Source organism: Cellulosimicrobium sp. KWT-B (assembly GCF_002127155.1).
Taxonomy (GTDB): domain Bacteria; phylum Actinomycetota; class Actinomycetes; order Actinomycetales; family Cellulomonadaceae; genus Cellulosimicrobium; species Cellulosimicrobium funkei.
The window spans coordinates 1,084,586-1,141,968 of sequence record NZ_NEDO01000001.1; the positions used below are offsets into that span (position 1 = coordinate 1,084,586).

A 57,383-nucleotide genomic window follows, 5' to 3' on the forward strand; every position below is an offset into this window, starting at 1 on the left:
GCCGCACGTCCGCGATCGAGGCGTCGAGCGCGCCGAGCCCGCTCGCGAGGTCCGACGCCCCGGTGGACAGCGCACCCACGCCGCCCGCGAGGCTCTGCGCCCCGGAGGCCAGCTGCCCCGCGCCCGCGGCGCTCTGGTCGACGCCGTCCGCCACCTGCCGCGACCCCGCGGCGAGGCCCTGGGCGCCGCTCGCGACGCCCTGCGCGCCCGACGCGAGCTGGTCCGCGCCGCTGCCGAGCTCCCCGACCCCGGCGGCGAGGCCGTCCGCGCCCGTACCGAGCTCCCCGACGCCGGACGCGAGCGCGCCCGCCCCGGTGGCGACCTCGCCCGCGCCCGACGCGAGCTGCGTCGCCCCGTCGCTCGCCTGGGCGGCGCCGTCGGCGAGCTGGTCCGCGCCGTCGGCCGCCTCGCCGAGCTGGTCGTGGAGCGTCGTGAACCCGGTGAGGACGCCGTCCACGTAGTTCTCGGTGAGCGTCGTGCCGAGCACCGACGTCGCGGTCGTCGTGACGATGCGCGCGAGCGCCTCGTCGACGACCCGCCCGCCGGGCGTCGTCTCGACGGACAGCGTGGCCTGCGTCGCGGCCGACGGGTCGCCGCCGAACGACGTAGCCGCCGCGGAGAAGTTCTCCGGGATCGTCACGACGGCCGCGTACGTGCCGTCGGCGAGCCCGGCCGCGGCGTCGTCCGCGTCGGTGATGACCCAGTCGTAGTTCGTCGTCCCCGGGTCGGGCTGCACGGCGACCGCGCCGGTGTCGGTCGAGGCGGCGCCGCCGCTGACGAGCCCGGCGGTGAGCTGACGGCCGAGCGGGACGGTCTGGCCGTCCACCTCGACCGGCTCGTCGAGGTTCACGACCGCGGCCTTGACCGTGTCCAGCCGCTCCTGCGGGTTCCACAGCGCCCACAGGAGCAGGCCGAGGACGGCGAGGGGCAGCGCGACGGCGGCGGCCACGGTCCACGCGCGCCGGGCGTCGACGCGGCGGGGGCGCGTCCCGCCGGTCGGTGCGTCCGGGATGGTCGGGTCGGTCGGGACCGGCTCGGGCGGGAAGACGCTCATGCGGGCACCTCCTCGGTGCGCGGGCCGACGACGGGCGCGGCGGGGACGGTGCGGTCGGGGTGGTGCGGGTCGTGCAGGTCGAGCACGGGCGTCCCGGGCGGGGCGAGGTCCGTGGGTGCCGGGCCGACCGCGCCGAGCACCACCGCCGTGCCGCGCCCCGCCGCCTCGGCGAGCACCTCGGCCAGCGCGGTCCGCTCGGCGGGCGACGTGACGGCGTCGGTCCCGACGACCGCGAGGAGCCGGGGCCGCTCGCGCAGGACCTCGGCGACGCTCGCCGCCGCCGGCACGCGGTGCGCCGCGGGCGCCGGTGCGTCGCCGGGGAGCGCGGCGACGTCCGCCGCGAGGTCCACGAGCGCGACGCGGCGCCGCACGGTCAGCGCACGCTCCGGCAGCACCAGGCCCGTGACCTTGAGCGCCCCGCTCGTCGGGCGCAGGCGCCCCGCGAGCGCCAGCACGACCCCGGACACCGCCGCGGGCGACTCCCCGTGCACGACGAGCGACCCGCCGTCGGGCACCCGGACCGTGACCGGCTCGGCCAGCGGGCCGCGCGCGCCGGCGACCACGAGGTCGTGCGCGACGACCGCGTCCGTGCTGCCCGGCTCCGGCCAGTCCGCGAGCGCGAGCTCCTTCGACAGCCCCTCGCCCTCGACGTCGAACGACGGCAGCACCCGGTCGAGCCAGCGCGGCATCCACCACGCCTTGTCGCCGAGCAGGGCGAGCACGGCCGGGACGAGCGTCATGCGCACGACGAACGCGTCGACGAGCACGCCCACCGCGAGGCCGAGCGCGATGGGTTTGAGGCTCATGTCGCCCTCCGGCACGAACGCCACGAACACGGCGAACATGATGACCGCGGCCGCGGTGACGACCTTCGCCGACGCCTGGAACCCCGTGAAGATCGACCGCCGGGCCTGGCCCGAGTGCACGTAGTCCTCGCGGATGCGCGCCACGAGGAACACCTCGTAGTCCATCGCGAGGCCGAACAGCACGCCCATGAGGACGATCGGCATGAACGAGATGACCGGCCCGAGCCGTGTCACGTGCAGCGCGTCGGCGAGGAACCCGTGCTCGAACACGAGCGTCACGACGCCGAACGCCGCGCCGACCGAGAACAGGTAGCCGAGCGTCGCCTTGATCGGCACCGCGACCGACCGGAACACCATCGTCAGCAGCACGAGCGACAGGCCGACGACGACGAACGCGAACGGCAGCAGCGCCGCCCCGAGCTTCGCCGAGACGTCGATCCCGACGGCCGTGAAGCCCGTGACCGCGAGGTCGACGCCGTACTCGTCGAGGAAGTGGTCGTGCTGCGCGCGGATCTCCGTGACGAGGTCCTTCGTCTCCTCCGAGTCCGGCGCGCCCGTCGGGACGACCTGCACGATGCCCGTGTCCGCCGTGAGGTTCGGCGTCGCGAGCGGCACGTCCGCCACGCCCGGGAGGTCCGCGATCTCGTCGCCCAGGTCGTTCATGAGACCCACGGGGTCCGTCGACGTGACGATCGTGCCCGTGACGATGAGCGGCCCGTTGAAGCCCGGGCCGAAGTGCTCCGACACCAGGTCGTACGTGACGCGCGCCTGGTTGTCCTCGGGCAGCGTCCCCGCGTCGGGCAGCGCGAGCTGCAGGTCGCGCGCCGGCAGCGTGAGCAGCACGATCGCGGCGACGACGAGCCCGATGGTCAGCAGCGGGATCCGCGTGACGGCGCGCACCCACCCCGCGAAGAAGCGGTTGCGGTGCGCGGTCGTGGTCGGGTCGGAGACTTCTCGGGTCGGGTCCGCGGCGGGGGCGCCCTCGGTGCTCGGGGCTGCCGCGCCGTCACCCGGGTCGTCCGGGCGGGGGTTCACGAGCGCGGCTTGACGCCCTGTCGCATCCGAGGCCGCCCCCACCGCTCGGTCGGTCCGTCGCCCGCGCGACCCGGTCGCCCCGGTCGCCCCGGTCGCCCCGGTCGACCTTCCGCCGTCCGCTCCCGCGGCCGCACGCCGTCGCCCACGCCCTCGACGGCGCGGTGCCTTCGGGCGGAGGCGCTCGCCCGCGAAGCCCAGCATGGCGGGCAGCAGCGTGATCGAGACGAGGACGGCGAGCCCGACCCCGACGGCGGCGGCGACGCCCATGACGGTGAGGAACGGGATGCCGGCGACGCCGAGGCCGACGAGCGCGATCATGACGGTGAGGCCCGCGAAGATGACGGCCGAGCCGGCTGTGGCGACGGCCCGCGCCGTGGCCTCCTCGACGCTGAGGCCGCTCGCGAGCTCGTCGCGCTGCCGGGACACGATGAACAGCGCGTAGTCGATGCCGACGGCGAGGCCGAGCATGACGGCGAGCATCGGGGTCGTGGAGTTGATCTGCGCGACGGCGGTCGCGGCGAACAGGAACCCCATGCTCACGCCGACCCCGACGACGGCGTTGAGGAGCGGCAGACCGGCGGCGACGAACGAGCCGAACGTGAGCACGAGCACGACGAGCGCGACGAGGAGGCCGAGCGCCTCGGTGACGGTGAGGGTCGGGAACTCGGTGCTGAAGAGCTGCCCGCCGAGCGCGGCCTGCGCGCCGTCGGGCAGGGCCGCGGCGAGGTCGTCGACGACGTCGCCGAGCGCGTCCTTCGTGGCGTCGGTGACCTCGCTCTGGCCCTCGTCGAGCTGGACGGTCATGAGGGTCGCGACGTCGTCGTCGCTGACCGACGCGGGCATGGTGTCGTCGTAGGGGGAGGTGACGGCGGCGACGCCGTCGACGTCGCCGAGCGCGGTGACGGCGTCCTCCACGGGGCCGCGGACGGCGTCGTCCTCGATGGTCGAGCCGTCGGGAGCGACGACGACGACCTGCGCGGACGCCCCGCTGACCTGCGGGAACGTGGCGGCGAGACGGTCGAGCGCGGCCTGCGACTCGGTGCCGGGGATGGTCACCTCGTCGTCGAGGCCCTGGCCGACGAGCCCGGCGAGCCCTCCGGCCAGCACGAGGATGCCGATCCAGGCCACGAGGACGAGCCGGCGCGCCCCGACCGCCCAACGGCCGAGCGAGTACAGCGCTGAGGACACGAGCGGCCTCCCGGGGAGAGTGCAGACGGATTCGAGGATACGCCGCTGTATCCGATGCGCGAACGTATCGGATACACTCGTGCATCGCAAGGCCGCCCGGTTCGGGCGGCGCCGTCCGACAGTGGGAGCATGTCCGGCGTGACGACGGACCTCGACCCGACCCGAGTCGACCGCGCGGAGAGCGACGCGCCGCTCTCGCGGCGCCGCGAGCGCACGCGCGAGCGCCTGCTCGACGCCGCCTACGGGCTCTTCGCCGAGCACGGCATCAACGGCACCTCGATCGAGGCGGTGTGCGAGGCCGCGGGCTTCACCCGCGGCGCGTTCTACTCGAACTTCGAGTCGAAGGAGTCGCTGTTCCTCGCCCTCACGGAGCGCGAGATCCGGACGCGCATGCGCAACCTCGAGGCCGCCGTCGAGCACCTGCCCGACGACCCGGTCCGCGACGGCGTCATCGCGCCCGACACGATCGCCGCGATCGTCGCGGCCGTCATGGCCGACCCGCGCGACGAGCGCCGCTGGTGCCTCATGAGCGCGGAGCTCGAGCTGCTCGCGCTGCGCGACCCGCAGGTCGCGGCGCGGTTCGCGGACCAGGAGGAGTCGTTCCGCGCCGAGCTCGCGGGCATCCTCACCCGCGTGCTCACCGAGGTCGGCATGCGGTTCGCGATCGACCCGGCCGCCGCGACGCGCGTGCTCATCAGCGCGTACACGTGCGCCGCGCGCGACGCGTTCCTCAGCCCCGCGGGCGACGACGCCGTGCAGCGCGCCCAGAGCGCGGACTGGCTCCCGGCGCTCGTCGGCCGGCTCGTCGAGCCGCTGCCCGCCGCGGGCTGACCCGCTTCCCCGGGTGTGGGTGGTGCGCGTCACACTGGCGGCATGACACTCACCTTCAGCGGCGCCGTGGTCGACTGCGCCGACCCCGCCGTCGTGGCGGACTTCTGGCAGACCGCGCTCGGGTGGACGGGCCGCGAGACCGGCCCGCACGGCGAGGCCGTGCTCTTCCCGCGCGACGGCGAGACGATCCTCGGGCCGCCGAGCCTCGTCTTCCAGCGCGTCCCCGAGGGCAAGACGGTGAAGAACCGCCTCCACCTCGACTTCTCGTCGTCGACCCAGGCCGCCGACGTCGCACGGCTCGAAGAGCTCGGCGCACGCCGCGTCGACGTCGGGCAGGGCGAGCACGAGACGTTCGTCGTCCTGGCGGACGTCGAGGGCAACGAGTTCTGCGTCCTGCGCGGCGACTGACCCCGCGTCACGCGCGGCCGGGGCGGTACACCGCGGCCGAGCCCGGGGGCGGCTCCCCCACGTCCGCGACGGGGCGCGGGTCGTACGCCTCCGCGGTGAGGTCCGCCCGCTCGACGCGCGAGAGCCGGAACCAGCGGATCGCCTCGCGCGTGCGGCACCACGCGACGAGGTACCAGCGGCCGTCGGTGTGCGCGAGCAGCACGGGCTCGACGCGACGCGTCGACGTCGCCCCGCGCCCGTCCCGGTAGCGCATCGCCAGCACGCGCCCGCCCGCGATCGACTGCTCGACCGCGCGCAGCACCCCGAGGTGGGTCCGCGCACGCCCGACGACGTCGCCCCGGCCCGGCGCGGTCGTGTCACCGTGCGGCTCTCCCGGGTGGACCGCGGCGGGCGGGACGGCGGGCGGGCCTGCTGCGGGCGGGACGACGTCGGGCGGGCTCGCGGGCGGGACGGCGTCGGGCAGGTCCGGGTCCGGCACGGCGTGGCGGACCCACACGCGGGCGGCGAGCGCCTCGGCCCGTGCGCGATCGCCCGCGCCGAGCGCGTCCCACACCTTCCCGCGGGCGGCGAGGGCGTCGACCGCGAACGGGCTGCCGGGCGGGAGCGTCGCGAGCGCGACGGCCACGGCGACGGCCTGGCCGGGCGTGAAGTTCACGGGCGGCAGCGACGCGCTCGGGTCGAGCACGTACCCGCCCCCGGGGCCCGCCTGGGCCCAGATCGTGAGCCCGGCCTGCTGGAGTGCGGCGACGTCGCGCTTGATCGTCCGCTCGCTCACCTCGAGCGCCGCGGCGAGGCGCGGCCCCGTCGTGCCCGTCCGGCCCGCGCGGCGCAGCTCCTCCGCGAGCGCGTAGAGGCGCTCCGTCCTGTTCACCCCAGAATGGTGACAGACAGGTGTCACCGACACCCTGCGAGGGTGGCTGCATGAGCACCCACGGAACGCCCGAGCAGCGCGTCCACGTCGTCCTCGTCCCCGGCTTCTGGCTGGGCGCGTGGGCCTGGGACGACGTCGCCCCCCACCTCGAGGCCGCCGGCCTGGTCCCGCACCCGGTGACCCTGCCGGGCCTGGAGCCCGGCGCGACCGCGGCCGACCGCGCGCACGTCACGCGCGCGGACCACGTCGCCGCGGTCACGCGCCTCGTCGACGGGCTCGACGGCCGCGTCGTGCTCGTGGGGCACAGCGGCGGCGGGCCGGTCGTGCAGGAGGCCCTCGACCGGGACCCTGCGCGCATCGAGCGCGTCGTCTACGTCGACACGGGCCCGCTCGTCGACGGCGCGGCGCTGTCGCCGGACCTCCCGGCCGACGCCGCGGAGGTCCCGCTCCCGACGTGGGAGGAGCTCGCCGCGGCCGGGTCGAGCGTCGACGGGCTGGACGAGGCCGCGCTGGCGCGGTTCCGCGAGCGGGCGGTGCCCACCCCGGGACCCGTCGCGCGGGGGGCGGTGCGGGTGTCGGACCCGCGCCGCCTGCGGGTGCCCGCGACCGCCGTGTGCTCGTCGATCCCGTCCGCCGTCCTCGCCGAGATGGCGCACCCGGGGCCTCCCCTGCACACCGAGCTGGGCGAGGTCGAGGACGTCACCTACGTCGACCTCCCGACCGGCCACTGGCCGATGCTCTCGCGCCCCCGGGACCTCGCGGCCGTGATCGTCGACGCCGTCTCCTGACCCCCGGGTGAGACATCGTGCACGTTCCGGAAAAAAGTCTCCGAAGTCGCGTCACAGATGGAGACTTCTGCCGTCTCCTCGTGTGGACGGCCGACCGGCCGCCGCAGAACGACGGACGACGAGACGGACCATGCACGACACCCTGCCCTCCGCCCCCTCGCGCACCGAGGTGCGCACCGCCCTGCTCTGGGCGCTCGAGAACGACCGCGACGCGCTCCTCGAGCACCGCGAGACGACCCAGCACTGCCTGTGGGCGGCCGCGCGCGGCGCCGCCGACCGGCGCCTCGTGCGGCGCTGGCGCGCGGCGGCCGCAGGGCTCCCGTCGACCGTCGCCTGACGCCGGTCGCCTGACGCCGGTCACCTGACGCTGACCGTCGGTGGGAGCCCTGCGGGCCGCCGCCCGCGGGCGGCGGCCCGGTCAGCCGAGCGTCGTCGGCAGCGCGGCGTCGCCCTCGCCCGGGGCGGCCCCCAGCACGTGCTCCGCGAGGAAGGCCAGCACCACCTGGTACCAGACCTTCGCGTGCTGCGGCTGGAGGATCCAGTGGTTCTCGTCCGGGTAGAAGAGGAACCGGTGCACCGTGTCGCCGTCCGGGCCGGCGGGCAGCCCGGACGACGCGAGCAGCTCGTACCAGAGCCGCAGACCCTCGCCGATCGGCACGCGGTAGTCCTTGTCGCCGTGGATGACGAGCATCGGCGTCACGATGTCCTGGACGAACCGGTGCGGGCTGTTCTCCAGCGCCATCTCGTCCGTCATCTCGCGCGCCCAGTAGTACGCGTGGTCGGTCGTCGGGCCGAACTGGTCGAGCGCCCACAGGCTCGCGTGCGTGACGATCGCGCGGAAGCGGTCCGTGTGGCCCGCGACCCAGTTCGCCATGTACCCGCCGAAGGACCCGCCCATCGCGGCCGTCCGGGTCGCGTCGATCTCCGGGCGCGCCTCCACGGCGTCCGTGATCGCGAGCAGGTCCGTGTACGGGGCCTTGCCCCACGCGCCCCAGCCGCGCTGCACGAAGTCCTGCCCGTACCCGGTCGACAGCGCCGGGTCCGGCAGCAGCACCGCGTAGCCCTGCGCGACCATCAGCCACGGGTTCCAGCGCCAGCTCCACGCGTTCCACGACCCGAGCGGGCCGCCGTGGATCCACAGCAGCAGCGGTGCCGGGTCCTCCGCGGACGCACCGCGCGGCAGCGCGAGCCAGCCTCGCACGCGCACGTCGTCCCCCGCCGCCGTCTCGACGTCGACGAGCGTGCCCGGCAGGTCGGGCGTCGCGACCGGGCCGCGCAGCGGCGTCGCGGGCACCGGCGTGCGGCCGCCCGGCGCGCCGGAGTCGAGGAACGCCCCGAGGTCGACGCGCACCGGGTGCGCGGGTTCCAGGTAGCTCGTCCGCAGCGCGTAGAGCGTCCGGCCGTCGGGCGCGACCTGCACGTCCGTGAACGTCGCGTCGTCGCTCGTCACGCGCTCGGCCGTGCCGTGCTCGGCCGCGCCGTTGCCCGCGGGGTCGAAGGGGACGAGGAAGACCGGGCCGCGGCCGTCGTCGTCCGCGGTGACGAGCAGGCCCGAGCCGTCGGGCAGCCAGCGCAGCGACGTCGGCCAGCGGTCCCAGTGCGGCACGAGCGTGCGCGGCGACGCGTGGTTCTCGGCGCGCGTCGTCGCCGAGTCGTCGTGGCCCTCCGCGGTCCCGGCGGGCCCGTCCGGCGCGTGCAGCGGCACGACGGCGAGGCTCTCCTCCGGTGCCTGGTGCGGCGTCGAGATGGTCTCGCGCACGAACGCGACCCACGCGCCGTCGGGCGAGATGCGGGGCGAGTGCGCCTCGGCGCTCGGCTCGTCGACGAGCGTGCGGCGCGCGCCCGTCGCCGTGTCGATCGCGACGAGCGTGCTGCGCACCTGCGGGCCGGGGCCCGGCACCTGCCACGTCGTGACGAGCGTCGTGCCGTCGGCGGACAGGTCCGCCGAGTGCTCGTGCAGCGCGCGCCCCGGTGCCGTGCCGTCGTGCCCGACGCCGCGGCTCACGTCGCGCAGGTCGAGCAGCCGCGCGTCGTGCTCGGCGGCGGCGTGCTCAGCGGCGGTGCCCTGTGCCCCCGCAGCGTGCGGCGCGGCGGCGAGCGGCGCGGTGCTTCCCGAGGCCGCCGGCGCGTCGGTCGGGGCGGCCGGGGCGGTCGGAGCCGGGAGGGGCTGCGCGGGCGCGTCGACCAGCGTCGTGAGGTCGCCGACGAACCGGTGCGCCTCGTCGGGACCGCGGTCGTGGTCCCACTGCCGCACCGGGTAGGCGCTGTGCAGGATCGCCGCGACCTTCGCGTCCTTGCGCGCCGACCGGAGCTCGGCGTCGTGCGCGAGGTCGCGCGCGCTCGGCAGCACCGACGCCGCGACCGACACGACCGGCGCGTCCGTCGCCGCGAGCGGCCCGCTCACGCCCGCGGGCGCCGTGGCGACCACGCGCGCCTCCCCGCCCGACGCCGGCAGCAGCCACAGCGCCGACGTCGCGTCGTCGTCGGCGCCACCGTCCGGGTCGGGCCGCGCCGACGTGAACAGCACGTCGCCCGCGCCGGTGAACGTCGCGCTCGACTCGCCCTTCGTGCTGCGCGTCAGCCGACGCGCGGGCGCCTCTCCCGCCGGGTCGACCTCCCACAGCGCCGCCCGGTACCCGGTGCGCTGGGGGTCGAGCGTCTGGACGGTCGTGACGAGGCGCGTCCCGTCGGGCGAGAGCGCGAGGCCCCCGACGCGCGGGATCGCGAGATATCGGTCGAGATCGTGGAACGGTCCCACGGTCGGGTCGGGTGTACCGGGCGTGCCAGCCAGATTGCTCACCCGTACGTCCTATCACGCCCCTCCCCCGGAAACGGGCTCCCGCCGGACACGACGTTACTGGCGGCATGAGGCCGACAACGGGAACAACGTCGTCGTGGAGGCGGGGAAGGGTCGTTCTCGGCGTGGGGGGCGCAGTATGGGCGCTCCGGTGGGGGCCGACGGGTTGCGCCGCGGTCCACAGGGCAGCGTGGCGCACTCTTCGTCCACAGGCTGCGGGCTCGTCGGTGCCCTGTCCGCCCGCGCCTGGTCGGATGGCCCGATGCGTCCGCTGACCGCCGTCCCGTCCGCGCTCCTCGACCTCGCCGAGCGCCAGGCCGGCCTGGTGTCCGCCGCGCAGTGCGACGCGTACGGGGTGAACGCGAACCGCCGGTCACGGCTCGTCGACCAGGGGAGGTGGCGACGCCCGACGCGCGGCGTGCTCGAGCCGGCACCCGGGACGCTGCCGCCGTCGGACCCTCGGGCCCACGACCGCCGTCGACGACGCGCCGCCTGGCTCGCTCTCCTCGCCTACGGGCCGGAGGCCATCGCCGTCGGGCCGTGCGCGCTCGTCCTGCTCGGCGTCCAGGGGGTCGGTCTCGACGTCGTCCCGCAGGTGACGTTGCCCGGCGCGCGCGGCGCGCTGTCCCGGGACGGGATCCGCCTGCGCCAGTTCGACGACGGGTTGACCGTCGTACGGGCCGAGGGACGCGCCGTCGCGAGCCCTGCCTGGGCACTCGCCCAGGCCGTTCCCGAGATGGGCCGGCGACGAGCGGTCGCGGCGATGGACAGCGCGGGGCACCTCGGCCTGCTCGACGCCGACGGCCTGGCGCGCGCCCATGACCTCGCGCGCGGTCGGCGCGGCGTGGCGCGCACCCACGCCTGGTGGGCCGAGTCCGACGCCCGCGCCGAGTCACCGCTCGAGACCTTCGCGCGCCTGGAGTGCGTCGACGCAGGGTTCGGGCCGGACGACCTCCAGGTCGACGTCGTCGACGACGGCCGGTTCATCGGTCGTGGAGATCTGGGGTGGCGGCTGCCGCGAGGGCGGTGGCTGATCGCGGAGATGGACGGCAGGGACGTCCACAGCACGCCCGAGGCGCTCCTGCGAGACCGCACGCGGCAGAACGCCCTCGTGACCCACGGCGGGGTGGAGCTGCTGCGCTTCACGGGCCGTGACCTCGCGGTCCCGGGGACGAGCCGCCCCGGTCGCATGACGACCGCCCTGCGTCACCATCTCGGTCGAGCACGAGGTTCCACGCCGTCGAGCACGAGCCTGCTGTCGTTATCAGGCCGATGACGACAACAACCCCGTGTTCGGCGGGACGGAGGCGTCGGTCAGTCGTTCCGCTTCGACATTTCCGCGAGCATGTCGTTGTACTCCTGGAGCTCGGCGTCGCCGTCGCGGTCGGCCTGGCGGTCGCGGCGCTTGGCCTCGCGCTCGTCCGAGCGCGTCCACATGACGGCGACGACGATCGCGAGGATGAGGGTCGGCAGCTCGCCGATGCCCCACGCGACGGCGCCGCCGCGCTGCTGGTCGGCGATGGCGCTCGGGCCCCACTCGCGGCCGAGGAGGCCGAACCACTCGGGGACGAGCAGCTCCTCGCCCGAGGTGAGCGCGACGCCGAAGAACGCGTGGAACGCCATGGTCGCGAACAGCAGGAGCAGACGCTGCGGGTAGGGCGGGCGGTGCGGGCCGGGGTCGATCCCGACGAGCGCGTTCGCGAACAGGTACCCCGCGAGCGTGAAGTGCACCAGCATGACGAGATGGCCGGCGTACGTCGTGAGCGCGTACTCGAACGCGGGCGTGTAGTAGAAGACGATCATCGAGCCGGCGAAGTTCACCGCCGCGACGATCGGGTTCGCGAAGAACTGGCCCACGCGCGACGTGACGAGGGCGAGCACCCACTCGCGCGGTCCTCGCGACCCGTCCTTGCGCGGCGGCACCGCGCGCACCAGGAGCGTCACGGGAGCGGCGAGCACGAGGAAGATCGGCACGACCATCGCGAGGATCATGTGCTGGACCATGTGCGCGCTGAACAGCACGTGGCCGTACATCGCCGGGCCGCCGGACGTGACCCAGAACAGGACGAGGATCCCCAGGCACCAGGAGACGGTGCGCCCCACCGACCACGAGTCGCCGCGCCGCGCGAGGCGGCGCACCCAGCGCAGGTACACGACGATCGCCGCGACGCACGCGAACGCGGGCAGCAGGTCCCAGCGCCACTCGGTGAACCAGCGGGCGAGCGTCGGCTCCGGCGGGAGCGCGTGCCCCGTCACCTGGTACGCGGCGGAGGTGTCGAGCGGCTCCTCCTGCGGCACCGGCGGGGCGGTGGACCCGAGCGCGACCGCGACGCCGGACACGGCGCCCATGATCGCGAGCTCGACCGCGACGAGGCGCCAGAACAGCCAGCGCGTGCCCTCCGCGGCCGTGGCCCGTGCGCTCGTGGACGACGACGTCCCGCCCGTCCCGGCACCGCTCGCCGGGGCGCCGTCCCCGGCCGGGCGGGTGGCCGCCGTCGGGCCGGCGAGGCGACGCACGACGAGCTCGCGGTGCGCGAAGCCGACCGCGCCGAGGACGAGCAGGAGAGCGAGCTTGGTGAGCAGGAGGATGCCGTAGTCCGTCGTCAGGCCGGCGAGGGAGTCGACCCGGATGCTCGCGTTCGCGATGCCCGAGACGGCGACGGCGACGTAGCACCACAGCGCGATCGCGGAGTACCGCGCGACGGACGACGCGAAGTCCGCGCGGCCCAGGCCACCGCGCACGCGCACGACGGCGAGCGTCCCGAGCCCGCCGACCCACAGCGCGGCGCCGGCCAGGTGCAGGAACATCGAGGAGACGGCGAGCTCGTGGCTCACCGCGCCGGCCGCGTGGCCGGTGTTGGCCTGCATCGCGAGGGCGACGAGGGCGAGGGCCGCGGTCCACATCGCCCCGGTCGCGCTGCGCACGGCGAGCGCGACGGCGGACGTCAGGGCCGCGACGACGACGATCGCGAGGTAGTTCCGGCCGAGGCTGACCTGAGAGACGAAGAGGCCGAGCTGGTCGCCGAACGTCGGGTTGGTGACCGGCGTGCTCGAGATGGAGGAGTAGCGCAGCACGACCTGCAGGACGGTGAGCACCGCCCACGTGGCCGACGCCGCCCCCGCGACGCCGAGCGCCTTGCGCACGGGCGTCCCGGCGGGCAGCACGCACGCCGCGAGGACGAGCGAGCCGAGCGTCAGCGCGACGGCGAGCTCGGTGAGCACCGTGACGACCGGGGTGCCGAGGCGCGCCAGGGCGCCCGGGTCCGGGAAGCCGGCGGGGACGGTGAACGCGGCCGAGAACGCGCCGGCGGCGAGCACGGCGACGACCGCGACGACGACGGCGAACGGCCCGGCGACGACGAGCCACCACGGGTTCGCGGGTCGGGCGTCCGAGGGCGCGCGGCGCAGGGCAGTGGTGGTCACCCCTCCAGGGTATCGACCGCGCGGGCCCCTCCGGTCACGGCTCAGGGCCGGGAGAGGCGGGCCATCCCGTAGACCTTCGTCGCGCGCACGCGCAGCACCTGGCGGCGGTCCGCGACCATGGCGCGCCGGAACTCCTCCCAGTCCGGGTGCTCGCCCCCGGTGGCCGCGCGGTAGGTCGCGACGAGCTCGTCGGCGGCGGCGTCGTGGGGGTCGAGCGCGACGGCGCTCAGCTCGGCGTCGCCCTCGACGACGGCGTAGCCCGCGAAGTCCTCCGCGCTCACGTGCAGCGAGACACGGGGGTCGCGCGCCGCGTTGCGGGTCTTCGCGCGGTCGGCGGTGACGGAGACGCGCGCGAGCCCGTCCTCCGGGTCCCAGACGTAGAGCACGTTGGAGAGCTGGGGCCGCCCGTCCTTCTTCACGGTCGCGAGGACACCCTGGCGGCGCGCGGCGACGAGGTCGAGGAGCGCGGGGTCCCCGAGCGGGGCGCGCGGCGCGCGGCCGGGGGCGTCGCGGGCGGTGTCACGGGAGATGTCGCGGGCGTCGGTGCTCATGCCGGGGCAACCGTCGCAGGCCCGCGGGGCATTCCCGGCGCACCGCACGTGGGGACCTCTCCCCACCCGGACCTGTGGACGACGCCCGGTCCGGCGGGGTCCGCGCTGGCATACTGGGCCGGGTTCGCCGGGGGCTCGCGAGGCTCCGTCCGCCCTCCGGCCGCGCACGGGACCACACCACCCGCACCACCCGGAGGACGACCGATGGCCGCAGGGCACGGCAGCATCTCGACGCAGGACCTCGACCGCGCGAGCCACCTGCTCAAGCGCGTCGGCCAGGTCTTCGACCAGCGCGTCGTCGGGCAGGAGGCCCTGCGCACCGCGCTCGTGAGCACGCTGCTCGCGGGCGGGCACATCCTGCTCGAGTCGGTCCCGGGCCTCGCCAAGACGACCGCGGCGCAGACGCTCGCCGCGGCGGTCGACGGCTCGTTCCACCGCATCCAGTGCACGCCGGACCTCATGCCGAACGACATCGTCGGCACGCAGATCTTCAACTACGCGACCGGCCAGTTCACGACCCAGCTCGGCCCGGTGCACGCGAACGTCGTCCTGCTCGACGAGATCAACCGCTCGTCGGCCAAGACGCAGTCGGCGATGCTCGAGGCGATGCAGGAGAAGCAGACGTCGATCGGCGGCGAGAACTACGCGCTCCCCGACCCGTTCATGGTGCTCGCGACGCAGAACCCCATCGAGGAGGAGGGCACGTACGTGCTCCCCGAGGCCCAGATGGACCGCTTCCTCATGAAGGAGGTGCTCACGTACCCGACGCCGCCGCAGGAGCTCGAGATCCTCCAGCGCATCGCGACCGGGCAGATGACGCGCCCCCTCACGGCGCAGCCGATCTCGCTCGACGACGTGCGCTTCCTGCGCGGTCTCGTCGACGACGTGTACGTGGACGACTCGATCAAGCGCTACGTCGTCGACCTCATCAACACGACGCGGTTCTCGGGTCCCCGCCCGGTGCCGGGCCTGGAGCGCCACGTGCGCGTGGGCGCGTCGCCGCGCGGCGGCATCGCGCTCATGCGCGTGGGCCAGGCGCTCGCGATCCTCGCGGGCCGGGCGTACGTCATCCCGGACGACATCAAGGCGGTGCGGTACTCGGTGCTGCGCCACCGCCTCGTGCGCACGTTCGACGCGCTCGCCAACAACGTGCCGCCGGAGCAGCTCGTGGACGCGGTGTTCGACGCCGTCCCCACGCCCTGACCGGTCCGCCCACCGTCCCGAGAGAGCACCACGTGCCCGACGTCTCCCGTCTAGCCCAGGTCCGGGCCCGGCTCGACCTGCCGGTCGCGCGCCGGGCGTCCGGCCTGCTCGAGGGCCGGCACCGCTCGGTGTTCAAGGGGCACGGGCAGGACTTCGACGACCTGCACCTGTACGCGCCGGGCGAGGACGTCGGCGACATCGACTGGAAGTCCTCGGCGCGCGCCGGGCTGCCGATCATCCGCCGGTTCGTGCGCGAGTCGAACCTCAACCTCGTGCTCGTCGTGGACACGGGGCGCACCATGGGCGCGACGGCGCCGAGCGGGGAGACGAAGGCGGAGATCGCGAGCTTCTGCTGCGCGCTCGTCGCGTATCTCGCGCGCGACCGGGGCGACCGCGTCGCGCTCGTCGCGGGCGACGCCGAGCGCCTGGTCCAGCTCCCGCCGCGCGCGAGCACGCGCGACCTCGAGGTGCTGCTGCGCACCGTGGAGGGGCTGTGGCGCCCGGACGCCCCCGGGAGCGACCTGTCCCGTCCGCTCGACCGCGCACAGACGGCGTTCCGGCGCCGCTCTCTCGTGGTCGTCGTCACCGACGAGGCCCGCCCGGCGGCCGAGCACGAGCAGCTGCTGCGCTCGCTGCGCGTGCGCCACGAGGTGATGGTCGTGCAGGTCGCGGACCTCTCGCCGGTGGGCGCCGGGACCGGGGAGGTGGCCGACGTCGACGGCACGCTGCGCCTGCCGCCGTTCCTGCGCGGCCGGGCCGCGCTCGCGGCGCCCGCCGCCGAGGCGCTGGCCGCGCGCCGCGCCGAGGTGGCCGAGCGGCTGCGCGGCCTCCAGGTCGAGGGCGTGCTCGTCGAGGGGTCCGACGACGTGCTGCAGCGGTTCGTCGAGCTCCTGGGGAGGCAGAAGCGTGCCCGTCGATGAGCTCGTCGACCCCGTCGGCTACTCGGGGTGGTGGACGGCCCTGGGGATCGTCCTGGTCCTCGCCGCCGCCGCGGTCGTGTTCCTCGTGATCTGGCTGACGCGCGCGAGCGCGGAGGAGAAGAACGCCCCGCGCCCCGCGCCGCTGCTCCCCGCGGGCCCGCACGACCCGTACGCGTCGCTGCGGGCGGAGTACGAGCGGCGCCTCGACGCCGTCGCCGAGCGATTCCGCGCGGGCGAGCTCGACGAGCGCACCCTGCACCTCGCCCTCTCGGCGGAGATGCGCGGCTTCGCGACCGGGCGGCTCGGCCAGGACGCGTCGTCCATGACGCTCTCGGAGATCCAGCAGCTCGCCGAGGCGGGCCGCCTCACGCAGCTCATCGCGCGCTACTACCGGCCGTCGTTCGCGGACCACGACAACGACCCGGCGGCGCGCTCGACGGACGGCGAGGACTCGATCGACCGCGCCCGGGCGGTGGTGCGCGGATGGTGACGCGTCCCGTCGCGGCGAGCACCGCCGTCGTCCCCGGGCCGCAGGGCCCGTCGATCCTGTGGCCGTGGCTGTGGGTCGTCCTCGTCGTCGCGGTGCTCGCGGCGGCGGCGGTGGCGTGGTGGCTCGCGCGGCGCCGCCGGTCGCGCGACGCGGACGCGGGCGTGCTCTGGGTCGCGAACTCCGACTACCTCGCGCGCGTCCCGGCGTTCGCCGCGTGGGTGCGCCGCTACCGCGTGCTGCAGGGCCTCACCGCGGCGGGGCTGCTCGTGGCGGTCGTCGGGGCGGGCGCGGTCGCGGCCCGCCCGGTGGAGACGGACGTCGTCGTCGACCGCCTCGGCACGCGCGACATCGTGCTGTGCCTCGACGTGTCGGGCTCGATGATCGAGTACGACGGCGCGGTGCTCAAGGTGTTCCAGGAGCTCGTGGACAACTTCGAGGGCGAGCGGATCGCGCTGTCGATCTTCAACTCGTCGTCGCGCACGGTCTTCCCGCTCACGGACGACTACACGCTCGTCCAGGAGGAGCTCCAGGCCGGGATCGCCGCGCTCGACCAGGACCCGGCGACGTTCGACTACACGGGCGGCACCGACGACGCGGAGATCCTCGAGTACGCGCAGTTCACGGCGGGCACGACGGCGAACCTCTCGGGCGCGAGCCTCATCGGCGACGGGCTCGCGAGCTGCGCGCTCCAGTTCGACGCGGAGGACACCGAGCGCTCGCGCTCGATCATCCTGGCGACGGACAACTACGTCTCCGGCGAGCCGATCTACACGCTCCCGCAGGCGGCGGACCTCGTCGCGTCGCGCGACATCACGCTGCACGGCATCTTCGGCGGGTCCCAGCGCTACGAGGGAACGCCCGAGGAGACCGAGTACCGCGAGACCGTCGAGTCGGGCGGCGGCCTGTACTTCCTCGCGGACGACCCGGCCGCGGTGCAGGGCATGGTCGACGACGTCGTCGCGCAGCAGGCCGTCGAGCTCGACGCGTCCCCCGAGGTGGTCGTCACGGACCGGCCCGCGGGCTGGTTCCTCGTCGCGGTCCTCGGCGTCGCGCTGCTGCTCGTCGTCGCGTGGCGGGTGAAGGAGTGACGCGCCGATGAACCTCGCCGGACTCACGTTCCAGCCGCTCGTGCCCCTGTGGGCGCTGGCGCTGCTCGTGCTGCCGCTGCTCGGCCTCGCCGGGTGGCAGGCGGTCGTGGCCGGGCGTCCGGGGCCCGACGGCGCCCCGCGCCCGGGCGCCCCGCGCGCGGCCTGGGTGCGACGGGCCGGGGCGGTCGTGCTGCTCGGGGTCATCGGGATCGGCCCCTCGGTCGCGTCGACGGACCGCGACACGTCGGTCGCGAACGTCGACATGTTCTTCGTCGTCGACCGCACGGGGTCGATGGCGGCCGAGGACTACGGGCCCGAGGGCGGCCAGGAGCGCCTCGACGGCGTGCGGCACGACATCACGAGCCTCACCGAGGCTATCCCCGGGGCGCGGTACTCGATCATCTCGTTCGACTCGCAGGCGTCGCGCCAGCTGCCGCTGACGACGGACGCGCGCGCGATCACCTCCTGGGCCGACACGTTCCACCGCGAGATCACGCGGTACTCGCAGGGCTCCCTCACGGACCGGCCGCTCGACGAGCTGCGGTCCGCGCTCGAGGGCTCGGCGGAGCAGCACCCGGCCAACGTGCGGCTCGTCTTCTTCCTCACCGACGGCGAGCAGACGGCGGAGGGCGAGCCGCGGTCGTTCGCCGACCTCGCGCCGCTCGTCGACGGCGGCGCGGTGCTGGGCTACGGGACCGCCGAGGGAGGCCGCATGAAGGAGTACGACCCGGACGTGGACCCCGAGGACGCGGAGTACCTCGTCGACTGGTCGAAGCCGAGCGACGGCGGCGAGCCCGTCGAGGCGCTGTCCGTGCTGGACGAGGCGACGCTCACGGCGCTCGCCGACCAGCTCGGCGTGCCGTACGTGCACCGGCAGGAGCCGTCGGAGACGGCGTCGCTCGTCGCGGGCGTCGACCCGCAGCAGGTGGCGGCGGACGGACGCCGCGACGTCACGGCGTACCGGCCGGTCGTGTGGCCGTTCGCCCTCGCGCTCGTGACGCTGCTCGGGGTCGAGGCATGGTTCTGGGCGCGCTCGGCGAGCCGCTCGCTCGTCCGCCCGACGGCACGCGACCGGGCGGAGGTGCGCCGATGACCTGGACCCCTCCCCCGGCACCCCCGCCCGGCGCCCGCGCGCCCCGGCCCACCGGCGCGGCCGCCCTGCGTGCGGCGCGGCTGCGGCGGCGCCGGTGGTGGCTCCTCGGGACCCTGCCCGTCGTGCTCGTGCTCCTCGTGCTGGGGTTCACGCTCGCCCTGCGCGCCCCGGTCGCCTCGCTCGCGAAGGACCGCTACGACGCCGGTGACACCGAGGGCGCGGCGAGCACCTACGGCCTCCAGCGGACGCTCAACTTCGTCGAGCCGTGGAAGGCCCACTACAACCACGGGACGGCGCTCGCGCGGACCGAGGACTCGTGGTCGCTGTACGACGCGATCCGGTCGCTCGACCGCGCCTACGACCTCGCGGAGAACGCGTCTCCCGAGGAACGGTGCATGATCCAGACGAACCTGTCGCTGACGTACGAGATCCAGGGCGACGGCGACATGGCCTACGCCGACCGCAAGGCGGCGGAGCTCGCCCTCGTCGAGGAGGCGATCGCCGCCCGCGATGCGGGTCTGCCGTACGACGAGGAGGTGCTCGACCCGTACGGGGACGGCACCGAGCCCGACCCGGCGAAGCTGCGCCAGGACGTCCAGGACTGGTACGAGTACGCCGAGCAGGAGTACGCGACGGCCGAGCAGATCCGCGGCTGGCCCGACTGCGGGGAGTCCGAGCAGACCCCCGAGCAGCAGGAGCAGGACGCGGCCGCGCAGCAGCGTCTCCAGGACAAGCAGCAGGAGGCGCAGGACGCGCAGCCCGAGAACCAGGACGGTGGCGACACCTCGGAGGGCGAGGGCGACGGCTCCGAGGGCGACGAGCAGTCGGACGCCTCGGGCGGGGACGGTGCGCAGGGCGAGGACCAGCAGAGCCAGGCCGAGCGCGAGGAGCAGCAGCGCCAGGAGCAGCTCGAGCAGCAGGGCTCCGAGGCGCGCGACGAGCAGGAGCGCCTCGAGCAGGAGTACCGCGACCTCTACGGGGACCAGCCGGGCACCGGCAGCGACCCGGGCGACAGCAGCGGGGGCGGCACCAAGAACTGGTGAGCCCCGGCTGCGCCGCGGCCGATCCGCCGTGGCCCGCCGGCCGCTCCGGCGACCGCCTGCTCTCCACGCCGGCCGGTGGAGCAGGACGTGTCGCAGGGGTGCCCAGCCAGCGAGACGACGGGCACGACCCGAGGACGCGCCGGTCGCCCGCCCGTACCCTCGGCGACCGTGACCACACCCGAGGACCTGCCCGTCCTGCGCGCGCTCCACTCGACGCCGTCGCGCCGCTACCTCTCGCCCGACCTGGTGCCCGACGACGTGCTCGACGCGATCCTCGACGCCGCGGTCCGCGGACCGAGCGGGGGCAACCGGCAGCGGTGGGGGTGGGTCGTCGTGCGGGACCCCGCGACGAAGGCCCAGATCGCCGCCTGGTACCGCGAGGGGTGGCGCGCGGCGTACGGGGACCGCCGCGATGCCGTCCTCGGTGCCGCGACCGACGACGCCGGCGTGAGCGAGGCGGGCTTCCGCGCCGTCGAGCACCTGGCGCTGCACCTCGAGGAGGCTCCGGTGTGGGTCGTGCCGGTGCTGCGGGACGCGGCGCGCTCGACCGACCCCCGCCTCGGGGCCTCGATCTACGGCGCGGTGCAGAACCTCGTCCTCGCGGCCCGGGCCTACGGGATCGGGACGACGCTCACGACCTTCCACACCGTCCGCGAGGGCGACGTCGCCGCGCTGCTCGGCCTGCCCGACGACGCGCTGACGATGGGCCTGCTCCCCCTCGGGTACCCGACCCGGGGCCGCTGGTCCGAGCCGCGGCGGCGCCCGCTCGCGGAGGTCGTGCACCGGGACCGGTGGCACGGCTGAGCGCGCCGGGAAGAGGCGACCGCCCGGACGCGTTCGCCACGGAGGAGACGCACGGCCGGACGGCCGCGACGACGGCACGGCACCCGGGCGACCGGGCGAGGAGGAGCAGCATGACCGCGACGAGCACGGGGCCCGGCGCCACCGGCGTCGACGACCCGGTCCTGGACAACCCGTCGTGGAGCGCGCTCACCGGCGCGCACGCGCACCTCGCCGAGGGCGACGACCTGGCGCGACGCTACCCGGCCGACGTCTCCCCGATCACGGGCGTGCGCTCGTGGACCGACCCGGGCGTGTGGGACGCGATCGCCGCGCTCGTCGGCCCGGGCGGGCACTTCTCGGCGCCGCCGGTCGGGGTCGAGCCGCCGCACGGCTGGACCGTCGAGGCCCGCGTCGAGGGCGTCCAGCTCGTCGAGACCGAGCGCCTCGTCACCCGACCCGACCCGGAGGCGGTCGTGCTCGGCGCGGACGACGTCCCGGAGATGCTCGCGCTCGTCGAGCGCAGCCGACCGGGTCCTTTCGAGGCGCGGACCTGCCTCCTCGGCCGGTACGTCGGGTTCCGCGACGGCGACGGGCGCCTCGTCGCCATGGCGGGCGAGCGCCTGCGGCCCGCGGGGTGGACCGAGATCAGCGCCGTGACGACCGACCCGAACCACCGTGGGCGCGGCCTCGCCTCGCGTCTGGTGCGCGACGTCGCGTTCCACGTCCAGGAGCGGGGCGACCGCGCGTTCCTGCACGCCGCGGCGCAGAACGTCGGCGCGATCGGCGTCTACGAGCGGCTCGGGTTCGCCCTGCGCCACCGTCCGACGTTCGGCTCGCTGCGCGCGCCGGGCTGACGGCCTCGTCGCCGGGCCCGCCCCCCGCTCCTGCCACGCGGCCCCGCGGCCGATCGGACGCTCGGCGCCGTGCGGCTCAGTCCTCGATCCCCTCGACGAGCAGCGTGCGGGGGCCGGGGCCCTCGTCGGCGAGCGCGTCGTCGGGGTTGACGAGGATGCACCGGCGCAGCGAGAGGCACCCGCAGCCGATGCAGTCCGTGAGGTGGTCGCGCAGGCGCGTGAGCTGCTCGATGCGCGCGTCGAGGTCGGCGTGCCACCCGGCCGAGAGCCGGTGCCAGTCCTTGGCCGTGGGCGTGCGGTCGCCGGGGAGCGTCGCGAGTGCGGCGCGGATGCGGGCGAGCGGGATGCCGACGCGCTGCGACGCGCGCACGAACGCGACGCGGCGCAGCGTCTCGCGCGTGAAGCGCCGCTGGTTGCCGGGCGTCCGACGGCTCGTGATGAGCCCCTCGCGCTCGTAGAAGTGCAGCGCGGACACGGCGACGCCGCTGCGCGCCGCGAGCTGGCCGACGGTGAGCTCGTCGCTCGGGGACGGGGCGGTGTCGGGCACGGCGGTTCCTCCAGGCGGACGGGTGCGGCGGCGACGCGGCGGGCACGGCCGGCCGCCCGTCGGCACGGGTACTTGACCTGAACAATTGTTGAGGTTCGAGACTAGCAGGGCGGCGCGGCCGCGAGGCCGCACGACCCCTGGCACGACCCCGATCCCGACCCCGAGGAGCACCCGTGGACGCCATCCGCCTGCACGCGTTCGGACCACCCGAGAACCTCGTGCTGGACCAGGTCCCCGACCCGGTCCCCGGCCCCGGCCAGGTACGCGTCGCCGTGCGTGCGCACGGCGTCCACCTGCTCGACACGACGTTGCGCCGCGGCGAGGTCGCGGGACCGCTCTCGCTGCCCGCCCTGCCCACGGTCCCCGGGCGCGAGGTCGCCGGGGTGGTGGACGTCGTCGGGCCGGGCGTCGACGCCGCGTGGCGCGGGCGACGCGTCGCGGCCCACCTCGGCGCCACGCCCGACGGCGGCGGGTACGCCCGCCTGGCCGTCGTGCCCGTCGAGGCGCTGCACCGCATCCCCGACCACGTCACCGCGCCCGACGCGCTGGCCATGATCGGCACCGGTCGGACCGCCGTCGGCATCCTCGACCTCGCGGAGCTCGCCGCGACGGACACCGTCGTCGTCACCGCCGCGGCCGGGGGGCTCGGCACGCTGCTCGTGCAGAGCGCGCTCGCGGTGGGAGCCCGCGTCGTCGCGCTCGCCGGCGGCCCCGAGAAGGTCGCCCTCGTGCGGTCGCTCGCCGGGGAGGCGCAGGAGGACCGCCTCGCCGCCGTCGACTACCGGGCCGACGGCTGGCTCGACGAGGCGCGGACCGCCGTCGGGCAGCACGCCCCGGAGGGCGCGACCGTGCTCCTCGACGGCGTCGGCGGCGACGCGGGCACCGACGCCGCGAGCCTCGTCGCGCCGACCGGTCGCCTCGTGCTCTACGGCTGGGCGTCGGGGGCGCCGAACCGGGCCGGTGACGTCGACCACCCGGGCGGCAAAACAGGGGCCGACGGCGGCACGCCGGACGTACGGTGGGCGGTGGGACCCCGGGCCCGACCCTGGGGAGACCTGTCCGCGCTGCAGGAGCGCGCGCTCGCGCTCGCGGCGGACGGGACGTGGCGGGTCGTCACGCACCAGATCCCCCTCGCGGAGGCCGCGCGCGCCCACCGCGAGCTCGAAGCGCGCGCCACCACCGGAAAGGTCGTTCTCGTATGACGGCGGACCCCCGCACCGACGCCGACGCGCCGGCGTACGGCTCCCCCGCGCCCGGCGCGGGCGAGGCCGGCACAGGAGACGTCGGCGTGCCCGCGACCGGTCCCACCGACGCGGGCACGCTCTCGCCCGGGACGCAGCGCACGGTGCTGTTCGGCATGGTCGCGTTCGTGTTCCTCGGCGCGTTCGAGGCGCTCGCCGTCGCGACCGCCATGCCGACGGTCGCCGTCGAGCTCGACGGGCTCACGCTGTACACGCTCGCGTTCGCCGCGTCGCTCGCGTCGAGCGTCGTCGGGATGGTGGCGTCCGGCCGCTGGAGCGACCGCGCCGGCCCGACCACCCCGCTGTGGACCGGCATCGGGCTCTTCCTCGCCGGGCTGCTCGTCGCCGGGCTCGCGCAGGACATGCTCGTGCTCGTGGCGGGCCGCGTGCTCCAGGGTGTCGGGACGGGCCTGTACATCGTCGCGCTGTACGTGCTCGTCGCGCGCGTCTTCCCCACCGACCGGCGTCCGAAGGTCTTCGCGGCGTTCGCGGCGGCCTGGGTGATCCCGTCGATCGTCGGGCCCGCCATCGCGGGGCTCGTGGTCGAGCACGTCGGGTGGCGCTGGGTGTTCCTCGCCGTCCCGGTCCTCGCGGTGCCCGCGCTGTTCCTCATGCGCCCGGGGATGCGCGCCGCCCGCGGCTCGGCCCCCGAGCCCGCCCCGGCGTCCACCCCGCAGTCCGGGGACCGGCCCGACGACGCCGAGTCGCCGCTCGACCGGACCGCGCGCCAGGCGTCGCTCACCTGGGCCGTCGTCGCCGCCGTCGGCATCGGGGCGCTCAACTACGCGGGCCAGCTGCGCGGGGTCGGGCTCGCGGCCCTGCTCGTCGCGTCGCTCGCGGCCGTCGCGCTCGCCGTCCCGCGCCTGCTCCCCCGCGGCACGACCCGCGCGGCCCGCGGCCTGCCGAGCGTCATCGCGATCCGCGGCCTCGTCGCGGCCGCGTTCACCGGCGCCGAGGTGCTGCTCCCGCTCCTGCTGTCGCACGAGCGCGGTCTCTCGCCGTCGCTCGCGGGCGCCGTGCTCACGTTCGGCGCCGTCGGCTGGTCGACGGGGTCGTGGCTCCGCGGCCGGGCGACCTGGGGTCTCCAGCACGCGGGCTACGTGCGCCTCGGCGGGACGCTCGTCGCGCTCGGGATCGGCGGCGCCGCGCTGCTCGCCTGGACCGCCGTGCCGCCCGTGGTCGGGATGGTCGCGTGGACCCTCGCCGGGCTCGGCATGGGCATGACGCACCCGACGCTGTCCGTGCTCACGCTCGAGCTCTCGCCCGTCGCCGAGCAGGGCGCGAACTCGTCCGCGCTCCAGGTGTCCGACGCCGTCGCCGCCGCGACCGCGCTCGCCGTCACCGGGTCGCTCCTGTGGGCACTGCACCCCACGCTCGGCCTGGCGTCGTACGTCGTGTGCTTCGGGGTCACGGTGCTGCTCGCGGCGGGCGTCGCCCTCCTCGCACCGCGCACGCGCCCGGTCCTCAGGGCGTAGCGCGCAGCCCGGCGGCGGCGTCGGCGTACCGGTCGAGCACGATCGCGGTGAGCCGCGGGTCGGGCGCGAGCGGGCCGGTCACGACGTCGGCGCCCGCCTCCAGCACCCGGTCGTAGAAGAAGCCGGGCGCGAGGAGGTACGCCGCGACGACGACCCGCCCGCCCGGGGCGAGACCCGCGCGCGCGGCGGCGACGGCGTCGGGCACCGTGGGCGTCGCCATGGCGCCGTAGCCGACGGAGACCGGGCCGGGGACGCGCTCGCGGAGCCCGGCGGCGAGCGTCTCGACGTCGCGCGCGGCGCCCGGGCGGCTCGACCCCGCGGCGGCGATCACGACGGCGTCGCCGTCGCGCAGCCCGGCCTCCGCGAGCCGCTCGGCGAGCAGGTCCACGAGGCGCGGGTCGGGACCGAGCGGCCCCGACGCGGCGGCGGCCCCGGTGCCGGGGCCGCGGTCCTCGACGGCCGCGGCGACGTCCACGCTCACGTGGAACCCGGCGGAGAGCAGGAGCGGCACCACCACGGCGTCGCCGGGCGCCCCGCCGTCGGGCGGCGCGACGACGGCCGTCACGACATCCGCCACCTCGGGCTGCTGGACGTCCACGAACGCCTCGCGCACGTCGAGGTCGGGGCGGGCGGCGCGCACGTCGTCCAGGAGGGCGCGGACCACCGCGCGCCCCGCGAGGTCGTCCGTGCCGTGGGAGCAGCCGACGAGCACCGGCGCCGCGGCGCGCGGACCGGCCGGAGCATCGGCGACGGCGTCGAGGGAGGTGGGGCTGTCCGGGCTCATGCGAGCTCCAATCGATATCCGCGCTTGACGACGGTCTTGACGAGGTCCCGGCGACCGATGGCCTCGCGCAGGCGCGCGACCGCGACCTCGGCCGCGTGCGGGTCGCGCGAGTCACCGGGCAGGACGTCGAGCACGTCGTCGCGCGTGACGACCTCGCCGCGGCGCGCGGCGAGGAGGCGCAGCACCTCGAGGCTGCTGGGCGACAGGGGCAGCACCTCGCCGTCGAGCACGGCGACGCGCGAGCGGATCTGGAGCGTCCCGGCGACGGTCGCGAGGGCCATCGTCTCGGCCTGCTCGTAGTGCGCGACGAGCGTCCGCACGAGCGCGCCGAGGCGTCCGCGCTCCGGCTGCAGCGGCGTGACGCCGCGGTGCTCGAGCGGCCGCGCGGTGACGGGACCGACGGCGGCCGCGACCATCGACCCGTCCTGGAACCGGGACACGACGAGCCGCCCCACGCCGTGCTCCTCGGCGGCGCTCAGCCACGCCTCGGCGCCGGGCGCGGAGGTGAAGACCACGGCGTCGATCTCCCCGACGGCTGCGGCCTCGACCGACGCGCGCAGCGCCTCGGGGTCGGGCGGCGGCCCCCAGCGGTAGACGACGAGGCTCGCGACCTCGGCGCCCGCCTCGGCGAACACGACGTCGAGGCCGTCGGCCCCGGCACCGTGGTGCTGGACGGCGATCCGCAGCCCGGCGACGCCCTCGCCGAGCAGCACGTCGGCGATCTCGGCCGACGTCTCGGACTCGGCGACCCAGTCGGCCGTGAGCCCGGCGGCCTGGATCGCGCCGCGCGCCTTGGGTCCGCGCGCGACGATCCGCGCGTCGGCGAGCACCTCGAGCAGGCGGTCGGCGAGGCCGTGCGCGTCCGCGGCCTCGACCCAGGACCGGAAACCGATGCCGGTCGTCACGACGACGACGTCCGGCGGTCGCTCGACGAGGTCACGCGTCCCGGCGAGGAGCTGCTCGTCGTCGGCGTGCGGGATCATGCTCAGCGCGGGCGCGTGACGGACCTCGGCGCCCCGGCGCTGGAGGGCGGCGGCGAGCTCGCTCTTGCGGCGGTCGGCCGTGACGAGCACGGTGCAGCCCGCCATGACCTGGCCGAGGGCGGGGCGCTCCCCGTCGGGGCCGGAGTCGCTCACGCGACCGTCGCCGGGTCCGGGTCGAGCCGTCCCGCGGCGGCGACGTCCCCCACCACGATGATCGCGGGGGCCCGGACCCCGACCTGGGCGGCGCGCTCCACGATCTCGCCGAGCGGGGCACGCGTCACGCGCTGGCGGGGCGTCGACCCGTTCTCCACGATCGCGACGGGCAGCGCAGGGTCGGCCCCGGCGTCGAGGGCCTGGGCCGTGATGCGTGCGAGCTGCGAGACACCCATGAGGACCACCAGCGTAGCCGTGCGGTCGCGCACCCCGGCGAGCGCGGCGGCGTCGAGCCCGTCGTGGCCGCTCACCACGTGGAACGCGGCGACCGTGCCCCGGTGGGTGAGCGGGATGCCCGCGAGCGCCGGGACGCTCAGCGCGCTCGACACGCCCGGCACGACGTCGACCGGCACGCCCGCCGCGCGGCACGCGAGCACCTCCTCGCCGCCGCGCCCGTAGACGAACGGGTCGCCGCCCTTGAGCCGCACGACGTGCCGCCCGCGCTGCGCGTGCTCGACGAGGATCGCGTTGATCTCGTGCTGCGGCACGGGGTGGTGGCCGGGCGTCTTGCCGACGTCGATCACCTCGACGCCGGGCGCGAGCTCGTCGAGCACGTCGACCGGTCCGAGCCGGTCCGCGACGACGACGTCCGCCTCCGCGAGCGCCCGGCGGCCCCGGACCGTGAGCAGGTCGACCGCGCCGGGCCCTCCGCCGACGAGCGTCACACGCCCCAGGCCGCCCGGCGCAGGGCGGTGGTGGCGCTGGTCGGCGCCGCCGGAGCGCAGGTGGTCGGCGATCGCGTCGCGTACCGCGCGCGCCCGCCGCGGGTCCGGACCGCGCCGCTCGGCCGCAGCGTCAGCCGCTCGTCGTTCCCGGACGTCCGCCGGCACGCCGACCGCGGGGGCGTCCGTGACGACCCCGACGAGGACGTCGCCGCTGCGGGTCGTCGCGGGCGTGCGCGCGGTGCCCTCGTGCGCGGCCCCGGCGTTGACGCACCAGGTGCGGCGCGCGGCGGCCCATGCAGCGACGTCCCGGTTGGTCCCCGAGTCGTCCGTCACCGCGAGCACGAGCCACGCGTCCTCGAGGTCGGACTCGCGGACGTCGCGCGGCGCCCAGGTGACGCGACCACCCGGCGCGACCTCGCCGTCGGCCCGCAGCCCAGCGGGTGACGGTGCCCGGAGCGGGACGCGCAGCGAGGCGGCGACGAGATCGCGCAGGTCCTCGCAGACCTGGGGGGCGACGACGCGGACGTGCGCGCCGTCGTCGGCCATCGCCCGCACGCGACGGGCCGCGACGGGGCCGCCGCCCGCGACGAGCACCGTGCGCCCGGCGAGGTCGATCCCGAGGAGCGTCGTCACGACGCACCGTCCGCGGGCCCGGCGGCGTGGGGGCGCACGCCCACGTGCACGACGCCGTCGCGCACCTCGGCGGGCCACGTCGCCAGGTCCGGCGCGAGGCCCTCGACGGGCGCGTACCCGGCGGTCTCGAGGCAGCGACCGGTCGTGAGGTCGAAGACCTGCTTGTACATGGGGCCGGCGACCGTCGGCACGCCCCCGCGCGTGCCGACGATGCCGCGCGACAGGACGTTCGCGCCCGAGTACGGGTCGCGCTGCTGGACCACGCGCACGGTGTCGTCCGGGAGGCGGAACAACGCGACCTGCACCCCGCCGACGAGGGCGGCGGCGCCGCGTTCGACGAGGAGGTCGCGCAGGAGGCACACGCGCTCCCACCCCGCCGCGTCCGACGTCGGCGTCTCCACGGGGTACGCGGCCTGCTCTGCTGGCACGACGCTCATCGACGGACCTCCAGGGTCGTGCCGGCGATCACCACGGGGCCGGCGGGGACGGTGGCGAGACCCGCGGCGCGGGCCTCCTCGAGGGCGGCCCGCTCGTCCGCCCTGGCGGGCCGGATCTGGCCGCGCTCGGTGACGTACGCGAGGTCGGGGTCGGGCTCGGCGGGCGCGTTGACGAACGAGCCGAAGCGGCGCAGCTTCTCCGGGTCGTCGAGGACGGCGCGCCACTCGTCCTCGTAGTCGCCGACGTGGCGGGCCATCGCGGCGTCGAGGTCGGCACCGATGCCGAGCGAGTCCTCGACGACCACCTCGCGGATCGCGTCGAGACCGCCTTCGTGGTCCTCGACCCACGCGGCCGTGCGCTGCAGGCGGTCGGCCGTCCGGACGTAGTACATGAGGAAGCGGTCGATGGTGCGGACGAGCGCCTCGTCGTCCAGGTCCTCGGCGAGGAGCTGCGCGTGCCGGGGCGTGAACCCGCCGTTGCCGCCGACGTACACGTTCCAGCCCTTGTCCGTCGCGATGACGCCGACGTCCTTGCCGCGCGCCTCGGCGCACTCGCGCGCGCACCCCGAGACGCCGAGCTTGATCTTGTGCGGCGAGCGCAGGCCGCGGTACCGGAGCTCGAGCTCGACGGCCATGCCCACCGAGTCCTGCACGCCGAACCGGCACCACGTGGACCCGACGCACGACTTCACCGTGCGCAGCGACTTGCCGTACGCGTGTCCGGACTCGAACCCGTGCTCCACGAGCCGGCGCCAGATGTGCGGGAGCTGCTCGATGCGCGCCCCGAACATGTCGATGCGCTGGCCGCCCGTGATCTTCGTGTAGAGCCCGAAGTCCTTGGCGACCTGCCCGATGACGAGCAGCCCGTCGGGCGTGATCTCGCCGCCGGGGATGCGCGGGACCACCGAGTACGTGCCGTCCTTCTGCATGTTCGCCAGGACGTGGTCGTTCGTGTCCTGCAGCGTCGCCTGCTCGCCGTCGAGGACGTGACCGTTGCCGAGCGACGCGAGGATCGACGCGATCGTGGGCTTGCAGATGTCGCAGCCGCGCCCGGCGTCGCGCACCAGCACGGCACCCTGCGTGTCGGTGACCGGCTCGGGCACCCGGCCGAACCGCGCGACGATCTCGCTGAACGCGTGCAGGTCCGCGACGCGCACCGCGTCGAAGAGCTGCGCGCGCGAGAGGTCGAAGTGCTCGCACAGCGCGTTCGAGACCTCGACGCCGGCCCGGGCGAGCTCCGTCGTCGTGATCTTCTTGACGAGCGGCAGGCACGACCCGCAGCTCGTCCCCGCGCGCGTGCACGCCTTGACGCCCGCGAGGTCGGTGCAGCCGTGCTCGGTGACCGCGCCCCGGATCGTGCCCGCGCCGACGTTGTTGCACGAGCAGACCGTGGCGTCGTCGGGGAGCTCGAGGGCCGGCGCCCCGCCGCCGGACCCCTCGGGGAGCAGGAACAGCCCCGGGTCGCCGGGGAGCTCCGTGCCCAGCATCGGCCGCAGCGACGCGTACGGCGCGGCGTCGCCCACGAACACGCCGCCCAGGAGCGTGCGCGCGTCGTCGGACAGGACGAGCTTCTTGTAGACGCCCGCGACCGGGTCGGCCCAGACGAGCTCCATCGCGCCCTCGGTGCGGCCGTGCGCGTCGCCGAAGCTCGCGACGTCGACCCCCTGGAGCTTGAGCTTGGTCGCCGTGTCCGCGCCGGGGAACGTCGCCTCGCCGCCGAGCAGGCGGTCCACGACGACCTCCGCCATGGCGTAGCCCGGCGCGACCAGGCCGAGGCACCGGCCCTCGAGGCACGCGACCTCGCCGACCGCCCACACGTGCTCGTCCTCGGTGCGGCACGCGAGGTCCACGACGGCGCCACCGCGCTCCCCGACCGCGAGCCCCGCCGCGCGCGCGAGCTCGTCGCGCGGCCGCACGCCCGTCGCGAGGACCACGACGTCGACGTCGAGCCGGCCGCCGTCGGCGAAGTCGAGCCGGCCCACGTGCCCGGTCTTGCGGGAGACCCTCAGCTCCTTGGTCCCGGTGTCGCACCGGACCGCGATGCCCATGCCGTTGATGAGGCGCTTGAGGGCCTCGCCGCCGCCCAGGTCGATCTGCGCGTCCATCAGGTGCGTGCCGAACTGGACGACCGTGGCCTGCGCCCCGAGGGCCTTGAGCGCGCCCGCGGCCTCGAGGCCCAGGAGTCCGCCGCCGATGACGGCGCCGCGCACCGGGCGCTCCCAGCCACCCTCGGTCGTGGCGTCGCGCCGCTTCTCCTCGACCCAGCCGCGCAGTGCCGCGACGTCGTCGATCGTGCGGTAGACGAACACGCCGGGCAGCTCGTTGCCGGGGATCGGGGGGCGCGCGGCGTTCGAACCGGTCGCGAGGACGAGCTCGTCGTAGGCGTGCACGCGCCCGAGCCGGTCGGTGACGGTCTGCGCCTCGCGGTCGATCGACGTCACCGCGCAGTCGCGGTGCAGCGTGACCAGCGGGTCGTCCCACAGGGCAGGGTCGCCGAGCGTGAGCTCCTCGGCGTCGCGCGCCGAGAAGTAGCTCGTCAGGGCGACGCGGTCGTACGGCTTGCGCGGCTCCTCGGCGAAGAGCGAGACGCGCCACGTCCCGTCGGCGTCGCGCGCGCGCAACGCCTCGACGAGCCGCTGCGCCACCATGCCGCCGCCGACGACGACGAGGTGCCGGGGCGCACCGAGGGCCGGGGCGGGGGCGGGATCGGTCTCAGGTCCGGTCACGGCGGGCTCCTGGGGGCGTCGGGGCGGATCGGTCACCGTCCGCGGGGTCCGACGAGAGCGAGGAGAGGCCCCCGGGGATGGTGCTGACGACGCTACGGACGGGCGGTTTCGCGACCGTGCCCCGCCCGTTGCCCGTCCGTAACGGTGTTCTCACCCGGCCGGACGCCGCCGTGTGAGGTCGGCGGAGCGGTGCGAGACCGGCAGGTCGTGTCGAGATCGGCGATCGCGACTGCCGATCTCGGCAGGGCTTGCCGACCTCACGCGCCGAGGCCGACGCTCGCCCGTGCGCCGTCGGCCTGAGGCTGCTCCGGGTCGGTCTGCGCGAGCCAGTCGACCAGGCCGCACACGACGTCCTTGCACCCGCCGCAGCCCGTCGTCGCGCGCGTCGCCCGTGCGACGTCGTCGACGCTCCGGGCGCCGTCGTGCCAGCAGCCCACGACGTCGCCCTTGGTCACGCCGTTGCACGTGCACACGGTCGTGCGGTCGGGCATGAGCGTCGGGGACGACGCCGGGGCGGGCGCCTGCGCGACCGGGCGCAGCAGCAGGTGGGCCGGGTCGACGGGCACGGGGACGCGGCGCGTGTACGCGGCGGCGAGGTCGGCGCCCACCTCGGGCGCGCCGACGCACGTCGCGCCGACGAGCAGCCCGTCCGCGACGACGACCTCGACGTGCCGCCCCGCCGCCGGGTCGCTCAGCGTCACGGACCGGTGCGCCGCGTCGGGCGCACGACGCTCGCCGCACACGCCCATCGTCACGATCTCGAGCCCCGCCGCCTTGACCCGCACGACGTCGGTCCCGGCGGTCGCGCGCGTGCCGACGCCGGAGTCGGTCGTCGGCTCGAGCGGGCGCGCGACGACGTCCGTGGCGAGCCGCAGCGCCACGCTCGGCCGGTCGGCGGCCGGTCCTCGGCGCGCACGCCGCCGGTCGGGCGCGGCCCCCTGCGCGGCGCCCGGCCTCCCCGCGCCGTCGGCCCCGGCGGCGAGCCGCTCCGCCAGGTGCTGCGCGAGCCGGCGCGCCTGGTCCCACCCCTGGGCGATCAGCCCGGTGCCGCCCTCGGACGGCTGGGCGCAGTCGCCGATCGCGAACACGCGCGGGTCGTCCGGGCTGGCGAGGTCGGGCCCGACGACGACCCCCCGGTCGACCGTGAGCCCCGCCGCCCGCGCGAGCCCGGCCTCGGGCACGGTGCCGCACGCGAGCACGACGAGGTCGGCGTCGAGGTCGACGCGACGCACACCGTCCGGCGCTCCCCGGGCCGCGCCCGGGCCGCCCGCCGCGGGGTCGTGCGGGCCGCCGTCGGGCACGCGGAGCGTCACGCCCCGCACGCTGCCGCCGGCCACGACCACGCGCTCGGTCCGGGCTGAGGTCCAGGCGCGCACCCCGAGGCCGGCGAGACCGCGCGCGACGACGCCGCCCGCCGCACGGTCGAGCTGGCGGTCCATCACGCTCGCGCCGCCGTGCACGAGGCTCACGGCGACGCCGCGACGCGCGAGCCCGCACGCGACCTCCAGGCCGAGGACGCCCGCCCCCACGACGACGGCGTGCCGCGCGTCGAGCGACCTCGCGACGATCGCGCGTGCGTCGTCGAGCGTGCGCAGGACGTGCGCGCCGCGCGGCAGGCCGCCGGGCAGGCCGGTGAGACCGGGCACCTCGGGGACGCGCGCGGCGGCGCCCGTCGCGAGCACGACGACGTCGTACGGGTAGGCACCCTCGCCCGTGAGGACGCGGCGCGACGCCCGGTCGATCGCGAGGGCCTCGGTGCCCCGCCGGACCGTGACGCGCGCGTCGTCCGCGACAGGCAGGGCGATCGTCGCGACGTCGGCCCGGCCCGCGACGACCTCGCTGAGCAGCACCCGGTTGTACGGCTCGTGCTCCTCCGCGCCGAGCACGGTGACCTCGACGCCCGCCGAACCCCCGGAGGCGCCGCACCGCGCCGCGAGGTCGCCCGCGAACCGCGACCCGACCATGCCGTGACCGACCACGACGACGCGCGTCATCCCCCGACCTCCTGGAGCGCAAGGGCGCGTCGCACGTCCACGGCGCAGACCTTGAACTCCGGCATCCCGGAGACGGGGTCGGTCGCGTCGGTCGTCACGCGGTTGACGCTGCCCTCGCCGCCCCAGTGGAAGGGCATGAAGACCGTGTCCGGCCGGACGCGGTCCGTCCACCGCACGACCGCCTCGATCGCGCCGCGCGCGGTCGTGAGGCGCGCCCGGTCTCCGTCGTCGATGCCGAGGCGCGTGCCCAGGACCGGGTGGACCTCGACGAACGGCTCCGGGACGAGGCGGTCGAGCTCCGGCACGCGCCGGGTCTGCGCGCCCGACTGGTAGTGCTGGAGCACGCGGCCCGTGACGAGGTAGAGCGGCGCGTCGGGCCGCACGTCGTCGCTCGGGCCCGTGTGGTCGACCGCGACCAGGCGGGCACGTCCGTCCGGCGTCGGGAACCGGTCGAGGAACATCCGCGGGGTGCCCGGGTGGCCGGGGGACGGCACCGGCCAGTGCAGGCCCGGGCCGCCGTCCGCCTCGTCCGCGTCGAGGCGCGCGTGGCTGAGCCCGGCGTAGTCCGCGACGCCGCCCGCGGACGCGCGCGCGAGCTCGTCGAAGACGACGGCCGGGTCGGTCGGGAAGGAGACCGGCGATCCCAGCCGACGCGCGAGCTCCGCCAGGATCCACAGCTCCGACCGTGCCTCGCCCGGCGCGTCGACCGCGCGGCGCCGTCGGATCACGCGTCCCTCGAGCGACGTCATGGTGCCCTCCTCCTCGGCCCACTGCGTCACGGGCAGCACGACGTCCGCGAGCAGCGCCGTCTCCGACGGCACGAGGTCGCACACGACGAGCAGGTCGAGCGCGCGCAGGTTCGCCGCGACCCGGTCCGCGTCCGGGGCGCTGACCACGACGTTCGACCCGTGCACGAGCAAGGCGCGCGGGCGCCCGTCCTCGGCGTAGGTCGTGGTCGCACCGCCTGGTCCGGGCCGCGCGCCGAGAGACCGCAGGAGCTCGACGGCGGGCATCCCAGGACCGGGGAGCGTCGCCGGGTCGACGCCCCACACCGCGGCGACGTGCGCGCGGGCCGCCGGGTCGTCGATCCTGCGGTACCCGGGGAGCTGGTCCGCCTTCTGCCCGTGCTCGCGTCCGCCCTGCCCGTTGCCCTGGCCGGTGATCGCGCCGTACCCGGACCCCACGCGGCCGGGCAGGCCGAGGGCGAGCGCGAGGTCGATCGCCGCGGTCACGGTCGCCGTGCCCTGCGCGGACTGCTCGACGCCGCGGCCCGTGAGCACGTACGCACCCGCACCCCCGTGGACGGGCGACGCCGCCGCGAGCAGCCGGGCGACGTGCCGCAGCCGTCCCGCCGGCACCCCGCACACCGTCTCCGCGCGCTCGGGCCACCACCCGGCGACGGACCGGCGGACGTCGTCGAACCCGGTCGTGCGCGCGTCGAGGTACGCCGTGTCCGCGAGCCCCTCCGCGACCACGACGTGCAGCAGCGCGAGCAGCACCACGAGGTCGGTGCCCGGGACCGGCTGCAGGTGCACCCCCTGCCCGACGGCGTCCCCCGCCTCCCCCGTGAGCGCCGCCGTCGCGCTGCGGCGCGGCTCCACGACGACGAGCCCGCCCCGTGCCCGCACGCCGGCGAGGTGCTGGACGGACGGCGGCATCGTCTCGGCGACGTTCGACCCGAGCAGCAGCACGGCGTCCGCGCCGCCGAGGTCGGCGAGCGGGAACGGGAGCCCGCGGTCGGCGCCGAACGCGCGGTTCGCCCCCGCCGCGGCGGACGCCATGCAGAACCGCCCGTTGTAGTCGATGTTCGCGGTCCGCAGCACCGTGCGCGCGAACTTCCCGAGCGCGTACGCCTTCTCGTTCGTCAGGCCGCCGCCCCCGAACACCGCGACGGCGTCGCGGCCGTGCGCGGCCTGGACCCGCTCGATCCCGGCCGCGACCACGTCGAGGGCCTCGTCCCACGGGGCGGGCCGGAGCTCGCCGTCGGGCCCGCGCAGGAGCGGGCTCGTCAACCGGTCGGGTGCGCGCAGGACCGTGGCGCTCGTCCAGCCCTTCTGGCACAGCCCGCCCCGGTTGGTCGGGAAGTCGCGCGGGGCGACCGCGACCGGCAGCGGGCCGCGCGCGGGGGTGAGCGTCATGCCGCACTGCAGCGCGCAGTAGGGGCAGTGCGTGTCCACGCTCAGATCCCGGCCGTCGCGAGGGCCGAGCCCTTGCGCAGGTAGACCGCCCACGCGACGACCGCCATCACCGCGTACATCCCCACGAACGTCCACAGGGCGGGGACGAGCGAGCCCGAGAGGCTCGTCGACGCGGCGAACCCGCGCGGGATGAGGAACCCGCCGAACGCGCCGACGGCGCCCGCGATCCCGATGCACCCGGCCGCGGCCTGGCGGGCGCGGACCCGGGCTGCGGCCAGAGCCGCGGGGTCGCTCGCCGTCGGGCCGTCGAGGTCGCGGGCCGCGCTCGCCTGGAAGACGGCCGGGATCATCCGGTAGGTCGAGCCGTTGCCGACGCCCGTCGCGACGAACAGGACGAGGAACGACGCGAAGAAGAGGCCGAAGCTGTGCGTCTCCAGCGCCCGGATCGCGCCGACCGCGCCGAGCGCCATGACCCCGTACGACGCGATCGTCACGCGCGCGCCGCCCAGGCGGTCCGCGACGATGCCGCCCAGCGGCCGGGACACCGAGCCGACCAGCGCGCCGAGGAACGCGATCGAGAGCGTGACCTCGGGGAACTGGCCCGCGAGGAGCGTCGGGAACGCACCGGCGTAGCCGATGAACGACCCGAACGTCCCGATGTAGAGGAACGAGATGATCCACGTGTGCCGGTTCCGCGTCGCGACGGCGAACGACCGCGGGTCCGCCTTCGCCGTGGCGAGGTTGTCCATGAACCGCCACGCGAGGAACGCCGCGAGCAGGATGAACGGGATCATCATGAGGCCCGCGCGCTCGAGCGCGACACCCGCCCCGGCGACGATGACGAGCGGCACCGCGAGCTGCACGACCGCCGTCCCCAGGTTGCCGCCCGCGGCGTTGAGGCCCAGCGCCTTGCCCTTCTCCCGCTCCGGGTAGAAGAACGAGATGTTCGCCATCGAGGACGCGAAGTTGCCGCCGCCGAAGCCGGCGAGCGCCGCGACGGCCAGCATCACGCCGAACGACGTGCCGGGGTCCTGCACGACGACCGCGAGCGCCGCCGTCGGGAGCAGCAGGAGGAGGGCGGACACGACCGTCCAGTTGCGCCCGCCGAACAGGGGCACGGCGAACGTGTAGGGGATGCGCAGCGTCGCTCCGACGAGGCTCGGCACGGCGATGAGCCAGAACTGCTGGTCCACGGTGAAGGTGAACCCGGCGGCAGGGAGCTGCGGCACGACGATCGACCACAGCGCCCAGACCGCGAAGCCGAGGAACTCCGCGAACACCGAGATCCCCAGGTTGCGGGTCGCGACCCGGCGGCCGCCGTCGCGCCAGAACGTCGGGTCCTCCGGGTCCCAGCGGTCGATCCACCGCCCGGAGCGGCGGTGCGGCGTCCTGGGTGGTGCCGGGGCGAGTCCCGGGGCGGGCGGCGTCGCGGGCACGACGCCGGACGGGCGGGCTGCGGACTGCTCACCCTCGTGGGTGGTGGGGCTCGTGGGCGCGGACATGGCGGCTCCTTCAGCAGGTCCCGGTCAGTGACCAGGACGCTAGGAACGCCGTGTTTCCCCCGCGCGCGACCCCCGTTAAGCCCGTGTGAGGTCTTCCGCACACCCGCTCGGCGGCCGCTGTGAGCGGCCGTCCGTGCGGTCGCCGTCAGCCCTCGACGCCGGTCGCCTCGTGGGACGAGCCCACCGGCTTGGACTCGGGCGACCCGCGCTCGCGCAGGTAGATCGCGAGGACGACCATGCTGAGGACGGCCAGCATCTCGGACTGCCAGTTCTGGAACGTGCGGCTCCAGAAGTCCGGCATGGACAGGTACTCCGTCCACGGCACGGGGTCCTGGAGGTCGCGCAGCTGCTCCTCGCTGAACGCGACCGCGCCCGCCGCCGACTGCGCGGCCCACGACCCGAGGAAGATCGCGCCCATGACGAGCGACAGGGAGCGCGAGTAGACGGCGAGCCGCCAGCCCCGGGCGCGGGCCCACGCCGGGGAGTCGGCGGTCGCGTGCTCGCCGACCTTCTGGTCCTCGTCGGACTCGCGGCCCGCCTGGTCGAGCTTCTTCGACTCGGGCGAGCCCCGCTGCACGAACCACACCGTCGCGGTGATGAAGAGGAGGAACTGCAGGTACTCGGACTGCCAGTTCTCCGTGACGTCGACCCAGAACGCCGACGACAGCACGTACTGGCCGAACGTCACCGGGTCGAGGCCCGCCGCCCGCTGGTCGGTGTTGAAGACGGCGACGCCGCTCACGGCCTGCGCGACGAGCGACGCGAGGAACGCGAGCGCGAAGAACAGGCTCAGCGAGCTCGCGCGCAGGCCGCCGAGGACGCCGCCCTTCCCGCTGCCGGCGCTCATCGGTGCACCGCCGCCAGCACGAACGTGACCGCCAGGCCCGCGACGACGAGCACGAGCGTCGCCCAGAACATCAGCCGTGGGACCCTCATGCCTCCACCTCGCAGTCGTAGGGGCGGTCGTCGCGGGGCGTGCAGCCCGCCGCGGTGACCACCCACGCGTCGCCGGAGAGCGCGAGGAAGACGGTGTCCGTCGCCGTGACGACCTGCGCCTGACGCCCCGCGACGTGGACGTCCTCGACGACGACGTCGGGTCCGGCCGCGGCCAGCCCGGCGAGGGGGCCGTCGGTCGCGGTGACGACGTCCGCGCACGGCTCGCCCTCGTCGGCGGCGAGCGCGTCGGCGGCGTCGGGCAGGATCAGGGCGCACGCCGCGTCACCGTCCCCCGCGGCGAGCGCGCCCGCGAGGTCCTCGACGACGTCCTGCGCCTCCGCCGCGCCGGGTCCCGCGCACCCCGCGAGCGTGGCGGTCACGAGCGCGAGGGCCGCGAGCCCGACGCCCGGACCCGTCCGTGACCGCCGACCAGCACTCCCGAGCACACGACCCTCCCGTGGCGACGCCGCGCCGACCGTGTCGCCGGCGCTGAGCCTCATGCTCGCGGTTCTGGGTGCGCTCGCAAGCAGTGGCCCGGGCACGGTTCGGCACGGAGCGCGCCCGCTCGGCACCTCGAGGTGCCGAGCGGCGCAACGAGTGCCGACGCGCGTCCCGCGTGCCGACCGGTGGGCTCAGCCCCAGACGAGACCGCGCGCCGGGTCCTCGAGGATCCGCGCGACGTCGGCCAGCACGCGCGCGCCGAGCTCGCCGTCGACGAGGCGGTGGTCGAAGCTCAGCGCGAGCTGCGTGACCCAGCGCTTGCGGATCTTCCCCTTGTGGACCCAGGGCTGCTCGCGGATCGCGCCGAACGCGAGGATCGCGGCCTCGCCGGGGTTGAGGATGGGCGTCCCCGTGTCGATGCCGAACACCCCGACGTTGGTGATCGTGATCGTGCCGTCGGACATGTCGGTGGGCGACGTGCGCCCGGCCCGCGCGGTCGCGGTGAGGTCCGCGATCCCACCGGCGAGGCCGTGCAGGTCGAGACGGTGCGCGTCCTTGATGTTCGGCACGACGAGCCCGCGCGGCGTCGCCGCCGCGATCCCCAGGTTCACGTAGTGCTTGTAGACGATCTCCTGCGCGGCGTCGTCCCAGCTCGCGTTGATCTCCGGGTGGCGGCGCACCGCGAGGAGCAGCGCCTTGGCGGTGACGAGCAGGGGCGTGACGCGCACGTCCGCGAACTCGCGGTCCTCCCGCAGGGTGCGGACGAGCTTCATGGTGCGCGTGACGTCGACCGTGTGGAACACCGTCACGTGGGGGGCGGTGAACGCGCTCGTGACCATCGCCTCGGCCGTGCGCTTGCGCACCGACTTCACGGGCACGCGCGTCTGGCGGCCGTCGGCCGTGACGGCGCCCGTCGCGAGCCACGGCTGGTCGTCGTCGGCGTACGTCGCGAGCGGCTGCGCCTTCGCCTGCTCGTGGTAGGCCTGCACGTCCTCGCGCGTGACGATCCCGCCCGGGCCGGTGCCCGCGACGCTCGCCAGGTCGACGCCCAGGTCCTTCGCGAGCTTGCGCACGGGCGGCTTGGCCAGCACCGGCAGGGTCGCGTGCCCGACGGCGGTCGGCGCGCTCCCCCGCGGGGCGGGGGCCGGGGCCGGGGTTGACGGCGCGGTGCTCGCCGCCGGGGCCGTCCGGTCCGGGGTCGCCGGGCCGGGGCGGTCGGTCGCGGGCGCTGCGACGGCGGGCTCGGCCGCGGGCGCTGCGACGGCGGGCTCGGCCGCGCGGCGACGCCGTCGGGCAGTGCCCGGCTCGACGGTGCCGTACCCGACGAGCACCGAGCCGGAGCCCTCGCTCGCGGCGGGCGTCGCGTCACCGGTGCCCGCCTGCGGCGACGCGGCCGCTGCGGGCGCGTCCGCGCCGTCGGGCACGACGCCGGCCGGTGCGGTCGGCGCCGGGGCGGTGCCGCCCGGGTCGGTGTCCACGACGATGATCGGCACGCCGACCTCGACCGTCGTGCCCTCGGGCGTGAGGATCTCCGTGACGACGCCCGTGTACGGCGACGGCAGCTCGACGAGCGACTTCGCCGTCTCGATCTCGACGATCGTCTGGTTGACCGTGACGGTGTCGCCGACGGCGACGTGCCAGTGCACGATCTCGGCCTCGGTGAGGCCCTCGCCCGCGTCGGGGAGGTTGAACTTCTCGAAGGTGGGCACTGCGTGGTCCTCCTGGTGGTCCCGGTCGGCGCTGTCGAGGTCGCTACGGTCGCGTCAGAACGCGAACGCGCGGTCGACGGCGTCGAGCACGCGGTCGAGGCTCGGCAGGTAGTCGTGCTCGATCTTCGCGACGGGGTACGGCGTGTGGAAGCCGCCGACGCGCAGCACGGGCGCCTCGAGCGAGTAGAAGCACTCCTCGGTCACGCGGGCCGCGACCTCGGCGCCCGAGCCGAGGTAGGTCGGGGCCTCGTGCACGACGACGCAGCGTCCCGTCCGGCGGACGGACTCGACGACGGTCGCGGTGTCGAGCGGCGAGATGCTGCGCAGGTCCACGACCTCGATGCTGCGGCCCTCCTGCTCGGCCGCCGCGGCGACGCGGAGCGCGGTCGCGACGGTCGGACCGTAGGCGACGAGCGTGAGGTCCGTGCCGGGGCGGACGACGCGCGCCCGGTCGAGCACGGTCGCGCCCTCGCCGCGACCCGCGACGTCGACCGGCCCCTTCTCCCAGTAGCGGCCCTTGGGCTCGAAGAAGAGCACCGGGTCCGGCGAGGCGACGGCCTCCTGGATCATCGTGTACGCGTCCTGCGGCGTGGACGGCGACACGACGCGCAGGCCGGCCGTGTGCGCGAACAGCGCCTCGGGGCTCTCGCTGTGGTGCTCGACCGCACCGATCCCGCCGCCGTACGGCACGCGGATCACGACGGGCACCTGGAGCTTCCCGCCCGAGCGGTAGCCCATCTTCGCGAGCTGCGTCGTGATCTGGTCGTACGCGGGGAAGATGAACCCGTCGAACTGGATCTCGCACACCGGCCGGTAGCCGCGCAGCGCGAGACCGATGGCGGTGCCGAGGATGCCGGACTCCGCGAGCGGCGTGTCGACGACACGGTCCTCGCCGAAGTCCTTCTGCAGGCCGTCCGTCACGCGGAAGACGCCGCCGAGCGCGCCGATGTCCTCGCCCATGAGCAGGACCTTGGGGTCGTTCTCCAGCGACCGGCGCAGCCCCTCGTTGATGGCGCGGGCCAGGGTCAGGGTCTTGCTGTCGCTCATCGCGCCACCTCCGCGGTCGGCTCCTCGAAGGACTGCTGGTAGTCGGCGAACCACGCCTTCTCGCGCTCGACCACGGCGTTCGGGGTCGCGTAGACGTGGTCGAACATGCTCGACGGGTCCGGTGCGGCGAGCGCACGGACCTCCTCGCGCAGCCGCTCGCCCAGCGCGTCGGCCTCGGCGGTCAGGTCGGCGGCGAACGCGTCGTCCCACGCGTCCTCGGCGCGGAGCAGGTTCTCCAGCCGGTCGATCGGGTCCCGGCGGCGCCAGTAGTCCTCCTGGGCGCGCGACCGGTACTTCGTCGGGTCGTCGGACGTCGTGTGCGCGCCCATGCGGTAGGTGAACGCCTCGACGAACGTCGGGCCGCCGCCGGAGCGGGCGCGCTCGAGCGCCTCCGCGGTCACGGCGTAGCACGCGAGCACGTCGTTGCCGTCGACCCGCACGCTGGGGATGCCGAACCCGCCGCCGCGGCGGTAGAGCGGCACGCGGGTCTGCCGGGTCGTCGGCTCCGAGATCGCCCACTGGTTGTTCTGGCAGAAGAACACGACCGGCGCGTTGTTCACGGCCGCGAAGACGAGCGCCTCGTTGACGTCGCCCTGCGACGTCGCGCCGTCGCCGAAGTACGTGACGACGGCCGCGTCGCGCTCCGGGTCGCCCGACCCGACGAGGCCGTCGCGCTGGACGCCCATGGCGTACCCCGTGGCGTGCAGCGCGTGCGACCCGATGACGAGCGTGTACAGGTGGACGTTGTGCGCCGTCGGGTCCCACCCGCCGTGGTCCACGCCGCGGAAGAGGCGCAGGCGTGCCGTCGGGTCGATGCCGCGCACGTGCGAGACGCCGTGCTCGCGGTACGACGGGAAGACGTAGTCCTGGGGGGCGAGCGCGCGGCCGGAGCCGATCTGCGCGGCCTCCTGGCCCTTCGCCTGCGCGAACAGGCCGAGCTCGCCCTGGCGCTGGAGCGACGTCGCCTCGTCGTCGAAGCGGCGCGTGAGCACCATGTCGCGGTAGAGACCGCGCAGCGCCGCGGCGTCGAGGTGGGCGACGCGCTCGCGGTAGCCGTCGGTCTCCGGGGTCGTGACGCGGGCGCCGGCGGGCGTCACGAGCTGGAGCAGGGGTGCGTCGTCGGGACCGCCCGCGACGTCGGGGAGGTCGGGGTGCGTGCTCGCAGCGTCCCGCACGCCGGTTCTCGCGTCGTTCTCGGTCACGCGACTCTCCTTCGGTGCGGCCCGGCCGTGCGGCCGGCCCGCTCGGGGGCAGGAGGCGCCCGATAGAGGGCGCCGTCGGAACCTACGTCTCCGTAGCCTACGCAAGCGTAGGCTACGACCCCGTAGGTAGCGCCTCCGACGTGTCGCCCAACGTCCGTCACGGCAGGCTGTAGAGAACCTCCAACCCCCACCGGCGCACCCCCGGCCCCGGGAGGGCTGCCCCTACCGCGGGTAGACGCCGCCCGAGCGCAGCGCGTCGCGCTCGCGCAGGACCGGCCAGCGCGAGAACGCGAACACGAGGAACATGACGACGTTGAGGATCGGCACGAGGCCCACGAGCACCCACCAGCCGGAGTAGCCGGCCTTCTGGATGATCCGGACGTAGGCGATGAAGAAGATCACCGCCACCGCGATGTAGACGACCAGGGCCGCGCCCCCGAAGAGCCAGCCGTAGTCGTCGACGAACTGGTCGTACTCCTGGTTGTCCATGCCGCGAGTCTTCTCGCGTGACCAGGACCCGGCAACCGCGCCGCCGTCGCTTGCCCGCTACGGCGTGCCGTCGTCGTCCGCGCCGACGAGCGCGCGGGCCACGTGCTGGGTCGAGGCGCCGAGCTCGAGGACGGTGTCGCAGGCCTGCTCGACGCGCGGGTTGTGCGTCGCGACGACCACGGCACGTCCCTCGTCCGCGAGCTCGCGCAGGAGCCCGACGATCGCGTCGGCGTTCCCCTCGTCGAGCGCCCCCGTGGGTTCGTCGGCGAGCACGACGCGCGGCCGCTTGAGGAGCAGCCGCGCCACGGCGACGCGCTGCTGCTCGCCGCCCGACAGCTCGTAGACGGCCGCGCGCTCGTAGCCGCCGAGCCCCACGCGCTCGAGCACCTCCTCGCGCCGGCGCGCGCGGTCCGCCCGCCGGACGCCCCGGCTCACGAACGCGACGTCGAGGTTCGCCGCGACCGTCGCGTTGTCGATGAGCGCGTAGTTCTGGAACAGGTACCCGAGCTCGTCCCGTCGGAACAGGCGCCGCCCGTGCGGGCTCAGTGCGGTGACGTCGCGGCCGTCCACGAACAGCGTCCCCGCGTCCAGCCGGTCGAGCAGGCCCACGCAGTTGAGCAGCGTCGTCTTCCCCGAGCCGCTCGATCCCACGAGGCCCGCCATCGAGCCCGCCTCCACGCTCAGCGTGAGGCCCGTCCAGACCGTCCGCGCCCCGTAGAACTTGGCCGCACCCACGACCTCGATCATCGCCATCCCCCTTCGTTCAGCTGTCACTGGATCGCGTCCGCAGGAGCCTGCGCTGGGCCACCGCGAGCGCGGTCACCAGCAGGGCGGACGACACGAGGCACACCGCCACCGCGACGAGCGGCTCCGCTCCCCCGAGCAGCCGCGGTGCGGCGGCCGCGACGACGGCGCCGAGGGCCGGCGGCGTGCGCGGCGGGTTCGCCGCCACGTACGCGACGAGCAGCACCGCCGAGGCGGCCTCGGCGAGGAACGCCGCGCGGTACCGCGCGGCGAACGACCACCCCGCGATGTAGCGGACGAACACGCTCTGCGCGTACCGCCGCGTGTACGCGCTCGACACCACGACCGCGGTGAGGAGCACGACGCCGGCCGCCGCCGCGATGTTCGCGAGCCCGAGCCGGAAGCTCCGGACGAGCTTCTGGTACTCCTCGGCCGCGGCGTCGGCGATCGGCGTGACCGACAGGACGTAGTCGCGGATGCCCGCCGCGCGGCTCTCCTCCAGCACGTACGCCGGGTCGAGGAAGACGACGTCCCCCGTCGAGGTGTACGCGCCGTACCCGTCGGCGCTCACGACCTCCGAGGCCGGGTCCACGACGAGCACGACCGGCTCGTCCACGAGCGGCGACGCGCTCGGGTCCGCGGCGTTGCCGTAGTCGAACAGCGTGCTGCCCTCGGCGAGCGGCGCACCGCGCTCGACGGCGCACGTCGCACCGAAGTAGTCCGCCCACGAGCCGACGGCGGCCACGACGTCGTCCTGCTGGTCCGCCCGCAGCGTGGCGGGCAGGTGGATCGTGAGGCACGACCCCGGCGCCGGGGCGAGCCGCGACCCGGTCGCGTCGCGGACGTCCTGCTCCTCCAGGTACGAGGGGCTGACGAGGAGGACCTGCTGGTCCTCGGGCGCGACCGTCACCGTGCCGAACGCCGAGACGGGCTGCCGCGCGGCGAGCACCGCCTCGCGGTCGTCGAGCGCCCGCACGACGACCTCGCCGAGGCGCTGCGCGAACTCGCCCGCCCGGGCCTGGTCGTCGCCGCCGACGCCCACGGAGGTCGCGCCGCCCGCGCTCTGCCAGGCGGAGCGGGCGGCCTGCTGGCCCGCGATGAGCTGGCCCGCGTGCACGGCGGAGAAGATCGACGCGACGAGGATGACGAGGGCGCAGAACCGCACGCCGAACGCGGCGGGGACGACCCAGGCCCCGACGGACTCGCCCTTGATCGCGGCCGCGAGCGGGATGCGCTGCGCGGCGGCCGTCGAGACGGCGTGGGCGGTCACGGTGACGAGCAGCAGCCCGGCGAGGACGGCGCCGGCCAGGCCGAGGAACGTCGTCGCCTGCGCGAACCCGTTGTAGGCGCCGAGCACGATCGCGCACACGACGGCGGCCACAACCAGGTGGAGGGCGAGGCGTCGGCCGATCGGGTCGAGGTCGCGCCGCAGGATGCTGGAGAACGGCGCGCCCTGGAGGCGCTGGACCGCGTACGCCCGGGCGTTGAGGAGCGCGCCGCACCCCGCGAGGAGCACGACGGCGACCGCCGCGATGGCGTAGCCCGCCGGGATCGGCGTGCCCGCGAGGTAGCGGTGCCACGAGAGGATCGTCGGGTAGGAGTCGGCCGACGCCGTCACCCCGGCCTCCCGCAGCGCGGCGGCCAGCGCCTCGGCCTCCGCCGTGCCGCACGAGAGCCCGTAGGAGCCCACCGGGCTCGTGGCCCCGAGCTCGGCACCGGGGTGCACCTGCGTGGTGACGCCGCGGCTGAAGTCGGCCACGCCGCGGTCGAGCCACCGCCCGCCCGGGTCGGCCGAGCCGTCACCGAGGACCGAGAGGTGCCGCGTCGAGACGTCGGTGAGGTCGAAGGTCACCTTGGCGACGGTGCAGTCGCGGGAGGTCGCGAAGGTCGCGATCGTGCCGTACGCCTCGGCGCTCGACGCGGTCGTGCCGAGGGAGTCGACGCGGAGCTGGGCGTCGAACCCGCGGACCGCGAACTCGCTGTACGCCTGCACCGTGAAGAAGGCGAGGAAGAGGCTGACGACCACCGCGAGGGCGTAGGCCAGGCTGAGGCTTCTGTTCGGCATGGAGGCTCCGCGCCGGACCGGGCAGGGGCGGCACGGCGCCGCCCCTGCCCTGCGTCCGTGCTACGCGCACTTGTGCCAGTAGGCGTGGTCCACGCGCATGGGCCAGTCCTTGGCGTGCACCTTCGCCCAGACCCCGGGCTTGATGTTGGTCACCCGGTAGAGCTTCCCGTTGTGCACGGACGCACCGTGGCACTCGGTGTTGTGCAGGTAGTGCGAGTAGATCGCCCCCGCACTGGTCCCGTAGTTCCAGATCCCGCCGCCCACGAGCTGCGAGCCGGCGAACGCCGCCGCCGGTGTGAAGGCCAGGACCCCGGCGACCATCGCCGTCGTCAGTACTCGACCAAACCTCATATCTCCCCCTTCGGAAGTGATTGCTACGTAAAAGTAGCAATCCGGAGACGCGAGCACCAGGGGTTAGGTCGATCTGGGGAAGTTCCGTTACCGGAACGCAGAGGGGCCGTCGAAGAGGGGCTACAGCCAGGTCGCGCTGACGCGCAGGAAGAGGTCGGTCGCCTCGGGCTCGCCCACGCTCACGCGCAGGCCCTCGCCCGCGAACGGGCGCACGATCGCGCCGGCGGCACGCGCCTCCTCGGCGCGCTGGGCCGTGCGCTCCCCCAGGTCGAACCACACGAAGTTCGCCTGCGACTCGGGCAGGGACCAGCCCTGGTCGCGCAGACCCTCGACGAGGCGGGTGCGGTCCGCCACGAGGTGCTCGACCCGCTGCAGGAGCTCGCCCCGCGCCCCGAGCGACGCGATCGCGGCCCGCTGCGCCACGTGCGAGACCCCGAACGGCGTGGAGACGGCGCGGATGCCCGCCGCGAGGCGCGGACGCGCGACGGCGTACCCGACGCGCAGGCCCGCGAGCCCGTACGCCTTGGAGAACGTGCGCAGCAGCACGACGTTCGGGTGCTGCGCGTACACCGCGAGACCGTCGGGGGCCTCCGGGTCGCGCACGAACTCGAGGTACGCCTCGTCGAGCACCACGAGCACGTCCGACGGCACCGCCGCGAGGAACGTCTCGAGCTCGTCGCGGTGCACCGCCGGACCGGTCGGGTTGTTGGGCGTGCACACCATGACGACGCGCGTGCGCTCGGTGACCGCCGCGGCCATCGCGGGCAGGTCGAGGCGCCCGCGGTGCTCCCCCGTCCGGAGCGGAACCCGCACCGACGTGCCGCCCGCGACGGCGACCGCGATCGGGTACGCCTCGAACGAGCGCCACGGGTAGACGACCTCGTCGCCCGGCTCGACGACCGCCTGGAGGACGTGCGCGAGCACCGCGACCGAGCCGTTGCCCACGACGACCTCGTCGGCCCCCACCCCGAGGTCCGCCGCGAGCGCCTCGGTGAGCTCGGTCGCGTACATGTCCGGGTAGCGGTTCGCGTCCGCCGCGGCGTCGGCGATCGCCGCCACGACCGAGGGCAGGGGCGGGTACGGGTTCTCGTTCGAGGAGAGCTTGAACGCCGCCGCACCCGGGGCGACGCGCGCCCCCGGGACGTAGGCCGGCAGGGCGGCGACGGCAGGACGCAGGGGGACGCGGGGTTCGTGGGCCACGGTCCTCGATCATGCCACTCGTGCACCGCGGTCCGTGGCGGACGACGGCGCGCCACGCGCGGCGCCCGTGCCGCACGACGGCCCGGATGGCAGGATGCCGGGTATGAGCTTCGTCGTCCGCGTCCTCATCACCGGTCTCGCGATCTGGCTCACGAGCCTGTTCATGGACGAGCACTTCCAGATCGTCGGCTCCGACACGGCCGGCGGGAAGGTCGTGATCGTCCTCGTCGTGGCGCTGCTCTACTCGCTCGTGAACGCGGTGATCAAGCCGATCGTGCAGGTCCTCTCGATCCCGCTCTACATCCTCACGCTGGGGCTGTTCTCGCTCGTCGTCAACGCGCTCATGCTCATGCTCACCGCGTGGATCACCGAGCAGACCGACTGGGGCATCCGCATCATCGGCGGGTTCTGGTGGGCGCTGCTCGCGGCCCTCATCATCGCCGTGATCAACTTCCTCGTCTCGGCCGTCGTGCCGAAGGCCCAGGACCGCTGACCCGAGCGCTCCACCGCGCGCGCCGCCGCCCGCCCTCCCGACCGGCCCGCCGGGGGACGGCACCGGGCCGTCACCGCACATCGTCCTCGCCACCACCCGTCCCGGCGCCCCCGAGCGGGCCCGTGCCGCCGGGCGTGCCGGACGTCCCCGGCGTGCCGAGGGACGGACCCGGCGCCGTCACGACGCCGTCCGGAGCCGGCCACGGGGGCCACGGCGGCCTCGGCACCGCGAGCTCACCGACGCAGAACGTCGTCTCCGGGTCCGGGACGAGACGCGCCTCGTAGGCGAGCGGGTCCTCCGCCTCCCCGTCGAGCCAGTGCTCCACGTCGGCGAGGTGCTCCTCGAGGCCGCGGTCGCCCACCTCGACCGCGGCGTCGAGCACGTCCTGGTGGTAGCCGACGGAGTGCGGCACGTCGAGCGGCGGCCCGCCGCCGGGCGCGAAGACGGTACCGGTCACCGTCACGCGCCCGGGCGTCGCCGGGTTCGGCTTCCCGTCGAGGCCGGAGACCCCCTCCCCGCTGGTCTCGAGGTGCGTGGCGCGCACGCCGGGCGGGAGGCCGTGCCCCCCGACCGGTGACCCGGCGGTCACCACGTGGCGCACCTGGTAGGTCCCGACCGTCGCCGCCGCGATCGTGGCCGCGACCATGCCGCCCTGGCTGTGCCCGACGAGCACGACGTCGTCCTCTGGCTCGATGCCCGACTGGCCCATCGCGTCGAGCACCGCCCGCACGCTGTCCGCCTGCGCGCGCTGGGACTCGTCGTCGGACATGAGGTCGTAGTTGGACGTCATGTTCCACACCGTCCGGAGGTTGCCGGGCTGGGTGCCCGGGATCGCGACGACCCACGTCGGCGTCCCGTCGTCCTTGACGATGCGCTGGACGCTCAGCACCGAGTCCGTGCTCCCGAGCGCCGCCACGGCGCCGAGGGCGGACCGCGTGTCCGTGGGGGTCGGCAGGTCGTAGGGCGCCGCGTCGACCCGCCGCACCTCCGGGTCGGGCAGGAACCGGTCGCGCAGCGGCTGGACGGACGCCCGCAGCACCGCCGCCGCGTTCCCGACCGTCGGTACGGCGTACCAGGGGCGGTCCGGGTCGAGCATGCCGATCGTGCGACCCAGCGCGCGGACGGTCGCGGGGTGCAGCGCCTCGCCCGTCGTGACGAGCCGACCGAGAGCGGGCCCTCCGTGCAGCAGCGACTGCGCGAGCCCGGCGAGGCCTTGCGCGACGATCATCCCGAGCCCGGCGACGCCCGCCCCCGCCAGCCCGTAGTGCCGTCCCGCCACGACCAGCGCGGTGTCGGACCACCCGGCGGCGGCCGCGGCGTCCGCGTCGTCGTACACCCGGACCGCCTGGTGGAGCCGCGCGGCGAGCCCGCGCAGCCGCTGCTCCTCCTGCCCGGCGAGCAGGGCCGCCGCGTCGAGGCCGTCGAGGAGGGCCGCACGCGCGGCCCGGACCTCCGCCGACCAGAACGGCGTCGTCGTCAGGTTCGCGCCCGCGGCCGCCCCGAGCGGCTCGGCCGGGACGAGCCGCCCGGCGAACGCCGTCGGCGTGGCCGTCGTGACCTCCACCGCGTGCCGCGCGTCCCGCAGCGCCCCCGCCGCTCCGGTCAGGAGGTCCGCCCGGGCCGCGAGCACCGCGGCCTGCGCGACGACCCCCGCCGTCTCGACGACCGTCGGCTCCGTCCCGCCACGGATCACGACGGACGGGCCGGGCGGCGACCCGCTCACGAGCCGCCTCCCGCGGCGAGCCCCGCGGCCAGCCCCGCCCGCAGGCTCGTGACGTCCGCCTCCGCGAGCACGGTGAGCGCGTCCAGCCGCACGAGGCACGTCCCGAGCGTCTCGTCGAGCCGGAGCAGGGCTGCCCGACCCTCCGCCGTCGCGTCGTCGTACGCGTGCCGCGCCTGCCCGGCCCACGGGAGATCGGGGGTCTCCAGGGCGGCGCCGGCGCGCGCGGCGTCGTCGGTCGCCGTGCGGACCTGGTCGCGGGCACGGGTGATCCCGAAGGGTGCGGCGAGGCACGGCGGTGGTGGCGGGGTCGGCATGGCGGCGACCGTACGGAGCCCCGCCGGCCGACGGCGCGGCAGGTCGCCAGGCTGTGGACCGAACCCTCGCGCCCGGACGCTGGGGACGGCCACGGGCCGCGCGACGGCTCCGTTGCCCGGACTGCGGGCGGCACCGACCGCCGTCGGGCACGCGTGGGAGAATCAGGGGCGTGCCCGAGAACCCTGCCGCAGCCGCCCCTGCCCGCGTGAGCCTCGCCGAGGTGACCCCGCCGATCGCGCTCGGCCCGCTCGACGGCCGCTACCGCGCCGCGGTCGCCCCGCTCGTCGACCACCTCAGCGAGGCCGCGCTCAACCGCGAGCGCCTCCACGTCGAGGTCGAGTGGCTCATCACGCTGTGCAACGGCGTCCAGGCGGTCGACGAGAACGCGGTCCGCCCGGTCGTGCCCGGCGCGCCCCAGCTCTCCGACGCCGAGGTCGCCTACCTGCGCCGCATCCCCGCGACGTTCGGTGGCGACGAGATCGCCGAGCTCGCCGCGATCGAGCGCGAGACGGTGCACGACGTCAAGGCGGTCGAGTACTTCGTCAAGCGGCGCCTCGCCGCAGCGCCCGACACGCTGGGCCCCGACACGGTGCTGCCCGGCGTCGGCGAGCTCGTGCACTTCGCGTGCACGAGCGAGGACGTCAACAACCTGTCCTACGCGCTCATGGTGCGCGGCGCCGTCGAGCACGTGTGGCTGCCCGCCGCGACGGCGCTCGCCGACCAGCTCGCGGACATGGCGCGCGAGCACGCCGACGTGCCGATGCTCTCGCGCACGCACGGCCAGCCCGCGACGCCGACGACGCTCGGCAAGGAGCTCGCCGTTCTCGCGCACCGGTTGCGCCGCCAGCTCCGCCGCGTCGGCGCGGCCGAGTACCTGGGCAAGCTCAACGGCGCGACGGGCACGTACGGCGCGCACACCGTCGCGGTCCCGGGCGTGGACTGGCCGTCGGTCTCGAAGCACTTCGTCGAGGGCCTCGGTCTCACGTGGAACCCGCTGACGACGCAGATCGAGTCGCACGACTGGCAGGCCGAGCTGTACGCGGACGTCGCGCGGTTCAACCGGATCCTCCACAACCTCGCGACCGACGTGTGGACGTACATCTCGCTCGGGTTCTTCACGCAGATCCCGGTGCCGGGCGCGACCGGGTCGTCGACCATGCCGCACAAGGTCAACCCGATCCGGTTCGAGAACGCCGAGGCGAACCTCGAGATCTCGTCCGCGCTGCTCGACACGCTCGGCGCGACGCTCGTGACGTCGCGCCTCCAGCGCGACCTCACGGACTCGACGACGCAGCGCAACGTCGGCCCCGCGTTCGGCCACTCGCTCCTCGCGATCGACAACGTGCGCCGCGGCCTGAAGGCCCTCGCCGCGAACGCCGACCTCATGGCGGCGGACCTGGACGAGAACTGGGAGGTGCTCGGCGAGCCCATCCAGTCGGCCATGCGCGCGGCGTCGGTCGCGGGCGTCCCCGGCATGGAGAACCCGTACGAGCGCCTCAAGGACCTCACGCGCGGCCAGCGCGTCGACGCGGCACGGCTCCGCGAGTTCGTCGCGGGCCTCGGCCTGCCCGACGACGTCGCGCAGCGCCTCGCGGACCTCACCCCCGCGACGTACACGGGCCTCGCCTCCCGCCTGGTCGAGACCTACCTCGACTGACAAGACCGGCGCCGAGCACGGGGTCGGCGACCGAATCCTGGGGATCTCGGTCGCCGACCCCGTTCTCGTCCGCCCCCGCGTCGTGGTCGACGGCGCCCGTGTCAGACGGCGGTCGGCTCGCCCGGGTGGGACCCGCCCCGGCCCGGCGCTCCGCCCACGGCGGCGAGCTGGGCGCGGTGCGCGGCGCGCACCTCGGCGAGTTCGTCGAGGCGGTTGACGACCCAGGTCAGGGCGAGCGTCGCGGCGGCCGCGAGCGCGAGCAGCCCGAGCACGTTACCGAGGTCCGCGGTCTGGACGTTCACGGTCCCCGACCAGAAGAAGGTCGAGCGGCTCAGCACGCCTGCGAGGACGAGGCCGCCGAGCACCGGGACCGCCGGCCGCGTCCGGCGCCACAGCAGCGCGGCCCCGAGGAGCAGGACGACCGGCGCAGCCAGCGCGGGGACCGTCCACGGGCTCAGCGCGACACCCGACCACCACGGCGCCCCGAAGCTCGCCGCGTCGGCAGCGGTCGCCGCGGCGAACCCTCCGAGGGCCAGAGCCATCGCCCCGAGGGTCGCCGCCCGGAGCGTCCACGGCTCAGGCCCGACCCGGCACGCCCGACGCGCGGCGAGCACGCCCGCGTAGACGGACACCGCCGCGACCCACGGCGCGTCGAGGTACGCCGCATAGCTGTTCCCCGCACCGAGCGAGACCGCGAGCCCGCCCACCCCGGCGACGACGGCGAGCACCGCAGCAGCGAGGACGACGCGCTGCGCCCCGGCGAGCGTGAGGGCCACCGCCGCGAGCCAGAGGGTCCACATCGACGCCGTCGGGACGGTCGTCAGGAGCGGTGCGTGCCCGCTCGGGCCGAGCACGGCCCCGACGATCGCCGCGGCGAACGCGAGGACGCGCGCGGCCATGACCACGAGCGCGGCGGGCAGGACCACGAGCAGGAGCCCCGTCGCCGCGCGCCGCTGCCGTGGGGACGAGCCCAGCGGCGCGAGCAACCACTCGCGCGCGGCGGCGCGCAGCAGGTCCCACCGCTCGGGACGCGTCGGCCGCGACTGCCCGGGCCGCGCGCCGTCGAGCAAGTGGCCGAGCATCTCGGCCTCGTGCGCCCGCCGGTAGGTGTACGGGAACAGCCGCAGCAGCCGCCGGTAGTCCCGCACGAGGACCGGCGCCACCGGCAGGAGCGGGTCCGCGGGCGATGCCGCCACCCCGGTCACGCGGCAGCCGCCGTGCCGTCGGCCGCCGCCGCCAGGAACGCGCGGTGCGCGGTGCGGGCGGCGGCGAGCTCGTCGAGACGGTTGACCACCCAGCGAGTCGCGAGGGTGAGCGCCACCGACACCCCGACCACCCCCAGCACGTTGCCGAGGTTCACGGCCGTCGTGTCGAGCGCGCCGGACCAGAAGACGTCCGACCGGCTCAGGGTCATGGCCAGGAGCGCGCCGCCGAGGACCGGAGCGGCCTGCCGCACGGGGCGGACGAGCACGAGCAACGCCACGACACCCAGGCAGCCCAGGCCGATGGCCTGTAGGGAAGGGCTCACCGACACGGACACCCAGACGCGTTCCTGCGAGACCGCCGACGCACCGCCTCGTGCCGAGAGCGCGAGGGTGGCCGCCGTCATCCAGAACGCCACCGCTCCCGCTCGCGCGCCGAAGACGGGCGCCTCCTGCCGGGCCCGCGCGACGAGGGTCAGGAGGAAGGCCAGGAGGACGACGACCCAGCCGACCGCCTGGAACGCGACGAACGCCCGTTCCGCCGAGACGAGGGCCCCGACGGCCACGACTCCCGCCGTCGCGGCGAGCGCGGCGAGCACGAGCGCCGTCCGCTGTGCTCCCACGGCGACGGCGACGAGCGCGGAGAGCCACGCCAGCCAGGCCGGCGCGAGGGGCACCGCGACCAGCGCCGCCACGGTCGCCAGCAGCACCGGGAAGGAGAGCGACCCGAGCGCCTCTCGCGCCGAGTCGTCCGTCACCACCTGGACGGCGCGCACGAGGTCGTACGCCGCGGGGGCCGCGAGCACCGCGGTCAGCACGACGAGCACGACCACCGAGGCCGAGGCGCGCTGGCGCTCCGTCGGGCCCAGCGGCGCGAGCAACCACTCGCGCGCGGCGGCGCGCAGCAGGTCCCACCGCTCGGCCCGCGTCGGCCGCGACTGCCCGGGCCGCGCGCCGTCGACCAGGTGCCCGAGCATCTCGGCCTCGTGCGCCCGCCGGTAGGTGTACGGGAACAGGCGCAGCAGCCGCCGGTAGTCCCGCACGAGGACCGGCGCCACGAGCACCGTCCCGACGGCGTCGGTGTCGTCATGGCTGTCGAGGTGGCTCATGCCGGTACCACCCCGCCGTCGAGCGACCCTCCGGCGCGCCCGGGCGTGGGGCGGGTCGCGGCGCGGTCGCCCGCCGGGGCGGCCGTGCGGCGTCGGGCACCGAGACGCTCGAGCGCGCGGCGCGCCTGGGCCTCGGCGCGCTCGGCCTCGGCGGCGAGGCGCGAGCCGCCCTCGGCGGTGAGCCGGTAGTACCGGCGCAGCCGCGAGTCGACGACCTCCTCGTGGTCGACCTCGACGAGCCCGGCGGCGACGAGCCGGTCGATCGCGCCGTAGAGCGTGCCGGCGCGCAGGGTCACGCGCCCGTCGGAGCTGGACTCGACGTCCTGCGCGATGCCGTACCCGTGGAGCGGCCCGGCGGCGAGCGCGGACAGCACGAGGAACGCGGGTTCCTGGAGCGGTTTCGATGCCATGGCGGCGACCATACTCTCGCCGCGAAGGTATGCGCAGGACCCGCAGCGCACGGCGCGTCGCGGCCCGCCGGGCACGGGCCGGGAGAGTCCACCAGGCGTCCCGCACCGCGCCGGGCCCCGGAGCGCCGACGACCCCACGCCCGGCGTCGCCGCCGGGATCGCGTGGCGCAAACCTTCACAGACCCGATGTTCTGTGAAACTATCTGCCACATACTCGACGACCCGGAGGATCAGCAATGACGCTCGACGGCTCCCCCACGTCCCCCGCCTCGGCCCCCGCCGGCGTCGGACGACGACAGTTCCTCACCCTCGCCACGGCGGGCGTCGCGGCGAGCACGCTCACCGTGACGGTCGGCTCGCTCACCCCGGCCGCCGCGCTCACCACGCCCGGCGCGACCCACGCCGCGCCGACCGCGGCCCCGGCGCCCCGCAAGCGCGAGCTGCGCGCGATGTGGATCTCGAGCGTCGTGAACATCGACTGGCCGTCGGCGTCCGGGCTCTCGGCGGAGCAGCAGAAGGCCGAGCTCCTCGGCTGGCTCGACGTCGCGCGCGACTTCCGTCTCAACGCCGTGTTCGTCCAGGTCCGCCCGACGGCCGACGCGTTCTGGCCCAGCCCCTACGAGCCGTGGTCGCAGTACCTCACGGGCGTGCAGGGCCAGGACCCCGGCTACGACCCCCTCGCGTTCGTCGTCGAGGAGTGCCACCGGCGCAACCTGGAGATCCACGCCTGGTACAACCCGTACCGCGTGTCGATGCAGGCCGACCCGACGCGGCTCGTCCCCGAGCACCCCGCGCGGCAGCACCCGGAGTGGGTGTGGGCCTACGGGGGCAAGCTCTACTTCGACCCGGGCCTGCCCGCGGCGCAGGAGCACATCAAGAACGCGATCCTGCACAGCGTCGAGAACTACGACATCGACGGCGTGCACTTCGACGACTACTTCTACCCCTACGCCGTCGCGGGCGAGACGATCCCGGACGCCGCGACCTTCGCGACCCACGGCGCCGGCTTCGACCGGGTCGAGGACTGGCGCCGCCACAACGTCGACACGTTCGTGCAGTCCATCTCGCAGCGCATCAAGCAGGCGAAGCCGTGGGTCAAGTTCGGCATCAGCCCGTTCGGCATCTGGCGCAACGCCTCGACGGACCCGCGCGGCTCGCAGACGGGCGGCTCGCAGTCGTACGACATGCAGTTCGCCGACACGCGCAAGTGGGTCCTCGAGGGCTGGCTCGACTACATCAACCCGCAGATCTACTGGCAGCTGGGGCTCGCCGTCGCGGACTACGCGAAGCTCGTCCCGTGGTGGGCCGACGTCGCCGCGCAGTCCGGCACGCACCTGTACATCGGCGAGGCGCTGTACAAGGTGACGTCGGGCGTCTTCACGGACCCGGCCGAGCTGTCGAACCACCTGACGTTCTGCCAGGAGCAGGAGCACCCGGTGCACGGCAACGTCTACTTCTCGGCCAAGCACGTCCCGGCCGACCCGCAGGGCTCGATGACGCGCGTGCGCGACGACCACTACCGGTACCCGGCGCTCGTCCCGGCCATGCCGCACCTCCCGGGCACGAAGGTCCGCACCCCCGTGCTCGCGTGGGCCGGCTGGCGCGACGACGGCGTCCGCGTGCACTGGACCGACGCCGGCGGCCGCCGGTTCGCGGCGACGTCGTTCGCGATCTACCGTGCCGACGGGTGGGTGCAGCACGTGGACACCGAGAACCCCGCGAACCTCGTCGCGACGCAGCGCGCCGAGGGCCGGGTGGTCCAGGACTTCCTCGACCCGACCGCCGTGCGCGGGCGCCGGTACACGTACGCCGTGACCGCGCTCGACCGCGTCTGGAACGAGTCCGCACCGAGCAGGGTCCGCTGGTCGGTGTGACGATCGTCGTGCCGGGCCTCGGCCCGGCACGATCGCCCTTCGCCGGAACTGGGGCCGCGCGAGGGGCAGGCCCGACGGCGCGTGGTTCGCTGGGTGCGCCACGCGCCGTCGGGGTTCCGCGGCCGCCCCGCCGTGGGTGCGGGGTGGCACAGTGGGACGCGTGAGCACGCCCGACCTGCGCCCCGCCGACCCCTCGACCGCCGGAGCGTCGGCCCCGCCGTCCGACCTCCCGCCCCTGCGCACCGTCGGGTGGGTGAACGTCCGTGACGGACGCCTGCTCGCGGTGCGGACGACCGGGAAGGACCGCTTCTTCATGCCGGGCGGCAAGGTCGAGCCCGGCGAGACGGACACCGAGGCGCTGGTGCGCGAGATCCACGAGGAGCTCGGCGTGCGCCTGGACCCGGAGACGGTCCGGCCCGCGTTCGTCGCCGAGGCCCCGGGGCACGGGCTGGGCGGGCGCGTCGTGCGGATGCACTGCCTGTACGCCGAGCCGCTGCCCGGGTCCCCTGAGCCGGCGCCGAACGCCGAGATCGCCGAGCTCGCGTGGCTCACGCCGGCGGACGCGGACCGCGTCCCGCCCGCCGGCCGCATCGTCCTCGAACGCCTCGCGGACGTCCTCTCGGCCTGACCGCGCGGCCCCAGGCAGGCCGCTCGGACGCGGCATGGGGACCTCACCCCATGGGCACCCCGAGACGCGGGGGCGCCCGTCCACGTACGCTCCGGAAGCACGATCCGCCGCGACAGAGGGACGACCATGGGGTTCTACGGTGCCGACATCGGCGAGCTGCGCAGGCTCGCGCAGAGCCTGACGACGGCGTCGGAGTCGCTCGAGACGACGCGCGGCGGCCTCCAGTCCACCGTCAGCGGGGCCCGCTGGGCCGGGCCCGACGGCGACGAGCTGCGCGGCCGCTGGACCTCCGAGCTCGGCCCCGCGCTCGCCGCGGCCGCGGCGACGCTGCGCGACGCGGCCGACAAGGTGCGCACGAACGCCGACCAGCAGGAGAGCGCCAGCTCCGACGGCACGGGCGCGGGCGCCGGCGGGGGTGCCGGCGGGGCTGGCGGGTCGGGCGGGTCCGGGTCGGGGTCCGGCGGCTCGGGCTCCGGAGGGTCGGGCGAGGGCGGCTCGGGCGAGAGCGGCGACGGCCCCGGCGGCCCGACGGTCTCGGTGAAGGGCAGCCAGAGCGGCGGCTCCGACAACGGCGGCCTCGGGAGCCCCGCGACGGAGGGCACGGACTCGAAGGTCGGCTTCGGCGTCTCCCACGACCCGGACAGCGGCGAGACGACGTACTCCGGCAGCGGGTCGCTCGCCGACTGGTTCAAGACGACCGACGGCTCCAAGGTCTCGTTCGGCGTCAACGGCGGCGCCGAGTACACGGTCGGGGAGAAGTCGGAGGACGGCTTCACCACCTACACGTCGAAGTCGGACGTCTCGATCGGCGTCGAGGGCGGCGTCTCGAAGGGCGGCACGGGCGTGAGCGGCGGGTACACGACCGGCGTCACGTCGGAGTACACCCTGAAGATGCCCGACGGCACCGACGTCGACCCCGGGTCCGTCAACCCGTTCGACCCGAGGAGCATGCCGGTCGGCTCGTCCGTGACGATGGACGGCGGGAGCTACTCCAAGACCGAGCTCGACGCCGCGTTCCGGCACATCGCGCTCGAGTCGTCCGTCAAGGACTCCGAGGGCGTGAGCAGCCTCATCGAGCGCACGGGCGACGACACGGTCCGCGTCACCGCGGGCCCGACGGAGGCGATCGCGAACCACGCGGGACTCGGCCTCGACTTCGACGCGGTCAAGGTCATGCTCGGCAACACCACGTCGCTCGACGGCGCGTCCCTGCGCAGCGCCGAG

Annotated in this window: 50 protein-coding genes (2 of these 50 running past the window's edge); 20 read left to right on the forward strand and 30 right to left on the reverse strand. The window is 75.6% G+C overall.

What is annotated here, in order from left to right:
- A protein-coding gene (locus B9L22_RS04745) for a YhgE/Pip domain-containing protein (protein WP_086149377.1) crosses the window boundary here: on the reverse strand, positions 1–1,054 show its 5' portion. The gene continues 1,364 nt to the left of window position 1, outside the view; the window shows 1,054 of its 2,418 coding nt (coding positions 1–1,054); the start codon lies at positions 1,052–1,054; the stop codon falls past the left edge of the window.
- Complete coding sequence (locus B9L22_RS04750; protein ID WP_086149378.1) at positions 1,051–4,083, reverse strand: MMPL family transporter; 3,033 nt, start codon at positions 4,081–4,083, stop codon at positions 1,051–1,053. The genes B9L22_RS04745 and B9L22_RS04750 overlap by 4 nt, the downstream gene beginning before the upstream one ends.
- Positions 4,084–4,212: 129 nt before the next feature.
- Between B9L22_RS04750 and B9L22_RS04755 the strand changes: the two genes are divergently transcribed.
- Positions 4,213–4,914, forward strand: coding sequence for a TetR/AcrR family transcriptional regulator (locus tag B9L22_RS04755; RefSeq protein ID WP_086149379.1), 702 nt, complete (start codon positions 4,213–4,215; stop codon positions 4,912–4,914).
- A 42-nt stretch (positions 4,915–4,956) separates the two neighbouring features.
- Positions 4,957–5,322, forward strand: coding sequence for a VOC family protein (locus B9L22_RS04760; protein WP_086149380.1), 366 nt, complete (start codon positions 4,957–4,959; stop codon positions 5,320–5,322).
- 7 nt (positions 5,323–5,329) lie between these two features.
- Here B9L22_RS04760 and B9L22_RS04765 read toward each other — a convergent pair whose 3' ends face one another.
- Positions 5,330–6,193: a YafY family protein gene (locus B9L22_RS04765; RefSeq protein WP_086149381.1), complete on the reverse strand. Its 864-nt coding sequence runs from the start codon at positions 6,191–6,193 to the stop codon at positions 5,330–5,332.
- Positions 6,194–6,243: 50 nt separating this feature from the next.
- Here B9L22_RS04765 and B9L22_RS04770 point away from each other — a divergent pair, with 50 nt between their 5' ends.
- Both B9L22_RS04770 and B9L22_RS04775 read left to right on the forward strand, forming a co-directional pair.
- Entirely contained in the window at positions 6,244–6,981 is a 738-nt protein-coding gene (locus B9L22_RS04770) for an alpha/beta fold hydrolase (RefSeq protein ID WP_086149382.1), read from the forward strand.
- A 130-nt stretch (positions 6,982–7,111) separates the two neighbouring features.
- Positions 7,112–7,318, forward strand: a complete 207-nt coding sequence (locus B9L22_RS04775) for a hypothetical protein (RefSeq protein ID WP_061267027.1) — start codon at positions 7,112–7,114, stop codon at positions 7,316–7,318.
- Between the two features lie 81 nt (positions 7,319–7,399).
- Here B9L22_RS04775 and B9L22_RS04780 read toward each other — a convergent pair whose 3' ends face one another.
- Positions 7,400–9,772 carry a prolyl oligopeptidase family serine peptidase gene (locus B9L22_RS04780; RefSeq protein WP_369824805.1) on the reverse strand — a complete coding sequence of 791 codons (2,373 nt, stop codon included), beginning with the start codon at positions 9,770–9,772 and terminating at the stop codon, positions 7,400–7,402.
- Between the two features lie 268 nt (positions 9,773–10,040).
- On the opposite strand from B9L22_RS04780, the gene B9L22_RS04785 reads away from it, so the two are divergent.
- Complete coding sequence (locus B9L22_RS04785; RefSeq protein WP_086149383.1) at positions 10,041–11,054, forward strand: type IV toxin-antitoxin system AbiEi family antitoxin domain-containing protein; 1,014 nt, start codon at positions 10,041–10,043, stop codon at positions 11,052–11,054.
- A gap of 38 nt (positions 11,055–11,092) precedes the next feature.
- Here B9L22_RS04785 and B9L22_RS04790 read toward each other — a convergent pair whose 3' ends face one another.
- A complete protein-coding gene (locus B9L22_RS04790) occupies positions 11,093–13,201 on the reverse strand; it encodes a cytochrome c oxidase assembly protein (RefSeq protein ID WP_086149384.1) in 2,109 nt (702 codons plus the stop codon).
- A 41-nt stretch (positions 13,202–13,242) separates the two neighbouring features.
- Positions 13,243–13,752 carry a PPOX class F420-dependent oxidoreductase gene (locus B9L22_RS04795; protein WP_086149385.1) on the reverse strand — a complete coding sequence of 170 codons (510 nt, stop codon included), beginning with the start codon at positions 13,750–13,752 and terminating at the stop codon, positions 13,243–13,245.
- A 204-nt stretch (positions 13,753–13,956) separates the two neighbouring features.
- Between B9L22_RS04795 and B9L22_RS04800 the strand changes: the two genes are divergently transcribed.
- The 8 genes from B9L22_RS04800 to B9L22_RS04835 all read left to right on the forward strand — a co-directional run bounded on the left by B9L22_RS04800 (position 13,957) and on the right by B9L22_RS04835 (position 21,226).
- Positions 13,957–14,955 (forward strand): MoxR family ATPase, encoded by a 999-nt coding sequence (locus B9L22_RS04800; RefSeq protein WP_043659061.1) that lies wholly within the window; start codon positions 13,957–13,959, stop codon positions 14,953–14,955.
- Between the two features lie 32 nt (positions 14,956–14,987).
- On the forward strand, positions 14,988–15,875 hold the full coding sequence (locus B9L22_RS04805; RefSeq protein WP_086149386.1) for a DUF58 domain-containing protein: 888 nt from the start codon (positions 14,988–14,990) through the stop codon (positions 15,873–15,875).
- Complete coding sequence (locus B9L22_RS04810) at positions 15,862–16,365, forward strand: hypothetical protein (RefSeq protein ID WP_086149387.1); 504 nt, start codon at positions 15,862–15,864, stop codon at positions 16,363–16,365. Before B9L22_RS04805 ends, B9L22_RS04810 begins: the two co-directional genes overlap by 14 nt.
- Complete coding sequence (locus B9L22_RS04815; RefSeq protein WP_051876802.1) at positions 16,359–17,453, forward strand: VWA domain-containing protein; 1,095 nt, start codon at positions 16,359–16,361, stop codon at positions 17,451–17,453. The genes B9L22_RS04810 and B9L22_RS04815 overlap by 7 nt, the downstream gene beginning before the upstream one ends.
- A 7-nt stretch (positions 17,454–17,460) precedes the next feature.
- Complete coding sequence (locus B9L22_RS04820; protein ID WP_086149388.1) at positions 17,461–18,546, forward strand: VWA domain-containing protein; 1,086 nt, start codon at positions 17,461–17,463, stop codon at positions 18,544–18,546.
- Positions 18,543–19,589, forward strand: a complete 1,047-nt coding sequence (locus B9L22_RS04825) for a hypothetical protein (protein ID WP_143317074.1) — start codon at positions 18,543–18,545, stop codon at positions 19,587–19,589. Before B9L22_RS04820 ends, B9L22_RS04825 begins: the two co-directional genes overlap by 4 nt.
- A 168-nt stretch (positions 19,590–19,757) precedes the next feature.
- The gene (locus tag B9L22_RS04830) at positions 19,758–20,393 is read left to right on the forward strand and encodes a nitroreductase family protein (protein ID WP_086149390.1); all 636 of its coding nucleotides are present in this window, start codon (positions 19,758–19,760) and stop codon (positions 20,391–20,393) included.
- Positions 20,394–20,503: 110 nt separating this feature from the next.
- Complete coding sequence (locus B9L22_RS04835; protein ID WP_086149391.1) at positions 20,504–21,226, forward strand: GNAT family N-acetyltransferase; 723 nt, start codon at positions 20,504–20,506, stop codon at positions 21,224–21,226.
- A 76-nt stretch (positions 21,227–21,302) separates the two neighbouring features.
- On the opposite strand, the gene soxR is transcribed toward B9L22_RS04835, so the two are convergent.
- The gene (gene soxR / locus B9L22_RS04840) at positions 21,303–21,773 is read right to left on the reverse strand and encodes a redox-sensitive transcriptional activator SoxR (RefSeq protein WP_086149392.1); all 471 of its coding nucleotides are present in this window, start codon (positions 21,771–21,773) and stop codon (positions 21,303–21,305) included.
- A 173-nt stretch (positions 21,774–21,946) separates the two neighbouring features.
- On the opposite strand from soxR, the gene B9L22_RS04845 reads away from it, so the two are divergent.
- Together B9L22_RS04845 and B9L22_RS04850 are read left to right on the forward strand one after the other, a co-directional pair.
- Positions 21,947–22,975, forward strand: a complete 1,029-nt coding sequence (locus B9L22_RS04845) for a zinc-binding dehydrogenase (protein ID WP_086149393.1) — start codon at positions 21,947–21,949, stop codon at positions 22,973–22,975.
- Positions 22,972–24,489: an MFS transporter gene (locus B9L22_RS04850; RefSeq protein ID WP_086149394.1), complete on the forward strand. Its 1,518-nt coding sequence runs from the start codon at positions 22,972–22,974 to the stop codon at positions 24,487–24,489. Before B9L22_RS04845 ends, B9L22_RS04850 begins: the two co-directional genes overlap by 4 nt.
- Here B9L22_RS04850 and B9L22_RS04855 read toward each other — a convergent pair.
- From B9L22_RS04855 to hisC, 18 genes are all read right to left on the reverse strand, one after another.
- The gene (locus B9L22_RS04855; RefSeq protein ID WP_086149395.1) at positions 24,479–25,273 is read right to left on the reverse strand and encodes a sirohydrochlorin chelatase; all 795 of its coding nucleotides are present in this window, start codon (positions 25,271–25,273) and stop codon (positions 24,479–24,481) included. The two genes, B9L22_RS04850 and B9L22_RS04855, sit on opposite strands and share 11 nt — an antisense overlap.
- On the reverse strand, positions 25,270–26,361 hold the full coding sequence (locus B9L22_RS04860; protein WP_086149681.1) for a uroporphyrinogen-III synthase: 1,092 nt from the start codon (positions 26,359–26,361) through the stop codon (positions 25,270–25,272). Before B9L22_RS04860 ends, B9L22_RS04855 begins: the two co-directional genes overlap by 4 nt.
- Before the next feature lie 44 nt (positions 26,362–26,405).
- A complete protein-coding gene (cobA, locus tag B9L22_RS04865; RefSeq protein ID WP_086149396.1) occupies positions 26,406–27,767 on the reverse strand; it encodes a uroporphyrinogen-III C-methyltransferase in 1,362 nt (453 codons plus the stop codon).
- Positions 27,764–28,204, reverse strand: a complete 441-nt coding sequence (nirD, locus tag B9L22_RS04870) for a nitrite reductase small subunit NirD (RefSeq protein ID WP_086149397.1) — start codon at positions 28,202–28,204, stop codon at positions 27,764–27,766. The genes cobA and nirD overlap by 4 nt, the downstream gene beginning before the upstream one ends.
- Positions 28,201–30,852 carry a nitrite reductase large subunit NirB gene (gene nirB / locus B9L22_RS04875; RefSeq protein ID WP_086149682.1) on the reverse strand — a complete coding sequence of 884 codons (2,652 nt, stop codon included), beginning with the start codon at positions 30,850–30,852 and terminating at the stop codon, positions 28,201–28,203. The genes nirD and nirB overlap by 4 nt, the downstream gene beginning before the upstream one ends.
- 335 nt (positions 30,853–31,187) lie before the next feature.
- Positions 31,188–32,924, reverse strand: a complete 1,737-nt coding sequence (locus B9L22_RS04880; RefSeq protein ID WP_086149398.1) for an FAD-dependent oxidoreductase — start codon at positions 32,922–32,924, stop codon at positions 31,188–31,190.
- Positions 32,921–35,101 carry a molybdopterin oxidoreductase family protein gene (locus B9L22_RS04885; RefSeq protein ID WP_369824796.1) on the reverse strand — a complete coding sequence of 727 codons (2,181 nt, stop codon included), beginning with the start codon at positions 35,099–35,101 and terminating at the stop codon, positions 32,921–32,923. Before B9L22_RS04885 ends, B9L22_RS04880 begins: the two co-directional genes overlap by 4 nt.
- A 2-nt stretch (positions 35,102–35,103) precedes the next feature.
- Positions 35,104–36,564, reverse strand: a complete 1,461-nt coding sequence (locus B9L22_RS04890) for an MFS transporter (protein ID WP_086149400.1) — start codon at positions 36,562–36,564, stop codon at positions 35,104–35,106.
- Between the two features lie 145 nt (positions 36,565–36,709).
- Entirely contained in the window at positions 36,710–37,411 is a 702-nt protein-coding gene (locus tag B9L22_RS04895; RefSeq protein WP_076403851.1) for a DUF6766 family protein, read from the reverse strand.
- A gap of 85 nt (positions 37,412–37,496) precedes the next feature.
- Positions 37,497–38,000 (reverse strand): hypothetical protein, encoded by a 504-nt coding sequence (locus B9L22_RS04900; protein WP_198947200.1) that lies wholly within the window; start codon positions 37,998–38,000, stop codon positions 37,497–37,499.
- A gap of 132 nt (positions 38,001–38,132) precedes the next feature.
- Positions 38,133–39,650 carry a dihydrolipoamide acetyltransferase family protein gene (locus B9L22_RS04905; protein WP_086149402.1) on the reverse strand — a complete coding sequence of 506 codons (1,518 nt, stop codon included), beginning with the start codon at positions 39,648–39,650 and terminating at the stop codon, positions 38,133–38,135.
- 54 nt (positions 39,651–39,704) lie between these two features.
- Complete coding sequence (locus tag B9L22_RS04910) at positions 39,705–40,697, reverse strand: alpha-ketoacid dehydrogenase subunit beta (protein ID WP_043656580.1); 993 nt, start codon at positions 40,695–40,697, stop codon at positions 39,705–39,707.
- Positions 40,694–41,872: a pyruvate dehydrogenase (acetyl-transferring) E1 component subunit alpha gene (gene pdhA / locus B9L22_RS04915; protein WP_198947230.1), complete on the reverse strand. Its 1,179-nt coding sequence runs from the start codon at positions 41,870–41,872 to the stop codon at positions 40,694–40,696. Before pdhA ends, B9L22_RS04910 begins: the two co-directional genes overlap by 4 nt.
- A gap of 249 nt (positions 41,873–42,121) precedes the next feature.
- Positions 42,122–42,388, reverse strand: coding sequence for a hypothetical protein (locus tag B9L22_RS04920; protein ID WP_021482356.1), 267 nt, complete (start codon positions 42,386–42,388; stop codon positions 42,122–42,124).
- A gap of 57 nt (positions 42,389–42,445) precedes the next feature.
- Positions 42,446–43,141 carry an ABC transporter ATP-binding protein gene (locus B9L22_RS04925; protein WP_228074665.1) on the reverse strand — a complete coding sequence of 232 codons (696 nt, stop codon included), beginning with the start codon at positions 43,139–43,141 and terminating at the stop codon, positions 42,446–42,448.
- 10 nt (positions 43,142–43,151) lie between these two features.
- On the reverse strand, positions 43,152–45,197 hold the full coding sequence (locus B9L22_RS04930; RefSeq protein ID WP_086149404.1) for a hypothetical protein: 2,046 nt from the start codon (positions 45,195–45,197) through the stop codon (positions 43,152–43,154).
- Between the two features lie 60 nt (positions 45,198–45,257).
- Positions 45,258–45,548, reverse strand: a complete 291-nt coding sequence (locus B9L22_RS04935) for a lactococcin 972 family bacteriocin (RefSeq protein ID WP_086149405.1) — start codon at positions 45,546–45,548, stop codon at positions 45,258–45,260.
- Between the two features lie 120 nt (positions 45,549–45,668).
- Positions 45,669–46,748 carry a histidinol-phosphate transaminase gene (gene hisC, locus B9L22_RS04940; protein ID WP_085386760.1) on the reverse strand — a complete coding sequence of 360 codons (1,080 nt, stop codon included), beginning with the start codon at positions 46,746–46,748 and terminating at the stop codon, positions 45,669–45,671.
- Positions 46,749–46,851: 103 nt separating this feature from the next.
- Here hisC and B9L22_RS04945 point away from each other — a divergent pair, with 103 nt between their 5' ends.
- Entirely contained in the window at positions 46,852–47,241 is a 390-nt protein-coding gene (locus B9L22_RS04945; RefSeq protein ID WP_021483630.1) for a phage holin family protein, read from the forward strand.
- 70 nt (positions 47,242–47,311) lie between these two features.
- Here the strand turns inward: B9L22_RS04945 and B9L22_RS04950 are convergent, their stop codons facing one another.
- A complete protein-coding gene (locus tag B9L22_RS04950; protein ID WP_086149406.1) occupies positions 47,312–48,964 on the reverse strand; it encodes a lipase family protein in 1,653 nt (550 codons plus the stop codon).
- Entirely contained in the window at positions 48,961–49,278 is a 318-nt protein-coding gene (locus B9L22_RS04955) for a hypothetical protein (RefSeq protein WP_086149407.1), read from the reverse strand. The genes B9L22_RS04950 and B9L22_RS04955 overlap by 4 nt, the downstream gene beginning before the upstream one ends.
- 170 nt (positions 49,279–49,448) lie before the next feature.
- Between B9L22_RS04955 and purB the strand changes: the two genes are divergently transcribed.
- Positions 49,449–50,936 (forward strand): adenylosuccinate lyase, encoded by a 1,488-nt coding sequence (gene purB / locus B9L22_RS04960; RefSeq protein WP_086149408.1) that lies wholly within the window; start codon positions 49,449–49,451, stop codon positions 50,934–50,936.
- Between the two features lie 101 nt (positions 50,937–51,037).
- On the opposite strand, the gene B9L22_RS04965 is transcribed toward purB, so the two are convergent.
- Genes B9L22_RS04965 through B9L22_RS04975 form a run of 3 tightly spaced genes read right to left on the reverse strand, consistent with a single transcriptional unit; the run spans position 51,038 to position 53,657 of the window.
- Positions 51,038–52,132, reverse strand: a complete 1,095-nt coding sequence (locus B9L22_RS04965) for a hypothetical protein (RefSeq protein ID WP_158097146.1) — start codon at positions 52,130–52,132, stop codon at positions 51,038–51,040.
- A gap of 5 nt (positions 52,133–52,137) precedes the next feature.
- Positions 52,138–53,247, reverse strand: a complete 1,110-nt coding sequence (locus tag B9L22_RS04970) for a hypothetical protein (protein WP_086149410.1) — start codon at positions 53,245–53,247, stop codon at positions 52,138–52,140.
- On the reverse strand, positions 53,244–53,657 hold the full coding sequence (locus B9L22_RS04975) for a PadR family transcriptional regulator (RefSeq protein ID WP_086149684.1): 414 nt from the start codon (positions 53,655–53,657) through the stop codon (positions 53,244–53,246). The genes B9L22_RS04970 and B9L22_RS04975 overlap by 4 nt, the downstream gene beginning before the upstream one ends.
- 236 nt (positions 53,658–53,893) lie before the next feature.
- On the opposite strand from B9L22_RS04975, the gene B9L22_RS04980 reads away from it, so the two are divergent.
- The 3 genes from B9L22_RS04980 to B9L22_RS04990 form a co-directional block, all read left to right on the forward strand.
- Positions 53,894–55,531: a glycoside hydrolase family 10 protein gene (locus B9L22_RS04980; protein WP_086149411.1), complete on the forward strand. Its 1,638-nt coding sequence runs from the start codon at positions 53,894–53,896 to the stop codon at positions 55,529–55,531.
- A gap of 160 nt (positions 55,532–55,691) precedes the next feature.
- Complete coding sequence (locus B9L22_RS04985; protein WP_233139727.1) at positions 55,692–56,159, forward strand: NUDIX domain-containing protein; 468 nt, start codon at positions 55,692–55,694, stop codon at positions 56,157–56,159.
- Positions 56,160–56,285: 126 nt separating this feature from the next.
- Positions 56,286–57,383, forward strand: the 5' portion of a protein-coding gene (locus B9L22_RS04990) for a hypothetical protein (protein ID WP_086149412.1). Its footprint extends 708 nt past the window's final position; only the first 1,098 of its 1,806 coding nucleotides appear in the window; its start codon is at positions 56,286–56,288; the stop codon falls past the right edge of the window.

Bases quoted from the DNA above. Each gene is read 5' to 3' on its own strand.
- B9L22_RS04800 (WP_043659061.1), top strand. From the start codon at position 13,957: ATGGCCGCAGGGCACGGCAGCATCTCGACGCAGGACCTCGACCGCGCG.
- B9L22_RS04775 (WP_061267027.1), top strand. From the start codon at position 7,112: ATGCACGACACCCTGCCCTCCGCCCCCTCGCGCACCGAGGTGCGCACC.
- B9L22_RS04785 (WP_086149383.1), top strand. From the start codon at position 10,041: ATGCGTCCGCTGACCGCCGTCCCGTCCGCGCTCCTCGACCTCGCCGAG.
- B9L22_RS04920 (WP_021482356.1), bottom strand. From the start codon at position 42,388: ATGGACAACCAGGAGTACGACCAGTTCGTCGACGACTACGGCTGGCTC.
- B9L22_RS04895 (WP_076403851.1), bottom strand. From the start codon at position 37,411: ATGAGCGCCGGCAGCGGGAAGGGCGGCGTCCTCGGCGGCCTGCGCGCG.
- B9L22_RS04860 (WP_086149681.1), bottom strand. From the start codon at position 26,361: ATGGCGGGCTGCACCGTGCTCGTCACGGCCGACCGCCGCAAGAGCGAG.
- B9L22_RS04945 (WP_021483630.1), top strand. From the start codon at position 46,852: ATGAGCTTCGTCGTCCGCGTCCTCATCACCGGTCTCGCGATCTGGCTC.
- B9L22_RS04770 (WP_086149382.1), top strand. From the start codon at position 6,244: ATGAGCACCCACGGAACGCCCGAGCAGCGCGTCCACGTCGTCCTCGTC.
- B9L22_RS04755 (WP_086149379.1), top strand. From the start codon at position 4,213: ATGTCCGGCGTGACGACGGACCTCGACCCGACCCGAGTCGACCGCGCG.
- B9L22_RS04910 (WP_043656580.1), bottom strand. From the start codon at position 40,697: ATGAGCGACAGCAAGACCCTGACCCTGGCCCGCGCCATCAACGAGGGG.
- B9L22_RS04815 (WP_051876802.1), top strand. From the start codon at position 16,359: ATGGTGACGCGTCCCGTCGCGGCGAGCACCGCCGTCGTCCCCGGGCCG.
- B9L22_RS04925 (WP_228074665.1), bottom strand. From the start codon at position 43,141: ATGGCGATGATCGAGGTCGTGGGTGCGGCCAAGTTCTACGGGGCGCGG.
- B9L22_RS04835 (WP_086149391.1), top strand. From the start codon at position 20,504: ATGACCGCGACGAGCACGGGGCCCGGCGCCACCGGCGTCGACGACCCG.
- nirD (WP_086149397.1), bottom strand. From the start codon at position 28,204: ATGAGCGTCGTGCCAGCAGAGCAGGCCGCGTACCCCGTGGAGACGCCG.
- B9L22_RS04850 (WP_086149394.1), top strand. From the start codon at position 22,972: ATGACGGCGGACCCCCGCACCGACGCCGACGCGCCGGCGTACGGCTCC.
- B9L22_RS04980 (WP_086149411.1), top strand. From the start codon at position 53,894: ATGACGCTCGACGGCTCCCCCACGTCCCCCGCCTCGGCCCCCGCCGGC.
- B9L22_RS04900 (WP_198947200.1), bottom strand. From the start codon at position 38,000: ATGAGGCTCAGCGCCGGCGACACGGTCGGCGCGGCGTCGCCACGGGAG.
- B9L22_RS04975 (WP_086149684.1), bottom strand. From the start codon at position 53,657: ATGGCATCGAAACCGCTCCAGGAACCCGCGTTCCTCGTGCTGTCCGCG.
- B9L22_RS04890 (WP_086149400.1), bottom strand. From the start codon at position 36,564: ATGTCCGCGCCCACGAGCCCCACCACCCACGAGGGTGAGCAGTCCGCA.
- B9L22_RS04760 (WP_086149380.1), top strand. From the start codon at position 4,957: ATGACACTCACCTTCAGCGGCGCCGTGGTCGACTGCGCCGACCCCGCC.
- B9L22_RS04820 (WP_086149388.1), top strand. From the start codon at position 17,461: ATGAACCTCGCCGGACTCACGTTCCAGCCGCTCGTGCCCCTGTGGGCG.
- B9L22_RS04955 (WP_086149407.1), bottom strand. From the start codon at position 49,278: ATGCCGACCCCGCCACCACCGCCGTGCCTCGCCGCACCCTTCGGGATC.
- B9L22_RS04795 (WP_086149385.1), bottom strand. From the start codon at position 13,752: ATGAGCACCGACGCCCGCGACATCTCCCGTGACACCGCCCGCGACGCC.
- B9L22_RS04970 (WP_086149410.1), bottom strand. From the start codon at position 53,247: ATGAGCCACCTCGACAGCCATGACGACACCGACGCCGTCGGGACGGTG.
- B9L22_RS04935 (WP_086149405.1), bottom strand. From the start codon at position 45,548: ATGAGGTTTGGTCGAGTACTGACGACGGCGATGGTCGCCGGGGTCCTG.
- B9L22_RS04855 (WP_086149395.1), bottom strand. From the start codon at position 25,273: ATGAGCCCGGACAGCCCCACCTCCCTCGACGCCGTCGCCGATGCTCCG.
- nirB (WP_086149682.1), bottom strand. From the start codon at position 30,852: ATGGTGGCGCAGCGGCTCGTCGAGGCGTTGCGCGCGCGCGACGCCGAC.
- B9L22_RS04930 (WP_086149404.1), bottom strand. From the start codon at position 45,197: ATGCCGAACAGAAGCCTCAGCCTGGCCTACGCCCTCGCGGTGGTCGTC.
- B9L22_RS04825 (WP_143317074.1), top strand. From the start codon at position 18,543: ATGACCTGGACCCCTCCCCCGGCACCCCCGCCCGGCGCCCGCGCGCCC.
- B9L22_RS04880 (WP_086149398.1), bottom strand. From the start codon at position 32,924: ATGACGCGCGTCGTCGTGGTCGGTCACGGCATGGTCGGGTCGCGGTTC.